The sequence below is a fragment of the Chryseobacterium kimseyorum genome, assembly GCF_025971945.1.
GTDB classification, from domain to species: Bacteria; Bacteroidota; Bacteroidia; order Flavobacteriales; family Weeksellaceae; genus Chryseobacterium; species Chryseobacterium kimseyorum.
Genome location: NZ_JAPDHW010000024.1, coordinates 1 through 44,311 on the forward strand (window position 1 = coordinate 1; position 44,311 = coordinate 44,311).

42 protein-coding genes are annotated in these 44,311 nt (G+C 34.7%); 26 read left to right on the plus strand and 16 right to left on the minus strand.

Features of this window, described 5'->3' with window-relative positions; translation table 11 throughout:
• Positions 1–984: 984 nt before the first annotated feature.
• Together OMO38_RS19090 and OMO38_RS19095 are read right to left on the minus strand one after the other, a co-directional pair.
• On the minus strand, positions 985–1,596 hold the full coding sequence (locus OMO38_RS19090; RefSeq protein WP_264751773.1) for a DNA-3-methyladenine glycosylase: 612 nt from the start codon (positions 1,594–1,596) through the stop codon (positions 985–987).
• Positions 1,597–1,686: 90 nt separating this feature from the next.
• A complete protein-coding gene (locus OMO38_RS19095; RefSeq protein WP_264751774.1) occupies positions 1,687–2,532 on the minus strand; it encodes a transporter in 846 nt (281 codons plus the stop codon).
• A gap of 127 nt (positions 2,533–2,659) precedes the next feature.
• Between OMO38_RS19095 and OMO38_RS19100 the strand changes: the two genes are divergently transcribed.
• On the plus strand, positions 2,660–3,214 hold the full coding sequence (locus OMO38_RS19100) for a YciE/YciF ferroxidase family protein (protein WP_264751775.1): 555 nt from the start codon (positions 2,660–2,662) through the stop codon (positions 3,212–3,214).
• Positions 3,215–3,283: 69 nt separating this feature from the next.
• On the opposite strand, the gene OMO38_RS19105 is transcribed toward OMO38_RS19100, so the two are convergent.
• Positions 3,284–4,198 carry an NAD(P)/FAD-dependent oxidoreductase gene (locus tag OMO38_RS19105; RefSeq protein ID WP_264751776.1) on the minus strand — a complete coding sequence of 305 codons (915 nt, stop codon included), beginning with the start codon at positions 4,196–4,198 and terminating at the stop codon, positions 3,284–3,286.
• A 246-nt stretch (positions 4,199–4,444) separates the two neighbouring features.
• Here OMO38_RS19105 and OMO38_RS19110 point away from each other — a divergent pair, with 246 nt between their 5' ends.
• The 9 genes from OMO38_RS19110 (at position 4,445) to OMO38_RS19150 (ending at position 14,544) form a co-directional block, all read left to right on the plus strand.
• Entirely contained in the window at positions 4,445–5,314 is an 870-nt protein-coding gene (locus OMO38_RS19110; protein WP_264751777.1) for a cyanophycinase, read from the plus strand.
• A 13-nt stretch (positions 5,315–5,327) separates the two neighbouring features.
• Complete coding sequence (locus OMO38_RS19115) at positions 5,328–5,882, plus strand: CinA family protein (RefSeq protein ID WP_264751778.1); 555 nt, start codon at positions 5,328–5,330, stop codon at positions 5,880–5,882.
• Positions 5,883–5,936: 54 nt separating this feature from the next.
• Complete coding sequence (locus tag OMO38_RS19120) at positions 5,937–6,689, plus strand: SDR family oxidoreductase (protein WP_264751779.1); 753 nt, start codon at positions 5,937–5,939, stop codon at positions 6,687–6,689.
• Between the two features lie 311 nt (positions 6,690–7,000).
• A complete protein-coding gene (locus tag OMO38_RS19125; protein WP_264751780.1) occupies positions 7,001–7,261 on the plus strand; it encodes a hypothetical protein in 261 nt (86 codons plus the stop codon).
• An 87-nt stretch (positions 7,262–7,348) separates the two neighbouring features.
• On the plus strand, positions 7,349–7,726 hold the full coding sequence (locus OMO38_RS19130) for an STAS/SEC14 domain-containing protein (RefSeq protein WP_264751781.1): 378 nt from the start codon (positions 7,349–7,351) through the stop codon (positions 7,724–7,726).
• A gap of 990 nt (positions 7,727–8,716) precedes the next feature.
• Positions 8,717–9,316, plus strand: coding sequence for a Crp/Fnr family transcriptional regulator (locus OMO38_RS19135; protein ID WP_264751782.1), 600 nt, complete (start codon positions 8,717–8,719; stop codon positions 9,314–9,316).
• Between the two features lie 653 nt (positions 9,317–9,969).
• Positions 9,970–10,338 (plus strand): TetR/AcrR family transcriptional regulator, encoded by a 369-nt coding sequence (locus OMO38_RS19140; RefSeq protein ID WP_264751783.1) that lies wholly within the window; start codon positions 9,970–9,972, stop codon positions 10,336–10,338.
• 1,047 nt (positions 10,339–11,385) lie between these two features.
• Positions 11,386–11,754 carry a hypothetical protein gene (locus OMO38_RS19145; RefSeq protein ID WP_264751784.1) on the plus strand — a complete coding sequence of 123 codons (369 nt, stop codon included), beginning with the start codon at positions 11,386–11,388 and terminating at the stop codon, positions 11,752–11,754.
• 813 nt (positions 11,755–12,567) lie between these two features.
• Entirely contained in the window at positions 12,568–14,544 is a 1,977-nt protein-coding gene (locus OMO38_RS19150) for a PAS domain-containing sensor histidine kinase (protein WP_264751785.1), read from the plus strand.
• A 44-nt stretch (positions 14,545–14,588) separates the two neighbouring features.
• Here OMO38_RS19150 and OMO38_RS19155 read toward each other — a convergent pair whose 3' ends face one another.
• Complete coding sequence (locus OMO38_RS19155; RefSeq protein WP_264751786.1) at positions 14,589–15,038, minus strand: HAD hydrolase family protein; 450 nt, start codon at positions 15,036–15,038, stop codon at positions 14,589–14,591.
• 185 nt (positions 15,039–15,223) lie between these two features.
• Between OMO38_RS19155 and OMO38_RS19160 the strand changes: the two genes are divergently transcribed.
• Complete coding sequence (locus OMO38_RS19160) at positions 15,224–15,676, plus strand: ferritin-like domain-containing protein (RefSeq protein ID WP_264751787.1); 453 nt, start codon at positions 15,224–15,226, stop codon at positions 15,674–15,676.
• A 1,448-nt stretch (positions 15,677–17,124) separates the two neighbouring features.
• Here the strand turns inward: OMO38_RS19160 and OMO38_RS19165 are convergent.
• The gene (locus OMO38_RS19165; protein WP_264751788.1) at positions 17,125–17,790 is read right to left on the minus strand and encodes an SOS response-associated peptidase; all 666 of its coding nucleotides are present in this window, start codon (positions 17,788–17,790) and stop codon (positions 17,125–17,127) included.
• A 63-nt stretch (positions 17,791–17,853) separates the two neighbouring features.
• Here OMO38_RS19165 and OMO38_RS19170 point away from each other — a divergent pair, with 63 nt between their 5' ends.
• The 4 genes from OMO38_RS19170 to OMO38_RS19185 are packed head-to-tail and all read left to right on the plus strand — an operon-like array spanning position 17,854 to position 20,367.
• Entirely contained in the window at positions 17,854–19,104 is a 1,251-nt protein-coding gene (locus tag OMO38_RS19170; RefSeq protein WP_264751789.1) for a Y-family DNA polymerase, read from the plus strand.
• Positions 19,101–19,562 (plus strand): S24 family peptidase, encoded by a 462-nt coding sequence (locus OMO38_RS19175; RefSeq protein ID WP_264751790.1) that lies wholly within the window; start codon positions 19,101–19,103, stop codon positions 19,560–19,562. The genes OMO38_RS19170 and OMO38_RS19175 overlap by 4 nt, the downstream gene beginning before the upstream one ends.
• 11 nt (positions 19,563–19,573) lie before the next feature.
• Positions 19,574–19,939: a hypothetical protein gene (locus OMO38_RS19180; RefSeq protein ID WP_264751791.1), complete on the plus strand. Its 366-nt coding sequence runs from the start codon at positions 19,574–19,576 to the stop codon at positions 19,937–19,939.
• Positions 19,940–19,944: 5 nt separating this feature from the next.
• Positions 19,945–20,367, plus strand: a complete 423-nt coding sequence (locus OMO38_RS19185; RefSeq protein ID WP_264751792.1) for a hypothetical protein — start codon at positions 19,945–19,947, stop codon at positions 20,365–20,367.
• Here OMO38_RS19185 and OMO38_RS19190 read toward each other — a convergent pair.
• Positions 20,364–20,645, minus strand: coding sequence for a hypothetical protein (locus OMO38_RS19190; protein ID WP_264751793.1), 282 nt, complete (start codon positions 20,643–20,645; stop codon positions 20,364–20,366). The two genes, OMO38_RS19185 and OMO38_RS19190, sit on opposite strands and share 4 nt — an antisense overlap.
• Positions 20,646–20,950: 305 nt before the next feature.
• Here OMO38_RS19190 and OMO38_RS19195 point away from each other — a divergent pair, with 305 nt between their 5' ends.
• From OMO38_RS19195 to OMO38_RS19215, 5 genes are all read left to right on the plus strand, one after another.
• Positions 20,951–21,202, plus strand: coding sequence for a hypothetical protein (locus OMO38_RS19195; protein WP_264751794.1), 252 nt, complete (start codon positions 20,951–20,953; stop codon positions 21,200–21,202).
• Positions 21,203–22,281: 1,079 nt separating this feature from the next.
• Positions 22,282–22,959 carry a hypothetical protein gene (locus OMO38_RS19200; RefSeq protein ID WP_264751795.1) on the plus strand — a complete coding sequence of 226 codons (678 nt, stop codon included), beginning with the start codon at positions 22,282–22,284 and terminating at the stop codon, positions 22,957–22,959.
• A 324-nt stretch (positions 22,960–23,283) separates the two neighbouring features.
• Positions 23,284–23,676 (plus strand): hypothetical protein, encoded by a 393-nt coding sequence (locus OMO38_RS19205; protein ID WP_264751796.1) that lies wholly within the window; start codon positions 23,284–23,286, stop codon positions 23,674–23,676.
• A gap of 559 nt (positions 23,677–24,235) precedes the next feature.
• Entirely contained in the window at positions 24,236–24,718 is a 483-nt protein-coding gene (locus OMO38_RS19210) for a hypothetical protein (RefSeq protein WP_264751797.1), read from the plus strand.
• Positions 24,703–24,954: a hypothetical protein gene (locus OMO38_RS19215; protein ID WP_264751798.1), complete on the plus strand. Its 252-nt coding sequence runs from the start codon at positions 24,703–24,705 to the stop codon at positions 24,952–24,954. Before OMO38_RS19210 ends, OMO38_RS19215 begins: the two co-directional genes overlap by 16 nt.
• 167 nt (positions 24,955–25,121) lie before the next feature.
• Here the strand turns inward: OMO38_RS19215 and OMO38_RS19220 are convergent, their stop codons facing one another.
• Positions 25,122–25,661 (minus strand): hypothetical protein, encoded by a 540-nt coding sequence (locus OMO38_RS19220; protein ID WP_264751799.1) that lies wholly within the window; start codon positions 25,659–25,661, stop codon positions 25,122–25,124.
• A 319-nt stretch (positions 25,662–25,980) separates the two neighbouring features.
• Positions 25,981–26,103 (minus strand): hypothetical protein, encoded by a 123-nt coding sequence (locus OMO38_RS19225; RefSeq protein ID WP_264751800.1) that lies wholly within the window; start codon positions 26,101–26,103, stop codon positions 25,981–25,983.
• A 506-nt stretch (positions 26,104–26,609) separates the two neighbouring features.
• Here OMO38_RS19225 and OMO38_RS20355 point away from each other — a divergent pair.
• The 6 genes from OMO38_RS20355 (at position 26,610) to OMO38_RS20360 (ending at position 31,120) form a co-directional block, all read left to right on the plus strand.
• Positions 26,610–26,762, plus strand: coding sequence for a nitroreductase family protein (locus OMO38_RS20355; RefSeq protein WP_406567337.1), 153 nt, complete (start codon positions 26,610–26,612; stop codon positions 26,760–26,762).
• A 572-nt stretch (positions 26,763–27,334) separates the two neighbouring features.
• The gene (locus tag OMO38_RS19230; RefSeq protein WP_264751801.1) at positions 27,335–28,117 is read left to right on the plus strand and encodes an NADPH-dependent F420 reductase; all 783 of its coding nucleotides are present in this window, start codon (positions 27,335–27,337) and stop codon (positions 28,115–28,117) included.
• Between the two features lie 93 nt (positions 28,118–28,210).
• A complete protein-coding gene (locus tag OMO38_RS19235) occupies positions 28,211–29,203 on the plus strand; it encodes a quinone oxidoreductase family protein (protein WP_264751802.1) in 993 nt (330 codons plus the stop codon).
• A 239-nt stretch (positions 29,204–29,442) separates the two neighbouring features.
• Entirely contained in the window at positions 29,443–30,363 is a 921-nt protein-coding gene (locus OMO38_RS19240) for a sensor histidine kinase (protein ID WP_264751803.1), read from the plus strand.
• Positions 30,364–30,366: 3 nt separating this feature from the next.
• Entirely contained in the window at positions 30,367–30,888 is a 522-nt protein-coding gene (locus OMO38_RS19245) for a LytR/AlgR family response regulator transcription factor (RefSeq protein ID WP_264751804.1), read from the plus strand.
• Between the two features lie 37 nt (positions 30,889–30,925).
• The gene (locus tag OMO38_RS20360; RefSeq protein ID WP_406567338.1) at positions 30,926–31,120 is read left to right on the plus strand and encodes a LytTR family transcriptional regulator DNA-binding domain-containing protein; all 195 of its coding nucleotides are present in this window, start codon (positions 30,926–30,928) and stop codon (positions 31,118–31,120) included.
• A gap of 2 nt (positions 31,121–31,122) precedes the next feature.
• Here the strand turns inward: OMO38_RS20360 and OMO38_RS19250 are convergent, their stop codons facing one another.
• From OMO38_RS19250 to OMO38_RS19285, 8 genes are all read right to left on the minus strand, one after another.
• A complete protein-coding gene (locus OMO38_RS19250; protein WP_264751805.1) occupies positions 31,123–32,544 on the minus strand; it encodes an efflux transporter outer membrane subunit in 1,422 nt (473 codons plus the stop codon).
• Position 32,545: 1 nt separating this feature from the next.
• Positions 32,546–35,704: an efflux RND transporter permease subunit gene (locus OMO38_RS19255; protein ID WP_264751806.1), complete on the minus strand. Its 3,159-nt coding sequence runs from the start codon at positions 35,702–35,704 to the stop codon at positions 32,546–32,548.
• Positions 35,705–35,762: 58 nt separating this feature from the next.
• The gene (locus OMO38_RS19260; protein ID WP_264751807.1) at positions 35,763–36,869 is read right to left on the minus strand and encodes an efflux RND transporter periplasmic adaptor subunit; all 1,107 of its coding nucleotides are present in this window, start codon (positions 36,867–36,869) and stop codon (positions 35,763–35,765) included.
• Between the two features lie 361 nt (positions 36,870–37,230).
• The gene (locus tag OMO38_RS19265; protein WP_264751808.1) at positions 37,231–37,566 is read right to left on the minus strand and encodes a hypothetical protein; all 336 of its coding nucleotides are present in this window, start codon (positions 37,564–37,566) and stop codon (positions 37,231–37,233) included.
• A 589-nt stretch (positions 37,567–38,155) separates the two neighbouring features.
• Complete coding sequence (locus OMO38_RS19270) at positions 38,156–38,917, minus strand: SDR family NAD(P)-dependent oxidoreductase (protein ID WP_264751809.1); 762 nt, start codon at positions 38,915–38,917, stop codon at positions 38,156–38,158.
• A gap of 12 nt (positions 38,918–38,929) precedes the next feature.
• Complete coding sequence (locus tag OMO38_RS19275) at positions 38,930–39,502, minus strand: TetR/AcrR family transcriptional regulator (RefSeq protein WP_264751810.1); 573 nt, start codon at positions 39,500–39,502, stop codon at positions 38,930–38,932.
• A 2,289-nt stretch (positions 39,503–41,791) separates the two neighbouring features.
• Positions 41,792–42,472: a hypothetical protein gene (locus OMO38_RS19280; RefSeq protein ID WP_264751811.1), complete on the minus strand. Its 681-nt coding sequence runs from the start codon at positions 42,470–42,472 to the stop codon at positions 41,792–41,794.
• A 209-nt stretch (positions 42,473–42,681) separates the two neighbouring features.
• Positions 42,682–44,103 (minus strand): hypothetical protein, encoded by a 1,422-nt coding sequence (locus OMO38_RS19285; protein ID WP_264751812.1) that lies wholly within the window; start codon positions 44,101–44,103, stop codon positions 42,682–42,684.
• Positions 44,104–44,311 lie beyond the last annotated feature (208 nt).

Here is a 44,311-nt window from a genome sequence, read left to right on the forward strand (position 1 = left end):
TATATGGTTTAAGTCTTATTTAGTTAATTTTTTTTAAGATTTAAATTACACAAATTCTTATATATTTTAATGGTTTATTTCTCCGGTACCGACGCCGGAGAAATTTTTTTTAATAGCAGTAATATCTGAATCATATTGATTTTCTTTGGGAGTTCCGACAGCATCACTGCAATTGATCAAACTCTTTCATCAATGCTGTCATATTAATCTGCAAACTGAGTATAAGTTGTATTGTCTTTTCAGTAATAACAAAACTATAATGAATATGTATATTGAAGGTTTTTTTCGAAATTTAATCTTATTATAAGTCCGGAGCACTAAATTAGAAAAAACTGCGTAAAGACTTGCAGATTCAGAACTGCACTACAAATTATTTTTGGAATGGGACTATGCATTTTTCCAAGAGCAGTAGATGTAACGATAATTGTTAAAAGCACAAATACCCCATCTCGACTGGAAAATTGCGGCATATTTTAAAATTGGTTCAACAATTAGGTCAGATGAAGAGGTAAATCAATTTGTGAAGATTTGCTTTGCAAAAAAAGAATGAATAACTTTAATTTCAGTTAGGTATAGAAGCTCATGCATACAAACAACCTAATATCGACTGACTAGTAAAGATAATTAAAAATAATACATACGACGTTTATAAAATAAGAAAAGACTCCCTCTAAAAGGAGTCTCTTCTTAATCCACAAAATTATCATAGTTCTTATACTATAAAATATAATTTAAAACACCTATCCTCAAATTTGATGCCATAATCTTAACACCATCTATATACAGCGTGGTGATTTTCATAGGGATTCGGTTCTTAAAGGGCAATGAAAGTGATTTATATTTTGCGGAAATTAATTCTCGTTAAAAGTGAGATCATCGATCCGAGCTCATTGGTGGTCTAACCGATTGGTACGGAATATTACTTCTGCAAGGAGGAAGGAATACACCGAACGTTTAAATTGAAATGTACACCGGCAGAATATTTTACAAGGTTTTAACTCCTTTATTCTTTACATATTTTGAGTCGTTAACAAAAAAACGTAGAGGCAGTGCTGCATGTTCCTCGGCATAATCAATTCCAATCCTTGCAGCTTTCGAAATTTGAGATGATTGATATGTTATGCTGTGATCTTCAATCCATATGCGATTTTGGGTCAGATCCTGCCTGTTAAACGAAAGATCTAATCCCAAAGCTTTTGTAAGTGACCCGGGTCCTGACGATATTGCCGTTTTATTTGCCGGCATTTTTCGTCTTGTTTCCATTTCTGCAATACCTTGAAAAGGTTCAATACTTCTAACGAGGACACATTTAGGATCACCTTCAATCGAAGTAACGATATTCAAAAGATGATGAATGCCATAACATAAATAAACATAGGTCAAACCACCTTTGCTGTACATAACTTCAGTTCTTGAAGTACGGCGGTTTCCGTAAGCATGAGAAGCTTTATCCTCAATTCCAAAGTACGCCTCTGTTTCCACTATTATGCCCGCTGTAATAATTTCGTTGACCTGCGTAAAAAGGATTTTGCCTAACAGATCTTCTGCTAGAAATTGAACGTCTGTATTAGAATAGTATTCAGATGGAAGAATCATGTTGAAGTGAAATGTGGATACATATTATTTATAAACTTTTACAAGCCATTATTTTTTTCCTGATCTGAAGAGCCTGCTGACGATCTAAAATTATAGTCGATATGAAGCTCCTACAAAATAATGTTTATCTGCTGTGTGCTGCAAACCATAATTTAATCCTGCGTCGAGTTTAAAATCTTTTATGATTTCAACCTGAATAGCGGCATTAATAAAATTTGAAAATTGATGGGCTTTAAAGTCATAGGTATAATAAGTTTCTGCAATGCCATCCATTCCCTTTACGATCGGATGACTAATGGTGAGGGTCTGCAAAAACTCAGTATGCATTGTCGGCTGGCTTTGATCTTTTAATCGATCCAATTCCATTTGAAAACCCAACTTCCATTCTCCTGGCAGATGGTAAGACATAGGTATGATAAGTCCGGCTTCGAGGCGGCTGTCATCTTCGAATGTTAATATAGGCACTCTAACGTAGGGGAGTATTGCCAATGCAAAATCTCCCTTACTGTTTCCGATCAGATTCTGTTTAATACGAAGGGTTAGATCCCCGTGTCCCTGATTTATATCCTCGGTGCCGGATTCTAGTTCTTTTTCATTTTCGATTCCATAAGTCTGATAACCAATCTGTATAGCCGTGTTTGCGGTAATTCCTATCTTCAGGTTCATCTGATTAATCAATAAAGTATGCGTTTGTGCTGTTTCAGTTTGCACTCTTTCCCACTGGATGAAGTCAGCCTCTAACTGAAAGTGTCCTGCATCGACCGTAATGGGAGATTCGGTAACATCCGGGCGATCGGTTTCCATCTCACGCATTAACACTGTAGGAACAGGATTGAAAATTGAGAAATGATCCTGTTCTTTCTCCTGTGCATGGCAAGCAATAGATGCACATAAGCTTATTAAGATGGCTGTATAAATCTGGTATGAGTGATTCATCGTTTTTTTAACACAGTACAAATTTCGTACTACTCAATAAAATATCTTAAAATGAGGTCGCAAAAAAAATTGTTAAGGTATCTTATTTGTAGTAATAACTTTATTATAACCCAAAATCACTTACATTATGAAAACAACAGACAAAAAATACACAGCAGGAAAAGTGAAGGCAAAATCTTCAGCAGCTGACGGATTGAGAGAACTTTTTATTGATGAATTAAAGGACATCATCTATGCGGAAAGAGCTTTACTCAAAGCTCTGCCGAAGATGGCTAAAAATGCTACAGAACCCAAATTGATTGCTGCTATTGAAGAACATGTTGTAGTTACCGAAGGTCAGGTGCAGAGGCTGGACAAGATCTTTGAAATTCTGGGAGAATCGAACCGTGGCAAAAAATGTGACGCGATGGAAGGACTTATTAAAGAAGGCGAGAGCATTTTGGAAGATACGGAGGAGGGACCTGTTAGAGATGCCGGAATTATTTCTGCATCCCAGAAAATTGAACATTATGAGATTGCTTCCTACGGAACGTTAGTAGCTTTTGCAAAAACGCTTGGTGAAGATGAAGTGTCGTCGTTGCTTGAGGAGACTCTCGCTGAAGAAAAAGAGGCTGATATGTTGCTGAGCGATTCCGCATACAACTCGATTAATTTTGAAGCTTCTCAGGAAGACAGTGAGTAAATAAAATAAATCAGACTGCTAACTGCAGTCTGATTTGTTATAATCAATATTATTTCAAAATACTTTCCATTACGTAAAAGATTCATCGACTAATTCCTGATTGACCATCGCGCCTGCAAGATTTCCGGTGTAAACTGCTTTCGCTATAGACCGCATCGCTGAAGAATTATCGCCACAAGCATAAATTCCAGGCACATTGGTTCTTTGGCTGTGGTCAATCTTTATCAAACCTTTTTCGGTATAATGTAACTCAAAATGTGCCAATAGTTCAGCACATTGTTGTTGCCAGTCAATAATAGCATACATTACTTCAGAAGATATTTTGCTCTCATCCTTAAATGTTACTTGCATTATCATATTATCATGGTGGAGTAATTTTTCGACTTCGACATCCTTTATTGCAACATTTTTTATTTCTAAAACAGCGAGCTGGCTTTCTGTGAATTTTGCTTTGCCATCAGTTAAGATAGATAAATCATTTGTTAAGTTCAAGACAATTCCTGCCATATGATATGCAGGATCACCATTTCCCAATATCACTGTTTTTTTGTTCCTATATTCGTGCCCGTGACAGTATGGGCAGTGAATAACGGATCTGCCCCAACATTCCTGGAAACCTTCAATATCAGGCAGTAGATCTATAACGCCAGTCGCCAGAATAATCTTTTTAGTGGAGTAGGACTTACAAGATTGGGTATTTATGGTAAACCCATTTTCGGCTTTTTTTCCACTAATAGCAAGATCTTTTACTAACCGGACTGTGCGATACTTAAGCACTTTTTTCAAGATTTCGGTGTATACCTGATTTCTGTCATCACCATCGTTTGGTAAAAAATTATGTGATTCATTAGCAAAACGGTTACAGGGCTTGCCGTCATTGATAATTAAAACTTTTCGTGCCATTCGTGCAAGGGCTAAAGCGGCTGATAACCCTGAATAGCTTCCGCCAACTATAATTACTTCAAAATTTTCCACGGTGTTCATATTAAGATTTTAGTGTTATTTGGTGAAAAGACTGACCCAGCAGCATCTCCACAATACTACAAATCACAGAGGACTTGAAATGTGACCATGGTCATATAAGAAAGTTACCAATAAAAAATTTTGAAGATGGTGATTATCATCATATAATCTTGACCTTTCTCCTTGTAGTTTTGTTCATCTGCTTAAAGGAAACTGTTAAGTATAGAAAGCGAAATAAATCCACATATCAAATATCACATATCAAATATGAATGTTAAAGGAAAATTACTGATTATCGGAGGCAAAGAAGACAGAAGCGATAATCATATTGAAATGAAAGAGAGCAATAAAAACTTTTCACCTCTTGAAATTCTTAAACTTCTGGCAGACTCTAAGAAGGACCGGATTGAAGTCATCACAACTGCAAGTTCAGAACCGGAGGATTTGGTAAAGAGCTACAAGGAAACTTTTTCCAGAATAGGTTTTAGCAACTTTGGTTTCATGCATATCGGAGGTGACTCTGATGACGAGAGCTATATCCAACGGGTTCGCGAATCAAAGACTGTTTTTTTTACCGGTGGAGACCAGAATAAGATCTGTGAAAAACTTCTGAAGTCTCCGATAAAGGAAGTTTTAAAGGAAAAATATATGCTTGAAGAAGATTTCATGATTGCAGGAACGAGTGCAGGAGCCATGTGCATGCCGGAAATCATCATCAGTGAAGCTGAAAACGGTGAAGCCATGATCAATAATGATCTTGAAGTGGGTAAGGGTCTTGGCCTTTTGACCAATGCATTGGTTGATACTCATTTCGTTCATAGAGGAAGATTTGGAAGATTAGCGCATACGGTATTAAAAAACCAGGAATTGTATGGTCTGGGACTTGGGGAAGATACAGCACTGCTCATTAAAAACGGAAATCACGCTGTGTGCAAGGGCTCAGGAATGGTGATCATCATCAGCGCAAAAAATGTCGTTCAAACTAACGTAGAAACCGCAGGTGAAAATTGTCCGATTTACGCAGAAAATTTACAGATACATCTTTTGACGGACGGTTGTGCCTTTAACTTAACTGACGGGTCGATGACTGCAGCAGACTGCTCGGAGAAAGTTGATCATCAAAATAGAGACAATTAAAAGCAAAGTAGTTATGATGAATTCAGACCTGACAGAGAATTTTGCAGAACAACAGCCCTTTGTACAGTCATTTAGTGGCCCTCTGACTCAACTGGAACATGTGTTTAAAGAAATAGAGAGCCGTCTTATTTCACGTGGGGAAACTGTTTCAACCGCGGAAAGCGTTACCGCGGGCTTTCTTCAGTTTTCCTTTTCACAAATGAAAGACGCATCGAAATTTTTCGAAGGTGGAATGACTGTGTATACTTTAAAAGAAAAAGTAAAGCTTCTTAAGGTTGACCAAGATGAGGCATCTCAATGTGACTGTGTATCTGCCCATATTGCTGAAACCATGGCAATCAATGTTGCGAAGTTGTATGATACGGATTGGTCAATAGCAGTCACTGGCTATGCAAATCCAGTCGAAGAATCACAAGGGAATTTGTTTGCCTTTTATTCCATTTCGTATCAGGGAAACATCATAGTCAGTGAAAGGATTGACTTAGCTATAGACACTCAATCCATCGATGCTCAGGTTGCCTACACTCATTCTATATTTGAACGTTTCGAACTGCAGCTAAATCGTTGAGCCGAACTTTCAATGACCCAAAAAATTACCAGGACCCAATATTATTAAATAATTATGAAAAATTTACAACTAGATAATAAATCGGTACTTATCACAGGTGCAAACACAGGAATCGGCAAAGCTGTTGCATTACTTTTTGCGAAGGAAGGTGCCAATATTTCATTTATCCATTTCGGAGATGATGAAAACGCGAATAAGACAAAGGATGAAATTGTAGCCCTCGGAAAAAGATCTATTTCGTTCGACGGGGATGTCAGCAACAATCAATTTATTCAGGATGTCGTGTCAAAAACTGTTGATGAGTTTGGAACCATTGATATCTTAGTGAATAATGCCGGAACGCAGGTTCCATGTGATAACATTGAAAATATTAGAGAGGAAGATATCAGACAGACCTTTGATTCCAATATTATTGGAATGATTTTACTCACTAAAGCTGTATTTCCATTTTTAAAGCAAGGCAGTGCAATCATCAACACCACTTCAGCAACGGCCTATCTAGGCCATGAAGCACTTTTAGATTATTCCGCCACTAAAGGGGCTATTGTATCTTTTACACGATCATTGGCTCTGCAGTCTAAACCGAAAGGCATCCGAGTCAATGCAGTTGCGCCCGGGCCAGTAGCAACGCCGCTCACTGAAGAAACCTTCGGAGAAGAAGAAGACGACGGAAGCAAACCACCTTTTGAACGCAATGCCTCCACAGAAGAAATCGCGGCAAGCTTCCTGTTTCTGGCATCAGAAAATGCCTGTCAGATAACAGGGCAGGTTTTACATCCTAATGGAGGCATCATTGTTAACGGTTAATTCTTAGCATACTTAACTTAAAATTAATCATCTAGATTTCTTGCTTTGCGAAATCATCTTTTTACATTTTTTTAATTACAAATATTTAAAAAAAATCTAAAAACGAGAAATTTAAGCAGTTGTGGGACTTATTCATAAATTTTTTAATCAATAATAGAATTCGGTATACTATGAACATTTATTTAAAATAAGACGATCTTTTGATATTCTTAATATGGTACAATGGGGATAATGCTTTTCAAATGTTCAGTACAAATGGATGCTGGCTTGGTTATTGTAAATATTTTATATACAACTTCAAATTCTACAATATGGAAATTACTTTTGATCTTAAGGAAGACCTTATTACCCATACGAAGTTAATTGAAAACATTGAGGTAGTTTATAAGAGAAAAAAGAGGTATCGTGGTGAATTGTCTCGCGTAAAATTTGTTCCATTTGAGGTGCAAATACTAGATGAGAAAGGCAAAACAGGAGATCCTGAACATGTCATAGATTTTGACCTTGCACAACAGATAACTTTAACATTTTTTGATGGTACTGTCAAGACTTATCAGGATGAAATAAAATAATTTATTTTACAATTTATTTTCGTACAGTTAAACCATAATTTATTGGTTTAATATTTGCTCAGCTTTTTTACACCAATAATACACGATATGATCACTTTACTTAACGACGCTCCCGAAAATGTTGCGGCTTTCAACGCCAGCGGCGATATCAATCAACTAGATTTTGAAAATATCATCATTCCCCACATTGCAAAAAAAGTTGCAAAATATAATGAACTGAATTACCTAATTTACCTCAATGCAGACGCTCCACAAAATGATGTAAATCTTTGGCTCTCTAACTCACTATCAAAACTGAATGACTTTTCACACTGCAATCGTGCTGCCATCATCAGTGACGATTCCAGACTTCAAGAAGCTATGCCTTTTCCCATCCATAGTATTAAAATCTTTCCGAAGGACAAAGTATACAATGCAATGTTTTGGTGCAACAACGGCACTGAACTTGAGACTGGTAAAAGTTGAGTATTTAGCTCAACGTAAGATTACCTTCTGACAAATTAAAGTTCTCTTTCAATATTATTCAACTCTCCGAGATCTATGACTTTGGAGAGTTTCTGAATCCAGGATATCTAAAAGGTTGATTTACTGCATTGGAACATATTACTGCGCTGTAAAAATCGCACGTTTAAAGTAATGAATTTAATATAGGAAAATACCTGTCTGCAGTTCTGAGAGGTACACTGTTAGCATGAGTATTATAAAATTAGTTATAGAAATTCTTTTACAATTGTTAATCGCATAAACATTAGCTAAAGACAATCTGATTGCTTGCTTAAGAGCTAAAAAAACTCCTGAAAACTATTGTCCTCAAGAGTTGATAAAATATAACTTAAATACTTTATTCTGCCGTTCTTTCCAGGCTCTCAAATTTGCCGTACTTACACTAGGATGAGAAATAAGAAATAATTGTAGAATTTTGACAATATTTCTTAATCAAAATGCAAATTTCACAAAATTTTAGATATAATTTGATTGCAACTTCTAGAGCATTTAGAATCATTGAACCAAAACCGATTTTTAACTGATTTACTTCATTGACATAACTGTTCTGTCAGATGTAATAATTTTAATCCTGTTTTTTAATATCTTAAGAATGGAAGGCGCAAACCATCAGCCAACCATACTCATTGAGTTACGGTTGATATTTCTCAAAATGAGCGGTAATTTTTTTTCAGGAGAGTCCGTTGGAATATTTTGAGCAAAAATATTAATGAACATTCGGATCAAAAATTTATTTGTGTTCTTATGATCGCAGAGGAAGTTATAAAGTCGATAAATTAAACAGTGATTATTGAAGATTGTAAAATTGAAATGTAGTATGATCCAAAACATAAATCTCTTCAGGTAGATGTTATAAATTTATAACTGTTTAATGTCAACGATATGCCATCTAACTGCAGATTTGCGAGAGTTAACATTACTATTCAATACACCAATCACAAAAATAAATATATGTCTATAGAAGAAGAACTTTTATATCTTATAGGAGCAACAGAAGAAGATTATAACGCTGGTGATTATATCTTCCGCGAAAATGGCAGCCCACAGTTTTATTTTCAGATAATAACGGGCGAAGTTAAGCTGAATACTTACAATAGTGAAGGTAAAGAATTCATTCAAAATATCCTTACCTGTCAGAATGCTATTGCCGAATCAATGCTCTTTACTGATGAGCCTTATCCTATGAATGCAATTGCAATGAGTCGATGTACAATTATCAAAGTTAAGAAATCTTCTATGCTCGCATTCTTAGCACAAAACCCTGAGATCTATTATAATATTTGTAAATCTCTTGCCGAGAGGCTTAACCATAAGTTCGCTCTTATGCAAAAGATCTCCAGTCCCAAGGCTGAGGAAAGATTAAAGGAAGTGATAGAGCAACTGAAAAAGGAACAACATCACGATCCAGAACCATACACTTTTGAAGTTCCACTCACAAGGCAGCAATTAGCCGCTTTGACAGGACTATGTCTGGAGACAACTATCAGAACCATAAAAAAAATGGAACGGGCAAAAATACTTTGTATCAAAAATCGTAAAATAATGATATAATTATTAATAGATTTATCAATTTTTGAGAAGTTCTTTCATTAGGAGATGGTAAATTGAAGCAAGAGGCTTATCTGTAAGTAAAATCAATAATAAAATTTTCAGTCTTATGTAATTATTTACTGCATTTTCTATAATAGCTTACCGATGTTTTTTTTCTGTTTTTAGGAGATACTCTTGTAGCGAGGTCCAAAATAATGTCATCAATTGATAATTGTGCGCAACTTCTTTAAGATCAAAGTATTTTCTGTAGATTATGGCTCTTTTACTGCTCATTAATATTTATTTTTTTTAAGTATTGTCATATACCAACGTAAAAGATTTTGAACTTGATGATTGAGTGACAAATTTTTATTATACCTTTAATGTGCGAATCCCAAACTTTTTCCAAGAGAGGTCTTGAACTTGATCTTTAGGATTAGTAAAAAAATCCGCATCTCCACCAACCAAATCATAAACAGCTTCGATTTCTTAATTATTTAACATTTTTCAAATTTTGAAAATGTACTATGTCGTGTAACATTAGTATTATTGCTTAGCAGGTTTAAGATCTAACAATTTTGAAATGCTCATTTTGTAGCTAATAATAAGATGAGAAGGATGCCAAGAAAGATTGTTCAAGATCCATTAAGGGACAAACAAAAAACAAAAAAAAATTGCTAGCTGCTGTTCGTGAAATTTTAAAAACCAAAGGTTACTCAGGTTTAATGGTCAGTAAAATTGCATCTTTTGCAGTTTTCAATAAAAAATTAATTTATGAATATTTTGAAAGCACGGATACATTAGTTGATGAATACATTAATTCTAAGGATTACTGGAAAGAAATAGATCTTTCAGAAGAATCTACTATTCATTCCGCTAGAGAAGGAGAGTTCGTAGCAAAGAGTCTTGTTAACCAGTTTGAAAGTGTTGCTAAGGAGGAAGAACTGCAAAAGACTTATGATCTGGCAGCTTTCAGAGAATCGCAGCACTCTAAGGAAAATTTACAAAGAACGAGAAAAAAGCTTTCAGGGATTAGGCATTAATAATAATAATGATTTTGAAGGAAAATCCGATCATCATAGAGCTATCATGGCTATGCTTTTATAAAGGATATATTATTTAAATCTTTACACATTGCACAGCGATACATCTTTTTGCGGCATTGATATGAAATCTCCAGAGGGACGAAAAAAGATTGAGAAGGCAATTATTGAAATACATTCTTTTGCTAGTGAAAACAGATAACGCTTTTTGTGACATTCTACACAATATAGGGTCTTTCATTTAGAAATCCATTGATCATTTCCTTCAAAGAGGCAGTTCGAAAGTCAGGTAAATATAGCAACTCTATTTTTATTATCGTAATTAGAACAAGCATATAATCGCGTGCCGATTGGAGTTAAGTTATACAATGTAAGTAGGGTTATTCGGCATTATGCTACAAAATAGCAGGATCTCCATAATTAACAGGAATTTGAATAGGCACCCGGCTGGCAAACCCCGATGATTATCAGCTGGACTCGCATGAGAGAGTTTTTCCATTGACAGCTGCACATCTATTTCCATATTTTTAAATAATGGAACATCATTCCTCAAAGAGATCTAGAGATATGATTATCGTGATTACTTTTCCTATATGAAGCACAGTGCTTGTGAGACACAGTTTATATAAAAATCAGCAATGGGCATTCTAATTTTTCACTTAGAGCAATGAAAACCAAAATGTGGTTCGTTGGCCTTCGGTGCTGCATACTCCAATTTTTCCATGATCCCTTGCCTTAAAGTGCATATACTATAGCATGGTTGAAATCACCTTTACACCCACAGATAATTTAAGTTTAAAGTTTTTTATTAGCAAAATTTGGCCTGCAAAAAAGTTTTACGAAAGAAATAATTATTGTAAGGTCTCACAACTATATCTTTTTCAGCAATCTGATACATTGTCGCACAATATTTGTAAGTTTAAAAGTATTTCAATTGTAGATCAAATGTGATTTTTTTGTTAAAATATTTTTATAAGGACGAATATCTAACTATTTACATTATTTTAATACTACACACGACGAGTTAATTTTATAAAAATTGTTATTATGAGAGATACGAATTATATTACAGAAACATTGATGGAATTTATTGATGATAATCCACTTGATCCTAACAAATTGTACAATGACGGTATGCTTATAATACAAGAAATCGCTGTTGAAAAAAATATAAGTTTTGATGCAACTTTCAGAGAAACTTGGGGACTTGAACCAGAAGTTGTTATGACCTTTGATGATCATTATTTTGAAAATGTTGATCAACGTATGATCTATGTTTTTTTCTCCGCAGCTCGTGATCAGGATATTAATGACGCAGTAGCATACCTTTGGCAGATTGTTACAGGAGAAGTTTTCACTGAAGCCGTACTCGTTCGCGAAATTCAGTTTTTATTAGAAAAAGGTGTGAAATTCTAAATCCGCATTTCTGCATTTTTGTTTAAATATAATCATCTTCAAACTGCTGACAAATTATTCAAAAAAATCATTTATCGCAAAACTTAGTACTTCCACTGCTTATTTCTGTGCGGTAACCGTATATCAATACTTGTGAATATATTAAATCATAAACCAGAGCGCAAAAATCTAATGAAAGCTTGATGAAGAAGCTAATCTTATAAGCATTCCTTCAGAGTATCTTTTTATCATTTATGTAATTGTCTCGGATTGAATTGTTGTTAAAAATGCTATTCACTAGTAAGTATAAAAAATTCTATCTTGATAAAATTACCAACAGTCGCATCTTTTTACTTCAAATACCTGTTGATTGTTTTTATGTTAGATTAATGAAAATAGTAATAAGAATAACGAGATATAATGTAATATAGATTCATGCAACGGCTGGTAGTGGTTTAGGATAATTGTATTATTATTAGAAAGACCCCAGTTTAATAAAACTATGGGGTTTTTTAATTAATATGAAAAGTTTATGCGCTATTCTCAATACAAAAATTATACTATAGGTATAATTTTTACGCCTAAAAAAAATATCAAAGGAGATCAGTTCCATCCCGCTAGGTGTAATTTTTTCTAGATACATGTTGATATTGTACTTTATTATTTCGGCAGTCTTTATATATCAAAAGGTGCACTTGATAACTGAGATCGTTACATCGCTTTGCGAAATTTTAGCGGTATTATAGATTAGGGTGGCTTTACCTTAATCAATGAGGTGCTTTTTTCTGGTTTCTCATATGTTAGTTTTAATGCAATTTATATCTTTGTAATCTTATGCAGACTTCAGAAATATTTATTGATAATAGCTTCGGCTCCGAGTTAATAATACAGGCACTGTCATCATCGCATGCCCCTACATCGATCTATTCGGGTGAAAATATGATCATCCGTTTTGCAAATGCCGGTATGTTAGCGCTTTGGGGTAAGGACTCGTCTGTGATCGGTAAACCCTTAATCGAAGCAATTCCAGAATTGAAAGGGCAGCCGTTTTTGGATTTATTGCAGGAAGTGTGGCGCTCAGGTGTAACATATTCCGTATCTGATGCGCCAGCAAAGTTGGTCAAAAATGGAAAAGAAACGCTTGATTATTTTGATTATGAATATAAAGCGCTAAAGGATGATCAAAATAAAACTTGGTGCATACTCAATACTGCAATGGAGGTGACATCACGACGTGAATTTTTACAGCAAATGAAGACGAAAGAAGAAAATGAGCAAGAACTTAGGGAAGAAATGGCAGCGACACTCGAGGAGTTGACTTCCACAAATGAGGAACTCAATACATCGATAGATCAGCTTGCCCATAGCAGAGAGTCAATCCGTACTATAATCGAGCAGGCGCCTGTAGGTATTGCAATGCTCAGCGGCGAGGAACATACTATTGACATTGCTAATCCTGCGATTTTGAAGATATGGGGACGGACGGAGGACCAAGTAATCGGAGTTTCGCATGAAAGTGCTCGCCCGGAACTTCAAGGCCAGCCGGTACATGCCTGGATTAAAGAAGTTTATCAGAGCGGAAAGCCCAAAATCAATAACGAATTCGTCGTTAAACTTTACCACGAAGATGGGTTAAGGGAGGCAGTTGTGAATTCAATATACCAGCCCATATATTCTCAATATGGTGAGATTACGGGTGTTTTATTAATTTTGGAAGAGATTACCAACCAGATTTTAGAGCGGCGAAAAAACGAAAAGAATCAGCAAATGTTATCTTTGGCTGTGAACGCGGGTGAACTTGCAACGTTTTACTACGAACTTTCAACCAATCTTTTTGCCGGAAATTCTTTACTTAAAACATGGTTCGGTCTTTCTGAGGACGACAACATAGACTTGGGTGTGGCATTGGATGTTATTGTTCCGGAAGATCGGGAACGTGTACGTTTAGCAATAATGAAATCACTGAGCAAAGATTCCGATGGATACTATTTCATTGAATATCGGATTAAAAATAATGCGAATATGAAAGAAAGATTAGTGCAGGCTAACGGCAGGGTTTTCTATGATGGAGAGTCCAATCCACTGAGTCTTAATGGTACTCTTCGAGATATAACACAACAGAAAAGAGAGGAACAGCGGAAAGATGATTTTATGGGAATGGTTAGTCATGAACTGAAAACGCCACTCACTTCTTTGAAGGGTTATATCCAGATTATCCAGCGGCAAGGTGCATCAATGGAGAGCCAAAAGCAGCATAATATACTTGAGAAATCAGTCAAACAAGTGGATTATATGAACAATATGATTAATGGTTTTCTCAATGTATCGAGGCTTGACTCAGGTCAAATGCACATGAGTAAAAAATCCTTTGATTTTCACGTATTGTTTTCTGAAATTGAAGACGAAGTGCTTTCAACCATGCGCAACCACCATTTTATTTTTGAGTCATCCGGGGCAATATCCGTTTTGGCAGACCGCGAAAAAATAGCTCAGGTAATGCATAATCTGATTGGAAATGCAGTAAAGTACTCATCATTCTCAACTACAATAAAAGTCCAATATTATAAACTTGAAGGAAACAAATTAAAAATCGACGTACAGGATCAGGGATTGGGAATACCACTTGACGACCAAGCGCGAATATTTGAGCGCTACTATCGCTCTAAAGACTTCAACAGTAGATCAATTGCCGGCTTTGGAATAGGACTTTATCTTTGCAAAGAAATTGTAGAGCTCCACTCAGGAACTATCTCTGTTATAAGCTCGCCCGGGAAAGGAAGTATTTTTTCATTTGTCATACCTATATACTAACTGTCCGATAAGGCATAGTTCGGTATCGAGTCATATCTAATAGTCTAGACTAATAAACCGAAATGTTTCAACGCTGATTCAACACCGTGATGGTCAACGTCATCAGTGATAAAATCGGCCGCTTGTTTTACATTTTCTCTTGCATTACCCATGGCCACGCCTATCACTACATACTTCAGCATTGAAATATCATTTCCGCCGTCCCAGAAAGCCATCGTTTCGGATAGATTAATTTTAAAGTGATTACAAAAATACTGCACGCATTTCTGTTTGCTAATCCCTTCTGGATTTACATCTGCGAAAAGTGGTGTCCATCGTGATACTAATGAATTCGGCATTACTTCTTTCATAAAGGAAACTTCACTTTCCGGATCAATAAAAATATTCACCTGCAGTACGTTTTCAATGTCCAACAATTCTTTGTCTAGCAGGGGAGGTACAGGAGTGTTGATATGGTTATACAAGTTCCATTGCACCTGATTCTTCCTAGACAATACAGAATGCCATTGGGGAAAAATTAATTATGGTTTCATTACTTTGGTTTCTCCAAGCTCATCATAATCCTTCTTATAACGTTGAGATGTTAAACTTCTAATTAAGAAAATTTTAGCGTTTACAGCAGTACCATATGGTATGACAATTGTACAAAGATAAGTACACTAACAAAAATATTTTTATTATGGACAACCGTAGAACAGTTTCAACTTTAAATGATCTTTTAAATATTACAAATGACAGGATCAAGGGATTTAGTAAAGTAGAAGACAAAGTGTGGGAGACCTATTCGTCTTTAAAAAATGATTACGATCAAATGGTGAGAGAATCTCAGACTATGAAATCTGAGCTCGTAGAATTAATAAGCGAGAAGGGTGGCGAAGTAGATGATTCCTCTACAACCGCCGGAGCGCTACATAGAACTTGGATCGATGTGAAAAATGCATTTGGTGGTGAAAACGCAGAATCGACGTTGGAAAATGTTGTGTTTGGTGAAAATGCAGCGATTGATGCTTATGAAGAAGCGCTTGAGGATGGTAATTTATGTCCTCAAAGTACTGCAATTGTTTCTGGTCAGCTGGAAAAATTAAAATCTTCTTATGCAAAATTCGAAACTTTGAACAAAAGTATAGATTAATAGACAGTTATAATTTGATTGACTCCTAGAAGCGAAAGTTTCTGGGAGTTTTTTATATATAAACTTGTCGCATTTAATACTTATTTTCATACCCCTTTTAATCCTGATATGCAAAAGTTTGCAAAACTCCAGCTTTATTAATACAATCACGTGTGTCTGTATGGTTGAAGCCCATTGCTTTCTCGATCTTTCAGTTGACTTTGCCTTCAGAGTTGTACTTTGGTGTCGAAGATCTGCAAAAATTTTTTCCTCGCATTCATAATCCATTGCTGCATAAACATCCAACTTTTCCAGTACTAGCACATTCCTCGAATTAAAAGTTTTGTCAGCATTCACAATTAAGTCCAGTGTAATTTTGAATGTTACTTTATTGATCTCTGTGATGTAATATTGGCATTATAGGTCTATACTAAACTATTCTAATTGAGTTGGCAAAACGAATAATACTAAAAGCATCGGATGAATTAACAGTCTTTTAAAAACAATCGTTTATGATTACTAATAAACTTGTTACCATAGTAATATATTTTTGTGAATCTAAAATGTAACTCCCTGATCTCTTAAACATTTAATTCATCAATGTAATATTTCTGTCGACAATCCTAGCTGATGGGTTAGATTATATGCAAATTCCAAACATATATAATTTTCTTGACTGGTGTCAGCAGCTAAATACACATACTATTTACTTCGGTTTTCATCTTCAACATATTCATCTCCAAATGTCATGGGATGATCTTTTTTAATTTCCCATAGGGTTCGGAAATATCCGTTGAATTCAATTTTTTTTTGGACGGTTGCATATTGCAGTAATGTAATGGATTCATCATACAGGTGCTCATGATTACTTTATATTCTTCTGAAATCTGACCTAGTATTGTTGATGTAACTGCTTGTGTCATAACGGAATTTTTATAAAAATACGAATGAATAATCTCAAAAATTGAACCCGTATTTCTGAAGACTTTTTCATGTTGATCTTAACTGAGTGGCTTCATCAATAATTTCATATTCAGCATTTGCGTATGTTTGGTTAGTTTGTTTTTCCAAACTTCATTATCCGTATCCTATTTCATCTTTAAAAATTACAATCAAATAATGTTCTACTTTCTAGTCCTGACTGGAATGCTCTTTTTTAAAATCTATAAACTGTATAGTATTAATGTATCGGTGAAGAGGTAAATTTCGCAAATACCCTAATAAAGTATACGTTAATTGATGTAAATGTTGTGATATTAATTAGATGGCATCTTATAGTTCTATGAATAATAAACGTTCAAAAGTAAAATTCTACTTGCCTAGTCTACTTCTGCAGCAGTACTATTCGCCCAGAATTAGATATGAAATTGCTAAAAAAGTGCTTTCTTGAAATGCATGATTAAGCTTATAGCTAGGTTTTTAGCATCTTTAAAAAATATGCTAAGTAGGAGTCGTGATTAAGTTTCTGATTAATCACTATTTTTTTTTGGAGAAAATAGATCTACAATTCCACCACTTGATTCCATGGCTACCAAATCAGGATTATAATTCGGATAAGAGAAATCCTGTAAATTTCTTCCTTCCAACCAATCTTTATCCATTGCTCTATTCAAACATACAGGCATTCTCTTTTTGGTATTGTGAATTTCCGACATTAACTCATTGGCCTCCGTAGTTAAAATAGAATATGTTCTGTACGATTTACCATTGTCCGGATTAGTCCATAGGTTATATATTCCGGCCAGGGAAAAGACTTGATGCTCACGCAAACCAATTTCGAATTTTTTCTTCACTTTTCCTTTTGCATCCTGCCACTGCCATTCGAAGAATAAATGAGCAGGAATCAAACATCTACTGTGTACTGAACCCTTGTAAGATGCTAATGTTTCTGCAGTTTCAATTTTAGCATTTAACGTATTGGCTTTTTTCTGGAAATCCGCTTTTGCCCATGACGGGAATAGTCCCCACTTTCCCACAACTATTTCAGTTGGAGCTTTATCCATGATAATGGCGGTTTCCGGATAATTAAATCCATTCAATTCATCCAGAAGATGGTATTCATTTTCCAGTTCATAGGCTGTATAATACTCTTCGAGTTGCTTCGCCGTGAACTGGGTTGAAAATCTGTAGCACATAAATATCGTTTTTCGGATTAATTTTTGTCTAACTTTACACCAAATTTCATTCCCGAATAAACGATGTATGCACTAGTTGACTGCAATAATTTTTATGCATCCTCTGAAAGAGCCTTTCAGCCAGAGTTAAATGATCAAGCTGTTGTGGTTTTGTCAAATAACGATGGTTGTGTTATTGCACGATCCAACGAAGCAAAAGATTTGGGAATCAAAATGGGATTACCGGCATTCATGCTCAAGGATTTCGAAAACGATGTTCATATCTTTTCAAGCAACTACGAGTTATATGATGACATGAGCCGTAGGATCATGAATACGCTCTCAGAATTTACACCTGAAGTAGAAGTATATTCAATCGACGAAATCTTTCTGAAATTTGATGGTTTTAAAAACTATGACCTTAATAAGTATGGTCAGGAAATGCGACAAACAGTAAAAAAGAACTGTTGGATTCCCGTATCTGTAGGGTTTGCTCCAACAAAAGCCCTTGCGAAGGTTGCCAACAAAATTGCTAAAAAATATTCTGATCGATGGAATGGCGTTTATGTCATAGATAACGAAGAAAAAAGGATCAAAGCGCTAAAATGGCTTCCTATTGCAGATGTTTGGGGTATTGGCCGACAGCTATCAAAAAAGTTAATCAATTGGGGAGTCCATACTGCCTACGATTTTACTCAACTTCCTGATTATACTGTTCAAAAAGAATTAAGTATTGTCGGTCTGCGATTGAAAAAAGAATTATCCGGTTTAAATTATCTGGATTTGGAGGAGACTGAAAGAAAGAAAGCCATCGCGACCACACGCAGCTTTGCCCATGATGAATATTCATATGACAATATATGCGAAAGGGTTTCTACATTTGCGACCCGTTGCGCTGAAAAACTGAGAAAAGAGACATCCTATTGCAGTAAGATTGAAGTATTTGTGATTACTAATAAATTCAAGGAAGACGAGCCTCAATATGCCAATAAGGTGATCATGAACTTACCATTTGCTTCCAATTCTGACATCACTATTGCAAAGTACGCGGTACGAGCGTTAAATATTATTTACAAGGAAGGTTTTGGATATAAAAAAACGGGTGTTGTTGTCCATGGTATAACCCCCGAACCTAGCAAGCAGGGAAATTTATTTTTTAATGAAAATCCCAAACATGAAAAACTGATGAAAGTAATGGACCTTCTCAATATTTCTAAGATGGATCCTGTTGTCACGCTGGCATCAAATGATTTGAAGAGGAGAGAAAAAATGCTCCGCGAAAGACTGTCAAAATGTTATACTACAAACTGGGATGATTTAATTGAAATATCATGATTTTAAAAAAAGCAGAAAATATTTACAGTGAGATAGAATTTTATCCAGTGAAAAATGATGGAGATCGCTATTATGTAGAAGTACATGAAAATATCGCTAACGGTTTTCCTTCACCGGCTGAAGATTTTTCAGGAAAAAGAATCAGTCTTGATGAAAAATTTCTTTCAAAGCCTGAAGCCACTTTTATCGGTAAAGCAAAAGGAATGTCCAATTACCCTTTTATTATGCCAGGTGATTTTCTTATTATCCGTTCTGATCTCGAAGCATCAGATGGAGATTTGGCTATTGTCTATGTTTCAGGAGAGGGCTTTTCTGCAAAAAAGATTGATTTGAACAAAAACTGTTTAATTCCTTTAAATAAAGATTTTCCTGAAATAGCAATCGGTAATGATGAAATTGTTGAAACCCGTGGAGGGGTAAAAACGGTTTTTAGGGATATTGCATCTTTAAATTTCTAATACCTTTTTGTATGATAACCAAAGGTGATACTTTAGACATTTTACATCGTAATGCAAAAGATATTGAAGGACTGCTGGAACTTTATCGAAATGGGATAGGAGTAATTCAACATTTTGCTGTTGAAAAAAAAATTGAATTTGATGGTTATTTCCTAAAAAAGTGGGAAATCGAAGCGGAGCATCCAGTGAGTTTTAATGAAGAATATTTCGAGAACGAAAATAGAAGCGAATTGTTTGTCTTTCTTGCTGCAGAAGCAGACATCGAGATTTACGAGTGTTTAGAATATTTATATAACTTTACCCACGCGGAAAGTTTGTCAAAACATCTGCTTTATAAAAAAATTTATGAACTGAGAGAACAAGGGGTAAGATTTTAATCGTTATGGAATTTTTTGTAGAAATTAAAACTGCAGACCAGGCTTTCCAAATTATTAAGGACTGGATTGCAGAGGATATCGATGATAATGGCTATTTGAGTAAATATGATAAAGAGGCTATCTACAATTCTGCTATTTGGGCTATTCAAGAAGTCGCTGAACATAAAAATATTGAATATCAGGGCTACTTCCGTACCAAGTATGAGAAAAATTCTGAATTTCAAAGAATCTTAGGCAAGACTAATTTCGAGGAGCAAACATATAAAAGAGAACTCTATGTTTTGATGGCTGCTCAGGATGATCAAGAAATTTTTGACTTATTCAAATACATTTTTGACATTACCCAACCTTGGTATTTAGATGATATTTTATTATCGGAAATGATAACAAAAATTAATTCAAAAGGTTACCTATTTCATAGGACTTAAAATTTCACGTCCCGGCCAAATAAATGTTTAAAAAGATGTGTTTTTTCCGCACTATCCAATTCGTAGATAAATCCCAGCATATCTGCACCTGTTTCGGGAAAGGTCATTCGGACTTTGGTAAATAGCTCCCAATAATAATCAGCACCTTTCTCCGTGTCTTTAAAAACAGGTTCAAATTCTGAATAGCTCCAACCTAAACAAAAACTTGATAAAACCTCAAGTATACTTGCTCCGGTATGATAGTACGGTTGTGATTCATTCTCTAAATTTTCCATCATCAAATATAGAAATTTTTTTGGTCAGAATAAGTCCGTAAGTCAGCAAGCGTAAACATGTATAGTATACAATCATACTATCATTCAGTCTATTATATCCAATGATTATCACTTAGTATAAGTACAAGTATTATGGTTTGTTGAATGAAACATTATCCGATGAGCATTCATTGTATTGTTGTATAATGCTCTCACTATTAAAATGCCATTTATGATTCACGTACTTTGTTTATTTCCATTTATAGAACTTTAACAGGATAGTACATAGATAAAAAGTCTTATTTTTACCTTATTAAAATTAGAAAAAAATGGATTTAGAATTCAAAAAAGAGCACTTTCACCTTATTAAGGACAGTTATTCTCTGACCATTAAGAACGTAGCTAAAAATTTACCGATTGTACAAGCTTATTATGAATTTTCGCCTGGAGTTTATGTGAGTAAGGCTGTTCAGGTAATGGTAAGTGATGATTATATTGTTATAAATGCTGAAAAAGGGTTTGACGGGAAAGTGGTCATATTCAACGATGAAATAAGTAGCGGGGAGGAGAGTTTAAATTGACTCATTTCTGTATAAAACATAAGTATTTTAATTTATACCGTTTGGTGAGGGTAGTGCACTAATAATTTAAACAACATGTAACTCGTTTAACTTTTTAAGTTTTCTCTGATACCTCAGGGGAGAACTTAAGTCGATTTGACCACGCTTAATAGAAGAAGGCATTTAAAGAGCTGCCGAGGAAGCGGACCAGGAAGACTCTGAAAGGAAGGGAAGAATGCAGTTAAAGTTAATACAATCACCAGGCAAAAAATATACGTTGTAGGATCGAATCTAAAATTTGGTTATCTGCATAGAAAAATCAGAAACCACCCCTTGGTGCAAATGCAGTTTTTTGAAGTTTGATCCTTATTAACTCTATGACTTAAATGAGAGATTTAATAGATTATAGATAGAAATATTTCTAATATCAATAAAATTTCATTATTAGGGGCATCAGGTGATCGCTATATTCTCCCTCTTAAAAAATAATGTATATTGGCTTTAAACTAAAAATGGTATAAAATGTCCATTATATATTATAAGTTCATTTTTAAGTTATTTACCTTCAGATAACTAAATGAATTTATTTCACTTTAGACCCTGATAAAGAAACTAAATATATGAATTGTTTTTGGATTTCTCGAAAACAAACTATCTTCACACCACGAAGAACAAACTATTGCCAGGGAAGTATAGATTAGTCAACTTAATACTATGCTTCCCTTTCTATTTCCATTTTTCATGTAAATTGTTTTTATGTATTTGGAAACGTAAACACCAAATTTGTATCAAAATTTGTTATGAAAAATAATTATTTTATAACACTGGCTATAGTCAGCATTATTTTACTTTTTTCTTTAAATTCTTGTGTCCATGAATTCATTGAAGGAGAATTTGTCAATATTTAAAATGATGTTATTTCATTCATTCAAAAAGAATATATAAAGAATAAACAATCAATTGTTGGAAAAGATATTCAATGGGATAAAGGAAGGACTTATAAAAATGAGAATGATATCTTTTTAGTCACCGTTCCTGTAAAATATAAAAAACTAAGTTTCATAGAAGAGCTTAGCTTTAGAATTGATAACAATAAAATATTGGGACACCCCTGGAAATTTATAGCTACAACAGATTTTGATTCGGAGGATTATAAATTGACCGCGCATGAAATTATGAGTAAAATGAGTGGAACGGTTACTTATTTTTCTCTGGATAGAAATATTAAATATCAATTAAAGATTCTTGAAGGAAATATTATTGAGGATATAGCCTCTAAAAACGGAATCGGACCAATGAGTTCCCCAACATGTAATAAATGTCACACGGCAGATATTGAAGAGGTAATTGTTATTGGAGGTCCTAACACTCCACCCAATCCGCAGACACCACTCCCTGGGGCCGGTACTTTTAATCCTGATAACCCGCAGGATTTATGTGTAAAAGCTGCCGCCGCGTCTGCTAAAGCAACGCAACAATCAAAGATTCCCAAGTTTAATATTGCCAAACAAGGGGTTTTAGATGCTTATTCTCAAAATGAAGGAGAAGATTGGGTAGCATTTGGAAGTGATGATCCTAATAGCTCAATGGATGCAACGAGTGTTCAACAACTTGGTCAAAATTCAGGAAATATCAGTAATTCTTTTCAGTATCCTACAGCTGATATTCATAATCATCCTGATAATACACCTCCATCAGCAGGAGATGTTTATAGCATGATTTCAATGTATAATCAACATAACAGTTTTAATACCAGATATTTGGTAACGCCTAATTGAACAGTATATGCTTTTATTATTACTAATGCTAATGCTTTTGATGCTTTTATTAGTAGCTATCCGCCTTTGATTAATCCACCTTATGCACCCACTTTTCCGACAACTTTAAATAATGAATATAATGATATTGCTTTTGATTCAAATACTAACAGTCAGGCAGCTTATGAAAATGCTCTATCATTTATGTTAGATAAATACAATGTGGGAATAGCTCTGACAAAAATGAATAGTAATGGTGAGTTTAAAAAGATTAATGTTGCAAAAGGAAATTCTACTGGAAGTAATACATATTCCCAATCAACATGTAATTAAAAAAATAATGATATGAAAAAGTATAATAAAGCTTTTTTAGTTTTTAGTTTATTTTTATCTGTTTTAATATACAGTCAAGAATTAAACAAAACAGAAATTTTAAAGATTCAAAAAGTTGAAAAAAATCACAATAAATATAAAAATAAAAAATTAAAGAATTTATTACAAGATTTGCCTGAAATAAAAATGTTGAGAATCATGCCAAATAATCCTGAAACTGGTGTTCATACTTTGATAATTGGCTTTTTGGACAATGCACAATTTAGTAAATCTTCGAATAAAAAGAGAATAACGCTCTATATAAATGATAAGATTAAAACGGAAAATCTTTTTAAAGAAGATATCACAACAGAAGAAGCTATAAAAAAATATGGAGATTTAAAAATAGCTTTAATACTATTATAGTTAAATACAACATTAATTGCAGGATTAGTAAGCGCAAAAGATGGTGAAAAATTGTCACTAGAAAAAAAATAACCAAAGGGGTTTCTGTGTCTAAAAAAATTGAAATTAAGGAGAGTACTTTTGAGACTAATCTGTAATTCCATCTTGGTGGTGGTGACATAAAATGCTATGACAAACTACCAGGAGAGGGTACAGTAGAAGTTAAATGTCCTGATGTTATTATTGATAACCATAAATAATAATAGATAATATGGTTTAATAAAAGGCAAGATAAGGCCATAAATAATACCTTGTATACCAGTTCAAATTCGGGTCAACTGTACTACATGATTGGTGCATCAGGTCGAAGTTACGCTATTAGAAGGTACGGAGGTGAATTTTTTATTGGAACTACTTCAGATACATTTATTTCACCTAATATTATTGCGCATGGAGCCCTATTCAATCTAACTGTAATTCATTGGCAGTCATCGTATAGAATTATATCAGGAGCAATGGAAGTTAGATTTAATAGTATTCTTGGAAATTCACCGTCAACAGTATTAAAATAAAATTTCGGATGAAAAAAAAGATAATTATAATATTAATAATGATTTTTAATATGATGGATGCACAAAAAGATCTTTCAAAGAATTATGAAGTCATAACTTTTGAAGAATCATTGAAATATGATGTTGGACAAATGACAGAATATAAATATTCAGACTTCAATCAAAGTACTTCTTTATTTATAAATGATAATAAATTAATTGTATTTCCTAATTTAAATGATGGAAGATGCTTAATAATAGCAAAACAGGATTATGATGAAATGTTTTCCAACAATTCATTTCCTGTTTTGCCTGAAAATAATACTCCCTACTTTATCTATAGAGAATTATTGAACATGGAAAATTTTACGAGGGAAAAAATGGTGGAGATTTTATTTAATTTGGGAACTAAATTCGACGATAGGACCTTTTATGATGATTTGGAGAAATTTTCAAACACCTTATCTAACAATGATAAAAAAAAATATTTATCCCAATGTTATATTTATTAGGTGAAGATCTACATAAAATTTGTCCATTGGCACAATGGAATTTCAGTCCAGTTTATTTTTTTCAGCCTTATAATGAACCTCGTCTTTTTTACAAAGATAATTCCTACTCATTTTATGATTTAAATGTATTATTGGAAGAAAAACTTGTAAATGGTAGAAAAATTACATTTAAAAATATTTATAAAAAAGTTGAGGGATACTATTTGAAAGAAAAAGGCATTTGGGATCTACGATAATATTATGATAATAAGTAAAGCAAGAGTTTTCTTGCTTTACTTATTATCAATATTGTAGGGAAGACTTATGAAAATTAATCAATGACGTGTTAAATTACTGAGTCTCATGAAAAGTAAACCATTCAGATAAATTAATCGTTTTTTAAGATTATTTAGAGGTTATTATTTTAATTTGCTGATGGTTGTTTCATTAACTCCAAAGCTTTCAGTGCATTTACGTATATGTCATGGACAGCAAAACTATCCAAAATAAATCTATCATTTGGAAATAAAAATCCTAATATTTCAAGCTTATCAATATCTGAAGTACGTTTATAGTGATTATGCACGATTGCATTTCTAATTTTCCCTAAATCTCCAAATAGGTTATTTTTTAGGTCAGTTTTATTTGTATAACCTAAGCATTTAGCAAATATTGTCCTGTAATTATCTTCCCATAAATTATAAATCATTACTATTGTATTACCAGCCATTATCATTTGATAAAAGCCGTGCTCTTTTGCTTCCTCCATATCTAGCTCAGAAAACTTTATCTCAATATTACATTCCTGATCTACAATTTTAAAATTCTCAATTTTGTTTTTCTTTTTATAATCATTAAAAACACTTCTCAAATTGTACAGTCCAAAATGAGAAAAGCGGTAAGCTTTATAGATGTTATGGATTTCAGTTTTAAAGATTTCTATTTCGTTATTAAAGACATTCATATTAAATTTTTACAGATATACTCAAAGATATATTCTTGCTGCGCAATCTATTAGCATATCTAATCATTTTTTGAGATTATTTTCAAATTAAAAATTAGTCCATTTAATATACCTTCTTAGGAAGAATTAATGTAGGATTGGGACTATTTTGTTAGGCTTTTTTAAGATTGCAAATAACTTCAAAATTTACGCATTGCGTCAATCCAAACTTTATGATATTCGCAAAGCCATTTTTGCTACTAATATAAAATTTTATTTTGATCGTTTTTTGAGACTTATTTAACGGGTAATATTACAGACTAATAATTATAATAATCTATTAATCAGATACAACTTTTTTATGATTAATTCCCCAATCTTTCAAAGCATAGATAATAGGTGTAAATGTTTCGGCATACGGTTCAGATATATAAATAATCTTCACTGGATAATCGTTGATCATTATTCTTTTAATGAGCTTATGCTATTCCAATTCCTTAAGTTCTTTCGCTAAAACTATTGGAGTAATTAATACAATACGATCTTGAATATCAGTAAATCTCTGATTCTCTATACTAACTGAAATAATAATCGTCAACTTCCCACTTTTCATTAATAACCATCAACGCATCTTTTACAAGTTTTACTGTACTAAAGCAGTCATTATAAGTTTTTTGCCATCTATCATTATCAGTACAAATATATTATAATACCGGTTATAATTAGCTATTGACTAAATCTGTATTTTTTCGAAAACACACTTTCCTAAAGGAAAGTACTATAAAATGTAAAGTTATTTATTGTAATTTTGTTATTATGCAGTTTAAATTTTTAAAATATAATAGTACAACCAAAAGATGTTTCAGTATCCAATGCGGATATAAACTTAATATCTAAAGAGGTCATTTACTTACGAAAATCATGCAAAGGCTTTTTATCCACTCCAATTTCTGAAGATGTCTTGAAAATATGCACATAAATGCACAACAGTCACCATCTAATTGTAATACCCAGCCGTGGGTAGTACATATCGTTTCAGGCAAAAAGCTTCGTCAACTTTCCCAAGCTTTACATGATGCTAATACTACTGGTAATTTTAATCTGAATTTCACATTTGATTAAAATGACTATAATGAGCAATATTTGGAAAGGTTACAAGATTAAGGTAAAGCATATTATGAATGGTTGGTATAAAGAGAGATGATGAAAAAGAGAGCAAAGAAGCAGCTGATAAAACCTCACTATTTTTGGAGCTCCACATGTTGCACTACTTTTTATACCATCGGCCGGCGAAAATGTGCGAGTTGCAGGTGATATAGGTATGTATGCACAAACATTTCTGTTTTTGCTAACCGATCAAGGTTTGGCTGGTATTCTTCAAACTTATCTTGGTATGTTTGCAGAACAATCAGGAAACATTAGATATTTCCAATAAGTTTAAAATGATGTTTGGTATTTTTTCGGATATTCAGATTCAGATGCAATCGGGATTCTATTAAAATGGGTAGAGAACCTATTTCAAATAGGTTTATCTATCACAGATAATATTAATTCTATAGTGATTAGTAACATCTATCATAAAAAAGAAAAATTTCTACATTAAAAGGAACGAAGTATTCTAAAAATTAATGCTAACTGTTCGAAGCATAATAAATAAAGCAAACATTTATTAATAGTAATTTTAAATCAAAAATATGAAAATAGGCATTATTGGCGCTGGCGCAATTGGCGAAACTCTAGCAAAAAAGTTAAGCAAATACGGACATCAGATATTTGTTGCTAATTCTCGCGGTGCCCACACTATTGCTTTTGCTGATAACGAGGCTATCACAGCAGTTGAATTGAGGGATGCAACAACGAATGTCGATGTGGTCATTATTTCTATTCCATTTGGAAAAGTTGCAGAACTGCCAAAAAATCTATTTAGTGACCTGAATGAAAACGTTCCCGTTATTGAGACAATGAATTATTTCCCACATCGCGATGGCATTATTGAAGAAATAGAAAATGGAAAACCACACAGTGTCTGGGTCTCTGAGCAGATCGGAAGACCGGTGGTAAAAGCATTTAACAATATTGTAACACATAGTTTCAGAAAGTACGGACAACCTCATGGGACTTCTGGAAGAATCGCGCTTACCGTATCATCAGACAATGAGGATTGGAAAAAAATAGCTTTTCAGATTATCGATGAAACAGGCTTTGACAGTTATGATGCTGGTTCCCTGATAGATTCATGGCGTCAACAACCGGGAAGTCCCCCCTATTGTACAGATCTGACCATCGAAGAAATGGCCGAGGCTATTATAAAATCAGACAAAAAACAGACGGTCATCAATCGTGATCTTTCCAATGAAAAAATTGCAGAATTAGGTGAAGAATATATGAACATTGTGGTAACAACAAACTATCCTGACAATTTTGATGACAAAGCAGTCAATATCTATAGGTCAATTAATGGGATTCCATTAAAATAAACATTAATTATTAACAGTTGGAAATTGAATTGGCTGAATATGCAAACTGTTAATTTTAAAGAACAATAGTGAACGGATCTAAATATTTAATATATGGAAAATAAGTTAATGCGAAGCTGGCAGGCTGATGAATTTGGTGAAATCAGTGAAGTTTTAAAAATAAAAAATATACCTGTACCTGAACCAAAAAAAGGTGAAGCACTTATTAAGGTAATTGTGTCAAGCATCGGACTGCCTGACAAACTTGCAGTGGAAGGTAATTATCCGTTTGTTACAAACCCACCGATAACTCCCGGACAAGAGTTTGTGGGAATAGTAGAAAAGACAGGAGCTGATTTTCCTTTTATCGAAGGAACAAAGGTATTGGGAACAAGTGAATACTATGGTAAAGGATATGGGGCTGTCGCTGATTATACTATTTGCTCCAAGACTACAGTTTTGCCTTTTCCCACCAAGCTTAGTGATGAACAGGCTGCTGCGTTCCCAGGAACTTATCACGTTGCATACGTTGGGCTGGTAAATCGGGGTGATATTAAAGACGGTGACTCATTATTAGTTTTAGGAGCGGCGGGTCGTACAGGAGCGGCGGCTTTGCAGCTTGGAAAGGCTTTGGGTGCAAAGGTTATTGCAGTTATAAGAAACGATGAACAAAAAGAATTCTGTATAAGTCAAGGTGCTGATGTTGTACTCAATAGTTCCGATGAAAAGTTGATTGATAAAATAATGGAACTGACAGATCATAAGGGAGTCGACGTAATTTATGATACCGTAGGTGGAAAAGCTCATAAATCTGTTATCAACGCTATTGCTTACAAAGGACGAGTCATCTTAGTGGGCTTTGCCGGCGGAAGTTGGCCGGAGCTGAATCCTCAACATATTATGTTCAAAGGATACGCTGTTATGGGTGCATTAAATACTATAAGAACGGAAGAAGAAAAGCAGGATGCCATTAAAAAACTCTCTGAACTTATAGGGAGAGGCGACATCAATCCTCCAAAAGCAAAACTTTTTAATTTTAATGATACTATAAGCGCAATGTCTGAAATAGGAAAGTCAAAGGAGGGAATTGTGGTACAGCTCAGCTAGGACTCAAGTAACTTATTACTTTTTATTCGTTTTGATGTGCAGTTTTTTCGCTTTAGTGAATACACTGTTTTATAAGTTGATCAAATCATTTATTTTGCAGGCTTTATGATGAAAGTATGGCAAAAAGTATTATATAATCGATATTGATGATAAATATGATAAAAAATATCACGAGCACAAAACTGCTATTCTTATGCTTGCTTAGCAGCTTATTTATAGTGTATCCCGACATCATATGTATGAATTGGCAACTTGCACAACCATCAAACTCAGTAACCGATGCCCAAAAAACCTTTCTCCTTTTTGATTATTTCTTTTTTGCATCTATTATTTATCTGTTGCTGGAATATAACCTAAAAAAAATCAAATATCGCAATCTCAGACACAGAGCCAAATGTAATTTGGTCATTGTTGTTTTCGCATACGGTTTTCTCGTCCTTATTATGTACTATTGGACAGGTATGATTCGTACCGCCGCGGGAATTTTGGTACTGCAGTACTTTATCGTTTATTTACTTTCAACATTTTTAGGACATGCTTTAATGATGTTTAACGACCAGCTTGAAAAGGAGGGACAAATCGAACAACTGAAAACTGAAAACCTTCAGAGCAGATATGATGCATTAAGAAACCAGATTAATCCTCATTTCTTTTTTAATTCACTAAACGGAATATCGTCGCTGATACGTAAGGGTAATGATGATGATACTTTATCATTCGTCACAAAAATGTCAGATGTATTCCGTTACATTTTACAGAGCGAAAAAAAATGTGTTGTCAATTTACAGGATGAAATAGAATTTATCGGTGCTTTCAAATATATGCTGGAAACCCGGTTTGCAAATAAACTTGAGTTTAATATTGAAATAGAGGAACTTCATAAAAATTACAAAATTCCTGTTCTTACAATGTTGCCTTTAATTGATAATATCGTTGTACACAATGTAATTGACAGTCTTAATAAAATGGTGGTAAATATCTATATAAATAATAAATCAGAACTTACCATATCGAACCCTATACAACCCAAACTTATAGAGCCTGTAACAAATGGGACAGGATTGGAAAATCTGGAAAACAGATATACTTTGCTTATGCTGAAAAAAATCAGAATTGAAAACGACGGAAAAACCTTTTCGGTAATGTTACCATTAATATAGTACATGATGAAAGTATTTATCGTTGAAGATGAAACCGCCGCATTCGAAAATTTAAAAGATATGCTGACTAAGGTAAATCCACAGATAGTGATCACTGGAAATACTGAAAGTATTGTTCAGACGGTAAACTGGCTTCAGAAAAATCCTGTTCCAGATCTTATATTTCTTGATATTCACTTATCGGATGGATCCGCATTCAGTATATTCGATATTTTGCCTGTAGAAATTCCGATCATTTTTACTACGGCTTACGACGAATATGCAATAGAGGCATTTAAAGTAAACAGTATTGATTATATCTTAAAGCCGCTCAAAGAGACTGATCTGGTCCGGGCGCTCAATAAATTTAATAAGCTTGGCGCCGCAGACCGATACGCACAAATTGAACAAATTAATACAATCAGCCCGCAGTTAAGATATAGAGACAAACTGCTGATGCCAAACAATGACCAATTAATCCCTGTTAACGTATATGATATAAGTTGCTTTTACACAACCGATAAAAGAACGTGTTTTTACAAATGATGGAAGAAGTTTCGTTTATTCAAAATCACTTGACCAGATTTATACAACTTTAAATCCCAGCTTTTTTTTCCGTGCCAACAAGCAGTTCATTGTCTCCAGAAATAGTGTCCAAAACATTACTGTGTGGTTCGATAGCCGTCTATGGCTGAATTTAAACATTGAGGTGCCGGAAAGAATATACATAAGCAAGAATAAGGCATCTGAATTTAAAAGCTGGATCGTCAACGAGTAATGTTATCGCCATCCACCTCCTAGCGCACGATAGAGATCGACGCAGGCGCCGAGCTGCCTGCGCCGTACAGAAGCAAGAGCAAGTTCAGCCTTCAATGCGTTGCTTTGTACCATGATCAACTCAATATAATTGGCTAAACCATTTTTATATAACTGTTTGGAGTCATTTATCGCTAACTGGAGAATCTTGGAATATTGTTCTGTTTCGCGATATTCAATTTTTAATTTTTCGCTCCTTACCAAAGCATCCGAAACCTCGCGCACCGCATCCAAGACTGATTTCCTGAATTCCAGAACAGCTTCATCTCGGTTTATTTTTGCCACCGCAAGATTTGTTTTCAGCGTTCGCTTTTGAAGCAGTGGCTGAGCAATTCCACCCATAATACTGGCAAATAATGACGCAGGGGTCTGAAACCAGTTACTGGCCCTAAAAGAGTTTACACCTATGGATGCAGAGATATTTAGGCTGGGGTACGTATTGGCTTGGGCAATACCCACTTCTGAATTCCTTATTTTTACTGACAGCTCATAGTCTCGTATGTCTGGTCTATTGCTTAACAAATCCGCCGGAACACCGTGTTGTAATATATTAGGAAGTTGTATTTCTGATAAAATGCCGTTTCTTGAAACCTTTTCAAGGCTTGTTCCGGTGAGTATATTAAGGACGTTTTCCTCTAAGGCGATTTGTTCCTCCAATTGCGGTATAAGCGTTCCCACGAACTGCTTCTGTGCGGCTGCCTGCTTCACAGCAAGATTTGTCTCCATTCCGGCATGATATTGCAGTTGGGTTACAGTAAATATAGTATCGTTAAGTGAGAGATTTTTTTTCGCAGTTTCTAATTGTGTGTCAAGCATCAGCAAGTTATAGTAGCTGTGAGCAATTTGGGACACTATTTGTGTCTGTATTGCTTTTTTTGCTTCGTACGTTTGTAGATATTGTTTGAGTAAAACATCCTTCTGCGATTTTATTTTCCCCCAAATATCCGCTTCCCAGCTTAAGTTTATGCCGGCAATATAATCTTCAATATGCTTTTGACCCACGAAATTATTCAGACTTATGCCCTCAAGGCTGTTGTCAGAAGGTGAGGTTGATTTTGCAGCAACAGCAACAGTGGCAGTAGGTAGCTGTAATATTCTGGCAGCTTTTAATCTTTCCTGCGCAGTCTCGATTCTTTTAATGGCAATCAGCAGATCGTAATTATTGTTGACCCCTTTTTTGATTAATGCCTGCAGCGTTTTATCTTCAAAATATTCTTGCCAGCTAAGATTGGCTATTGTTAAGGTATCTGTTGATCTGTTTTCGGACTGGTAAAATCTCTCTGGAAATTTTACATAATGTAACTGTTGTGATCCAACTTTACAAGATATCATCATAAGGTTGATGATAGCAATCAAGCCGTAATACGCTATATTTTTAAATCTCATATTATTTGTTATTGTTAGTTTTGGGAAGTTGATTATTTTGTACCGACACTTTCTCGTGTAGATATTGGAAAATTATGTAGAGGACAGGAATTATAAAAATTCCGAAGGTCACGCCGGTCAGCATTCCGCCTACCGTACTGATACCGATGGAGTGATTCCCGTTTGCGGCACCGCGTGTAGCCCAGATGAGAGGTAGCATTCCAACAATAAAAGCAAACGACGTCATTATAATTGGTCTTAGTCGCAATCTGCTGGCTTCCAACGCGGATTCTATGATGCCAATGCCTGACCTTCTCATTTGAACGGCAAATTCCACTATTAATATCCCGTTTTTTGAAAGCAGACCAATAAGCATAATAAGGCCTAACTGCACGTAAATATTGTTATCTATTCCTGCCATACCTGTAAAGCCATAAACACCAAGTACACCGGTTGGTATGCTTAGAATAATGGATAACGGAAGTATATAACTCTCATATTGGGCTGCAAGAAGAAAGTAAACGAATATAATACTTAACATAAAAATAAGCACTGCCTGAGACCCTGCGGCGGCTTCTTCTCTAGTGATACCCGTCAGTTCATACATATATCCACGTGGCAGCGATTCTGTTGCAGTTTCTTTGATGGCACGTATCGCATCACCAGAGCTAAAGCCTGGTTTTGGTGTACCGTTAAACATCACCGAGTTAAACAGGTTATTCCGTGTTACAGTTTCGGGTCCGTGTGTACGCTCGAATGTTACAAGCGTTTTAACAGGTACCATTTCACCAAATTTGTTCTTAACAAAAATTCCGTCCAGCGAATTTATATTTTCCCTAAAAACAGCATCAGCCTGCGCCATTACCCTATAATATTTTCCGAATCGGTTAAAATCTGAAACGAAGCTGCTGCCATAATAAATCTGTAAGGTTCTCATCAGTTCGCTAACATCAACTCCCAGCTGTCCGGCTTTATCAAAGTCAACAGCAAACTCATATTGTGGATTTCTTGTAGAAAATGTTGTAAAAACACTGCCTATTTCCTTACGTTTTTTTAGGGCGTTAGTAAACTGCTGTGCAGTGATTTCCAAGTCGTCCAAAGAACCGCTCGCTCTATCTTGTAACATAAACTCGAAACCTACGGAATTCCCAAATCCCTGTACAGTGGGAAATGCGAAAAAGAAGGTTGTAGCTCCTTGCACCTTACTGGCTTTTTGGGTTAGTTTTTCCATCAGTTGAGACACATCTGGATTTTCACCGCGTTTTTCAATATCTTTCAGCCTGATAAACCCATTAGAAAAAGAAGAAGAAAAAGTATTGCCCATTGCATTTTGTCCATCTGTTATCCACAGGTTTTCTATTGCTTCATCATCTTTTATCATATTCTCTATTTCTGCCACCTTTTCAGCAGTTCGATCAAAGGACGTTCCTGGCGGCGTATTTACAGAGAAACCGATAATTTTATTATCTTCCTCGGGGATGAAACCTGTTCGTGCATTGATTAAAAGTATTGCACATCCTGTAAAAATTAATGAAAGTATACCAAGCGCAAGCCATTTTCTTCTTACCAAAAAACGGACACCCCCGACATAACGGTTGTTCAAGTGGTTGAAGCTGGCATTAAAAGCAGTAAAAAATCGCTTCGCAAAACTTCGATTTCCGTCTGTAGCTGCAGACGAGTGATGGCCACTTTTTAAGAATAATGCGCATAGCGCAGGGCTCAAAGTCAAAGCGTTGATTGCGGATATGAAAATGGCAATGGCCAGAGTAAATCCAAACTGTCTGTAAAAAACTCCTGTAGGTCCTTCCAAAAACCCTACCGGTACAAATACTGCAGCCATAACTAGTGTAATTGATATGATCGCACCTGAGATTTCATTCATTGATTCTACAGATGCTTCCTTTGCATTAAGATTGCTGTTGTTCATTTTAGCATGTACGGCTTCCACAACTACAATTGCATCATCAACTACGATCCCGATGGCTAAAACAAGGGCAAATAATGTGAGCATATTGATGGTGTATCCTAATAGCTGTAGGAAAAAGAATGTTCCTATAATTGCTACGGGTACTGCTATTGCGGGGATCAAGGTAGATCTTAAATCTTGAAGAAAAAGGTAGACCACTAGAAAAACAAGGATAAATGCAATGATCAGTGTTTCGACAACCTGTAATATGGATGCATCCAAAAACTCTTTGGCGTGATAGAGATATGCCGGTTTCAGTCCCTTTGGCAGCTTTGGCAGAAATTCTTCTTTAGTTTTCTCTACTTGATCAATCATCTCGTTAGCATTTGAACCTGCTGCCTGCTGAATGGCAAAACCAGCAGCAGGTTTGCCGTTCACCCTATTAGTCGTAGTGTAAGTGTACGAACCAAGCTCCACACGGGCAACGTCTTTAAGCCTAAGTATTGATCCGTCTAGATTAGCTTTGATAATTATATTTTCATATTGTTTCGGTTGATTAAATTTACCTTTATATTTTAAAGTATATTCGAAAGTTTCTTTGCTGTTCTGCCCGAATTTACCGGGAGCCGCTTCTAAATTCTGCTTTTGTACTGCCTCTATTACCTCCTGTGGTGTTAGGCTGTTTGCAGTCAGTCGCTCTGGGTTCAGCCATAACCGCATCGAATATTCTGAAGATCCAAACATTTGTGCTCTGGCAACACCGGGAATACGCTGTATCTGTGGTAAAATATTGATACGTATGTAGTTATGGATAAATTCTTCATTGTACATTTCGGGATCTTCACTGTATAACCCCATAAACATTACCATGCTGTTTTGCACTTTCTGAGTAGCCAAACCTGCCTGCACAACTTCCTGCGGAAGCTGGCTTTCTGCTTTTGAAACTCTGTCCTGGACGTTAACTGCTGCTATGTTGACATCTGTGCCTTGCTTGAAATAAACGTTCAAAATCATATTTCCGTCGCTGCTCGAACTTGAAGTCATATAGGTCATATCTTCGACTCCGTTCACAGCCTCCTCAATCGGGACTGCAACAGACCGGGCCACTACCTCTGCATTAGCACCAGGATAAAAGGCCGTGACTTGTACACTTGGAGGGGCAATCTCAGGAAACAAGCTTAATGGTAAATTAAATACTGAAAGGATGCCTAATATCAGTAATATGATCGATATTACTGTTGACAATACGGGTCTTTCTATAAATTTTCTGAACATAATTATCGTAATCTTATAAGATTATTTTACTTTAATGGCTGATGTTTTGACGAAGATATCACTCATGACGGGTGAGAATAAGACTGTCAACTGAAAAGGGCTTAGGTGTAATTTTGGCTCCTTCACTAAGCAGGCCCATACCACTGTACACGATTTTTTCTGCTGGCTGAATGCCATCTTTCACATAATAGTAATGTGTTGATTGCCCAACTATCCGAAGGCGTTTGGATGTCACGGTATTATTTTCTCTCACAATAAAGACAAAAGATCTGTCCTGTTGGTCAAAGGTCGATTCTTTAGGGATTTTCAGAATATTTGTAAGCTTTTCGGCTAATCTTATTCTACCAGTATTACCGGTTCGCAAAAGTCCACCAGTATTTGGAAATGATGCTCTGAATGATATTGTACCTACAGTCTTGTCGAACTGACCGAGTATAAGATCAATTCTACCTTTTTCAGGATAGACGCTATTGCGCGCAGTAATGAGCTCGACTTCCGGCATATTTTTGATTTTTTCCTCTATTGTAGTCCCGGGAAACTTGTTCTTAAATGCTTCAAAATCCTGTTCGCCTACCGAGAAGTATGCATATATTACCTTAACATTTGAGACAGTAGTCAATGGTTGAGGATCACTTGATGAAACGAAACTTCCTTTTTTAAAGGGTAGTCTGCCAATGTAACCGTCTACAGGGGATTTGATTATGGTAAAACCCATTCTGATACTTGACGTTTTTTTGGCTGCGGTGGCTTGCCTCACAGTTGCTTTCGCCGCTTCATATTCTTCTTTTGCTGTCATTAATTGTATGGGAGCTATTACTTTTGTTGCTACCAGTGGTCTGAGTCGTTCCACTTCTATCTGTGCTTTTCTCATGTTGGCTATTGCGACTGATAATGCAGCTGAAGAATTATTTAGATCTTCGTTGTAGATTCCGGATTCAATACGGAAAAGAGGTTGTCCAACTTTTACGAATGCACCTTCTTCCACAAAAATCTTTTCGATATAACCATCAACTTGTGAACGGATTTGTACATTTTCTTTTCCTTCTAATGAAGTAGGAAACTCCTGATAAATGATTGATTCGGATGCACGCGTTGAAAAAACCGGAAATGATGGATTATCTTTGTTCGGTTGTTCCTTTAAGTCAGAACAATTCCACAGTATCATTGTTAGAATTCCAAATTTAAAGTTTGAGCCGAGACAGTTTAAATTACGAGTACAAAATGACATAGGTAATAGAGATTATTTGAATTAATTGCTTATTAACATGCAAAAATGCTTTTGCTACGCAATTGTACGGATAAGCTTAATTACATAGGGCATCGAATTCTCTATCAGGAAAAAAATGGTTTTGAAGGCGAAAATAAAGTTGCCAGATATCATACGACTTAATATAGTATATCATAAAATCTGTTTATGCTATCTGAGCTCAGAATTATTTATTATGATTTTGCTGCTGGGATGGTATAGTTCAAATTCAGTGTTAAGGCGCTTCCGAGCGGAGCATTTGCTACTAAATTTTGATCCGTTACACATAAGACAACAGCACTTTTAATCCGCCTATGGTTCCGGAAGCTGCGGCAACTTTGATGGTCAATAAATCTACGGGGATCATGTTGGTTCCGTTCATGAAATTCGCACTGCCTGCTTTTACTTTTACATTAAAATTCTTTGTTGAAGTTACTTTCAGAGTGTTAGCCTGAGCCACTATTTTCTCCGAGTTATAATCCGCAGCAGTAGCATAGCTGTAGGCAACGGCAATACTTCCTCCGTCGATAGAGATTACATTGTTCAGAATAATATTTACGGTTGTGGTTGCGGTTGTATTCTGAGCCTGAACATTGTTAGTTCCTAATAATATCATAGCTCCGATAGTGAAGGCTGCGATTGCGATTTGTTTTTATCATGACAGTATTGAATTTTTATTTTTGTCTAATTGTCCTCTTTTGAACATTACAAATCCAAGGCGGCAATAAAAGTTTCTTCGTTGTTGAAAATGGAAGTTCATGTAGTAAATAACTACATGGGTTATTATTGGTTTATCTTGATTCTCTATAAGTAAGTAAAAATCGTTTTTTAAAACTAGATATATACAATAATCACTTTATAGAGCTTACTGATATGGCAGATTTCTATTCTAATATTAAAAGTATTCAGCTTAAATTTTGTTTAAATATTGTAAAGAAATACTTTCGAGTATAAAAAAAAGGCAACATTACGGTGTCTTTCTCTCGTCCTCTGATGCATTCTGAAATGATAACATTAATGTCAGGAAGGTATTTATTTTCTGAGTAATAACTGATCTCAATTTCTTTTGTGTTATTCCATAATGCTATTATGTCCACATCATAGGTCAAGCTGAATACAAAATATCAAATGGTCGTTTTATAATAAGAATTATAAAGGATAGTTGTGTTGGGTTACAAACACAGCTATCCTATATCGTTTGTATATTACTGCTCAAAGTTTCCGGACGCTGCCGCAGTGCGGCCTCCGTCCACTGCCAGCTCCGCTCCGGTTATAAAGGCGGCTTTTCCAGATAATAAAAAAAGTACGGCATGTGCTACATCTTCCGGCTGGCCTACACGTCCTAAAGGAATGATCGCTCCCATTTTTGCTGCTGCACCAGCTCCTGCTGCCCGCTCAATCATCGGCGTGTCTATGGGGCCCGGTATAACTGCGTTAACCCGGATCCCATCTTCGGCTAATTCAATAGCAGCAGTGCGGGACATGGCTGCAATAGCTGCCTTACTGCCTGAATAGGCAATAGAGCCTGGAGCAGCACGCACACCTGCTTCAGATCCAATATTCACAATAGCGCCGCCGCCGTTTCGTCTCAGAGCCGGAACAACATGTTTCATGCCTAAAAGCTGGCCTAACTGGTTGGTTCGCCATTTTGCCATCACTTCTTCAGCGTCGATCTCTGTTATAGGTCCTGTAATCGTGATGCCTGCATTATTCACCAATCCAGTCACCTTACCGAATTCCGACTCGGCATAGGCAACAATATTAACCCAGTCAGCTTCTATGCCTACATCCTGGAGTACAAAACGAACATCTTTGCCCAGTTCATCAGCGATGCGTTGTCCATCGGTAACATCGCGTCCGCCGAAAACTACTTTTGCACCTGATTCTGATAAAAGCCTTACTTCAGCTTCACCCTGGCCTCTTGTGCCGCCGGTCACAATAATGACCTCTCCTTGCATTTCTTTCATTACAATTTATTTTTATAATTTGATATTAATAAAGGGTTCATACACCTGTTTGAGTATATCTGCGATTGGTTTACTGCCTTTGCAGGCCAGCCATTCCTTTACAGCAAGGCGAAGCCCGGCAAGGGCTATGGCAGCTGCCATTTTTCCTAAAATAGGGTAGGTGCCCTTTTCAATTAAAGCATCAGCCATTAATCCTTCCCAGCTTAAATATTTTTCATGATTTCGGGCCCGCAGGGAAGGTGTATTTTCAATTAAATTACCCATTGCTAGTGAAACCTGGTGAAGTTCATTATGTTGATCGACATGGCGGATCACTGCGTCTAAAGCTGCCTGAACAGGCTGCTTCCGGATATCTTCACTATGCTCATGCAACTGATTGACCAATTGAGGGCCGGTTATCTCTGTCCAAAAAATGGCTATATCTTCTTTACTGGCAAAATAGCGGAATAAATTGCGCCTGGAAACACCAGCGACCGCAGCGATTGCATCAACTGTAATCTGGTCAAAACCTTCAGCTAAAAAGAGCTTTATTGCAGCGTTGGCAATTTTTGCACGAAGCGCTTGAGCTTTATCATTTTTATTCATGCTTAATTTGTTGAAAAGTATTTGCAAGTATATTCATTTAATTTAAAATGGCACTGAGTGCCAAATTTATAAATATTATTTGATTAAACGGTATATATTTTTGTTTATTTTAAAAAAAATAAACCACCGTTTTCTGCAAATATTATAGGTGCTCAACACAGTGAAATGAAAGCTCTAGTGTAAAAGGATTATTTGGCGACGGTTTAATTTAGGAACGAGCAATTCTGGATCTCCCTTAATAAAAATGCTATCCACCAACAAAGAGTGCATTCACATCCTCGAGGAACATCTACGGAAGTAAAGCCTTCAGGTTTTGATGTTGGCGAAGTTTTAAAGATGAATATAAAAAAGAGTTTCCAGAAGAATTTTGGACATACTAGAGGCATTTAGACAAATAAGGCTAACACAGAATAGCATTTGTTAAAGTTACTGCTACTATTTATATTCTCTTTTACTTCTTAAGGAAGAATAAAGTTGATAAGCCTTCCTAAAATAATTCAGATTTATTAGATAAAATAAAAATTAGCCGGAAAAAATATCTGGCTTATATATTATAGGTAAAAGTAAATACTTCATATGGCGGAATTCTGATAATAAGGTTCCAATAATTTTCTTTTGGCAGATGAAGGCTATCTTTCAACGTCTGCATCAATTATCTTTACTAGCTCTAAATCTATCTTTAAAACTAAGAAATTATTCCGTCTTTTAGGATTGTTCTTGATCCATAATTGCATTATTTGAGTGTTGTCTCTCAAGAATGTTATCTCATGTATATCATGATAATATAGAATTAGAGAAGTTTAATAGGACAAGAAAACTGTCGGTAATCATACCTCATTAACATGTCTATAATAAGTGCTTAGAGATCAATTTTTGATATCAGAATAAAGATTGAGTAGAGAAAATGAAACACTGACTGTAATCTCTATAAAAAAGGGAAATCTTCAGTTTAAAATTTGAAGATTTCCCTTTAATGAAATTAAATATTATGTTATATATGCTTTTTAACATCAAACAAATTTCGTGCCTACAGACGCTTATATATAATATTATCATACAATGTAGATTTCACTAAGAAAAAAAATATAACGTAATTGACTGATCGGTTACCCGTTTCTCTATAGCAAATACATACTGTTGTCACAGCCGAAAAAAAATTTTTTGGGTAGCCGGGGTTGGAAATCCCAGAACCTACGCAAAAACATTTCAAGCTTTATCAATATTCTTTCTTATTGTTTTCAAGGAATTGATTGCAGTTTTCCTTGTGCCTGCCTGAATGGTAATCCGCATAGAAAAGTCAGAAACCTCACAAGATGCAAATGTAGTTCATTGAAAATTTGATCCTTATTAATTCTCTTGGTATAGATCAGTTGATCTAATTAAATTATAAATTAGTTTGTCTGATTTTAAATTCCAGTGATATTGACCACCCAATTTCAGATGATCACTGAAATACCGTAAAAATACGGATGATAAAATAGTGTGAAAAGAAGTAGATTTGTCAAGGATAACAGATATAATTAACTATATTGATATTTATAAATACTAAATAATGTTAATTCTATAAATTTTTAATATTTAATATGTTTTTTCTTTAATAATAAAAGTATAATTGTTGGAATCGTTTATACAAGGATTTGCAAAAAACCTAACTAGCCAAAATTCAATAATATGATAACACTTCTTGTAAAGTCCTACGACTTTACCTGATGACTAATACATAGTAAAACATTCCTATATCAATTCATTTGCACGTCGAGCTTTACAGAGATTTTCTATTAACAACAAAGCTGTTCCCACTTATTGAACAAGTCTATTGAATACTACAACAATGTGCTATTCGTAGGATCGTATCGATTCAGATATTTGTCACGTTCATATCAACTCATTTCTTGACATGTAATATAAAACCATACAGAATTTAAACTTTTTAAAAACAAATAATTGTGGACGGAACAATTGGAGAGATCCGACATTTTGCCGCAGACTTTACTCCCCAATTGGCAATATTGTAATGGTAGTCTATCTTTTTTGGAAACACATATCTTGTAAGAAATGGATCTTCACCTTTAATTTTAAGAGTAACATTATAATTTTGGCGTATCTCGCAATGAAGTTGAATATTGTAAGTATTTTATGGCGATAACAACTAACTCTAATAGGATAAGAGACTTTCCTCTCTATAATCATAATCCACGGGTATTTTTAGATCTGTTTTGACGATGTACTTGTAACAGCTCTATTGAAGTAGGGTTGTTTAGTTTTTCACAATCAATCTTTAATTAGCACTTAAAATTTCACAATATTGTAGCTCAACTTTAGAAAAGGCATGCCGAACCCACTGGAATAATCATCAAAATTGTCCTTTTCAACGATGTAGGTCCCTATCATTGCTTCAAGTCTTTTATATTTATAGCCCACACCTATTTTGTAAGCTTGAAATTGAAAATCAACTTCACTGGTTCTACTAAAATTAATTTGACCATTTGGATCTCGGTCATAGACTTCTGTTACGTGGAACAGTGTATTATTATTCATTAATCCATAACCTAAACTTGCAATAATCTGATGATTGATGTTTTTTAACGGAAAATATTGTTTTAATTGAATTTCTGTGTCTGCAATAATTCTCATATGCTGATCAGTTGTAAAATAATTATTTGGATTATCCAGGTTATTATCGGAATATAACTGATCATACCTGAAACTTTGATTAATTCCAATTGTTGTGTTCTTAAGGAAGTAATATTCTATGCTTACATTTATACTGTTACCGGACAAGTGTTTATCCCTGTTGTATAGAAAGAATTTATTGGTGGTGTACAAGCCTTCCTCATTCTTAAAGTTAAATGGAACAATTCTGAACTCAAATCCGGCATCGACCTTAAATTTCTGCTGTTGTGTTTCTTGTGCAAAAATAAATGACGAAACAAATAGGGTGTTTAAAACTAAGATTTTTTTAGATTTCATGATAATTTATAAAGGTTTTAAATTTTATGTAGTGAATTACTGTATATACCACAATTTTAAATCTGTTAGTCTACAAATTCTTTAGATAATAAAGCCATGCTTAAACTGTGATATTTTTATAGGAGGTAGAATTTCTAGTAGAATTATGTATGATATTAAGTATATTAAATGTTTTGTATATATCAGTCTTCTGAGATATGGATTTAAAATTAAAATTTAAGCTTTCGCCATTTAAAGTATATATATCTATAAGCAGGATATATATGTAGATTTTTCATTACTCTGATTTTAATGTTTTTTCTGGTGGGATTTATCGGTATGGTGGTTAATTTTTTATCAATTATTTCCAGTAAAAGCTTATAAATAGTGTGGAAATATTTGTCTCTATCACGTCTGTTCGTTGCAATAAGCAAATTCAGCAAGTATCTATTGTTAAAAGGAGAAATAACGATATTATAAATGTTCGAGATTGATTTGCTGCTACCTGCCCAATTCGGCATTTTGTGCTCCCAATAAATAGAATCTAATAGGTGAACTGTATCATCTGTTTCACTGAACCACTGAGATACAGCTTCTTTTTCATAGTTTCCACCTCTAACTCCTATGATATAACAGATATCATCAATCGATATTTTTCGCGGGAGAGGATCATAAAAGTTTCTCGCAATCTCGCTGACATTCCCATTAATTAGATAGGTGTCTGGATAGTAATTATTCATTACAGTTGATATCTTACGAATTCTCTCGTCATCTTTCCAAAGCTCCGTAATTTGATCACCTAATTTTACCGAAGCTAAATTATAATGTATCACATTTAAATTTTTTTGAAAATGTTGAGCTATTTTCTGAGCTATGATAACATCTTGCTTACTACTTTCTGACTGATGATTTAATACATAATAATTGATATTTTTTGAAATAGATAATGATGATGCAAATAATACTCTTGAATCCCAACCTGCAGTTATTGCTATTCCTAAATTCTTTCTTTCTGCCATACTGCTCATCGAATTCTGAAGGATACTCAATACCAAATGAGCCACCTGCCGATTATTAAGCTTTTGAGTGATCAATGTTCGGGGAAATCTGTAGTATTTACGCTCAGTGACGTTGTAATAAAAATTTGAAATAAGCTTTGTAATAGATTTATAAGGTGTTTTGCTGAAAATATTTATTTTTTTATTAGCAATATAGGGAGGTAAATTATCGTGAAAGTCGCTGTTTCCGGAAATCTTTGCTATGATATTGGGTTGAGAACTGATATACAAGTCAGCATCTTCATGACAGATGAAAACTTCTAATTGACCGGTTGCATCATTAAGGATGTAAGTATTATCATTTTCCACTATAATCATAATAAAAAATCCTGACAGCTTTTCAATTTTTTCTAATTTTTCATTAAAATGTAATTTTTGCAGAGATTCTACGATTTCTCGATTACCTTGAGATGTATTCTCATAATCGAAACATTCGCCAAAAAAAATAATATTCTTAGAGCAAACTAAATTTTCATTATTGGAAGGATGAATGTAGATCTTCAAATCAGAATGATCAAAATTACTAGTTCCAGTGATCGAAAAATCCTTTTTTTTAGTACTAATAAAGTAATGAAAGGGGGAGATTTGAGTCATGTAAAAAATGTTTTGGACAGTCAGTTACATCTATTTCACAAATAAAAGAAATGCAAAAACAGATATGTTATTTTCATTCTATAGTGAAATAATTTTGTTTTTAAATTTATAATCTAATATTATTCAGTTTATATAATTGAAAATCAATACATTAAATATTTACTTTCTTAATATGTAATTTGTGATTATTGAAGACAATATTAAGTAT

Coding starts and splice junctions, on each gene's coding strand:
- OMO38_RS19230 (WP_264751801.1), top strand. CDS start 27,335: ATGAAAATAGGCATTATTGGCGCTGGCGCAATTGGCGAAACTCTAGCA.
- OMO38_RS19150 (WP_264751785.1), top strand. CDS start 12,568: ATGCAGACTTCAGAAATATTTATTGATAATAGCTTCGGCTCCGAGTTA.
- OMO38_RS19250 (WP_264751805.1), bottom strand. CDS start 32,544: ATGAGATTTAAAAATATAGCGTATTACGGCTTGATTGCTATCATCAAC.
- OMO38_RS19225 (WP_264751800.1), bottom strand. CDS start 26,103: ATGATCAACGATTATCCAGTGAAGATTATTTATATATCTGAACCGTAT.
- OMO38_RS19265 (WP_264751808.1), bottom strand. CDS start 37,566: ATGATATTATTAGGAACTAACAATGTTCAGGCTCAGAATACAACCGCA.
- OMO38_RS19100 (WP_264751775.1), top strand. CDS start 2,660: ATGAAAACAACAGACAAAAAATACACAGCAGGAAAAGTGAAGGCAAAA.
- OMO38_RS19135 (WP_264751782.1), top strand. CDS start 8,717: ATGTCTATAGAAGAAGAACTTTTATATCTTATAGGAGCAACAGAAGAA.
- OMO38_RS19185 (WP_264751792.1), top strand. CDS start 19,945: ATGGAATTTTTTGTAGAAATTAAAACTGCAGACCAGGCTTTCCAAATT.
- OMO38_RS19090 (WP_264751773.1), bottom strand. CDS start 1,596: ATGATTCTTCCATCTGAATACTATTCTAATACAGACGTTCAATTTCTA.
- OMO38_RS20355 (WP_406567337.1), top strand. CDS start 26,610: ATGCACATAAATGCACAACAGTCACCATCTAATTGTAATACCCAGCCG.
- OMO38_RS19235 (WP_264751802.1), top strand. CDS start 28,211: ATGGAAAATAAGTTAATGCGAAGCTGGCAGGCTGATGAATTTGGTGAA.
- OMO38_RS19095 (WP_264751774.1), bottom strand. CDS start 2,532: ATGAATCACTCATACCAGATTTATACAGCCATCTTAATAAGCTTATGT.
- OMO38_RS19205 (WP_264751796.1), top strand. CDS start 23,284: ATGAAAAAGTATAATAAAGCTTTTTTAGTTTTTAGTTTATTTTTATCT.
- OMO38_RS19110 (WP_264751777.1), top strand. CDS start 4,445: ATGAATGTTAAAGGAAAATTACTGATTATCGGAGGCAAAGAAGACAGA.
- OMO38_RS19105 (WP_264751776.1), bottom strand. CDS start 4,198: ATGAACACCGTGGAAAATTTTGAAGTAATTATAGTTGGCGGAAGCTAT.
- OMO38_RS19145 (WP_264751784.1), top strand. CDS start 11,386: ATGAGAGATACGAATTATATTACAGAAACATTGATGGAATTTATTGAT.
- OMO38_RS19240 (WP_264751803.1), top strand. CDS start 29,443: ATGAATTGGCAACTTGCACAACCATCAAACTCAGTAACCGATGCCCAA.
- OMO38_RS19120 (WP_264751779.1), top strand. CDS start 5,937: ATGAAAAATTTACAACTAGATAATAAATCGGTACTTATCACAGGTGCA.
- OMO38_RS19125 (WP_264751780.1), top strand. CDS start 7,001: ATGGAAATTACTTTTGATCTTAAGGAAGACCTTATTACCCATACGAAG.
- OMO38_RS19115 (WP_264751778.1), top strand. CDS start 5,328: ATGATGAATTCAGACCTGACAGAGAATTTTGCAGAACAACAGCCCTTT.
- OMO38_RS19280 (WP_264751811.1), bottom strand. CDS start 42,472: ATGAAATCTAAAAAAATCTTAGTTTTAAACACCCTATTTGTTTCGTCA.
- OMO38_RS19165 (WP_264751788.1), bottom strand. CDS start 17,790: ATGTGCTACAGATTTTCAACCCAGTTCACGGCGAAGCAACTCGAAGAG.
- OMO38_RS19255 (WP_264751806.1), bottom strand. CDS start 35,704: ATGTTCAGAAAATTTATAGAAAGACCCGTATTGTCAACAGTAATATCG.
- OMO38_RS19275 (WP_264751810.1), bottom strand. CDS start 39,502: ATGAATAAAAATGATAAAGCTCAAGCGCTTCGTGCAAAAATTGCCAAC.
- OMO38_RS19245 (WP_264751804.1), top strand. CDS start 30,367: ATGATGAAAGTATTTATCGTTGAAGATGAAACCGCCGCATTCGAAAAT.
- OMO38_RS19190 (WP_264751793.1), bottom strand. CDS start 20,645: ATGATGGAAAATTTAGAGAATGAATCACAACCGTACTATCATACCGGA.
- OMO38_RS19160 (WP_264751787.1), top strand. CDS start 15,224: ATGGACAACCGTAGAACAGTTTCAACTTTAAATGATCTTTTAAATATT.
- OMO38_RS19195 (WP_264751794.1), top strand. CDS start 20,951: ATGGATTTAGAATTCAAAAAAGAGCACTTTCACCTTATTAAGGACAGT.
- OMO38_RS19260 (WP_264751807.1), bottom strand. CDS start 36,869: ATGATACTGTGGAATTGTTCTGACTTAAAGGAACAACCGAACAAAGAT.
- OMO38_RS19270 (WP_264751809.1), bottom strand. CDS start 38,917: ATGAAAGAAATGCAAGGAGAGGTCATTATTGTGACCGGCGGCACAAGA.
- OMO38_RS19210 (WP_264751797.1), top strand. CDS start 24,236: ATGAAAAAAAAGATAATTATAATATTAATAATGATTTTTAATATGATG.
- OMO38_RS19170 (WP_264751789.1), top strand. CDS start 17,854: ATGTATGCACTAGTTGACTGCAATAATTTTTATGCATCCTCTGAAAGA.
- OMO38_RS19285 (WP_264751812.1), bottom strand. CDS start 44,103: ATGACTCAAATCTCCCCCTTTCATTACTTTATTAGTACTAAAAAAAAG.
- OMO38_RS19130 (WP_264751781.1), top strand. CDS start 7,349: ATGATCACTTTACTTAACGACGCTCCCGAAAATGTTGCGGCTTTCAAC.
- OMO38_RS19215 (WP_264751798.1), top strand. CDS start 24,703: ATGTTATATTTATTAGGTGAAGATCTACATAAAATTTGTCCATTGGCA.
- OMO38_RS19175 (WP_264751790.1), top strand. CDS start 19,101: ATGATTTTAAAAAAAGCAGAAAATATTTACAGTGAGATAGAATTTTAT.
- OMO38_RS19180 (WP_264751791.1), top strand. CDS start 19,574: ATGATAACCAAAGGTGATACTTTAGACATTTTACATCGTAATGCAAAA.
- OMO38_RS19220 (WP_264751799.1), bottom strand. CDS start 25,661: ATGAATGTCTTTAATAACGAAATAGAAATCTTTAAAACTGAAATCCAT.